This is a genomic window from Enterobacter sp. 22466 (assembly GCF_052044775.1).
In the GTDB taxonomy this organism is placed as follows: domain Bacteria; phylum Pseudomonadota; class Gammaproteobacteria; order Enterobacterales; family Enterobacteriaceae; genus Enterobacter; species Enterobacter dissolvens.
The window spans coordinates 1-46,142 of sequence record NZ_JBQENX010000017.1; the positions used below are offsets into that span (position 1 = coordinate 1).

The window sequence follows — 46,142 nt, forward strand, 5'->3', positions numbered from 1 at the left end:
GATAAATGCGAGCCCATTGTCACTTAATGTGAGCCGGTGGCATTTTTCATTTGCAGTTAATGTGAGCCGAAATATGCGCTGATTGCGAGTCGGAGGGATTTCGATTGCAAGCCGCTACACATACCATGTGCTCTTTTGAGCGCCTCCAACAAATCTGCCAGTTCCTCGTCAGTGATTTTTTCAGTCATCTATTAAGCTTCTCCATTATCTGTATCGTACGATACAGATAATATAAACCACACCTTTGCTAGCGGCAATCTTTTTTGCTGGCAATTTCAAGCCCAAGGCGGGTATCGAGTGAGTAAGATTGCTGGCAAAAATCAACGGCCAAACCGGCTGCAGGAAACTGGTTTGCTGGCAAGCGTGATTTACTGCTGGGCTTGATACCTTGCCATTGAATGACGCTTGTTTTAGTGTCAAAAGAACAACCAGCGCGAGAAGAATAAAGGAAGCAAAAGCAATGGATATCAAACCTAACTCAGTGATCCACCTGGAGCCAGGCGATACATTACCCGGCCATACCAATCTGAAACCCGTACCTGATAAGTATCTCGATGAGTTAAAGGCACTCATAAATAAACTCAATACTCAATCAGGTAATATTTACCTCAAGTTAAAACAGATGTACGCCTTTTTGGATCGTTTTAACAAAGAATTTGTGAGCACGTTTACCTCCTGTCAAAAGGGGTGCTCTTCGTGCTGTAAAATCGATGTTCATTTAACCGCGCTTGAGGCAACACATATTGCACAAGCAAGTAAACTCACTGCCAGAGACAACCCGCTTACGACCGGGCATGAGTCAAAATGTCCGTTTTTGTCTGAGAAGGGAACATGCTCAATCTACAATTACCGCCCGCTGTTATGCAGGACATATCATGTACTCACTCCGCCGGAAATGTGTAACGACCCGGATGCACAAGTCATGCAGTATGGTTCTCAAAGTGCGAACATGGGAAATCACATCTACAAAACAATAGCTGAGTGGATCTATTTTCAGACGTATCACTGCACTGGTAAGTTAGAAACCAAAGATATCAGAGACTACTTCCCTTATCCCCGCGAAGATATCCAAAGATTTCTTCACCATAACCCCCCGCGCCCTTTTTGCTAAAAAAAAAGCCTCCGACGCAGTGTCAGAGGCTTGTTAGATTACTGTTCGTCACCAACAGAGCTGGAAGCGTCTTTTTTGATGAGAAACTCATCAAGAGAACGGCCAGCTTTTAATGCTTCGTCGATTGGTTTTGGTGTCCGGCCACGGCCAGACCAGTATTTCGTTTCGCCGTTTTCGTCAAACTGATATTTAGGCGGCGCTTTTGGCAACGTCTTTTTCCGTGTTTTTGGCGCATCTTCGGACAGGCCAAGCAGTTCTTCCGGTGAAAAACCTTCTCCGGCGATCAGCTGGAGCAGCTCCTGGCGCTTTCTTTCGCGTTCTGCGCGTTCTGCTGCCTCACGCTCTGCTTCTTCACGGCGTTCTTCGATCACGGCATTAAGCTTTTCCTGCATTTCCAGCAGTTGTTCAAAGCTGGTTTCTCGCGCAAAAACACGAACAGAGCGAATATTCAGGAGTAGCTTTCGTGTTGCATCAAATGTTTCATTTTCACTCATCGCGTTAATCCTTATTTTTTACTGAACTGAAACCCAAGTTTACCCGTAGCTTTATCCTGCAAAACAATTGCAGCGTCAAACTTTTTCCCGGTTTTATTACTGGTAAAGCCTTTAATCTCTCCGGTTTTACCTTTTTTGATTAATGTTTCAACCTGATTTTGTGTCAGTTTTTTTCCTGACACTTCAGACCAGATTTTAAACTCGCACCCGGAACAGAAAAAGCCTTTAGGCCGGATAATAATTTCTTTACTACATGAAGGGCAGGGGGCTTCGAGCCGGGACATGGAACCTTCTGATCTGGATTTTGCTTCCATATCCGGCTTGCCGTCTTTGTCCGGGAATGTTGTCTTGCATTCAGGATAGCAGGAGCATCCCCAGAAAAAGCCATTTTGCCCCTTACGTTTACGCAGGAAACCGTTGTTACAGACCGGGCAGGACGTGGCATTTGAAGAAATCGAAATTCCGTTCCTGTCCAGCTCGTCGATTAACCCCTGGACATACTCATCATTTTCCTTAATAAACTCCTCAACCGTCAGCTCTCCGGCTTTGATCTGAGACTGCTTTTCAGCCCACAGAGCGGAGATATCCGGTTTAGTGATTTCAGGAGGCAGTGCAGCGCAAAACTCCTGGCCTTGTTTTGTGGTTTTCCATACCAGCTCCGAATACCCCTTTTCTTTTTCGATGGAGATAAGCCCGGTATTTGCCGCCAGTTTCTCAAGAATGCCCGCGCGAGTGGCTTCCGTTCCGATACTGCCACGATCACTGCTGCCCTCGTCTTTCGCTTCCAGCGCCTTTCTGAGAGCCGGATCATCAATGAATTTTGCTGCACTCGTCATGGCGGCCAGTAAGGTTGACTCTGTGAAATAGCGAGGTGGTGTAGTCTTTTTCTTGTCCACGTCTGCCGATTCACACAGGCCGCTGTCATTAAATTTCAGCAATGAAAGATCAAAACCATCCGTTCCGGCATCTTCGGTTTCGTCCTCATCATCACTATCCTTACCTAGCGCCTCCCAGCCCTTTTGTACCAGAACGCTCTGTGTGGCCGTAAAAGTATCCCCCTTAATATCAAAGTGGATTTTCGTCTTGTTGCGGATCGCATCCGGGTAGAACAGCCCGATAAAGTAGACGGACACCAGGTTATAAACGTTCCGCTCTTTTTCATTAAGCTGAATACCGGCTCCGCTTTTTGTCGTCGGGATGATGGCGTGGTGCGCCTCAATCTTGCTGGCATTAAAGGCTTTGTGCTTCTGGCCTTTATCCATATCTGCGATCGCAGACGCCAGTTCGGGTACGGTGGCCGCTATCGCGGCAGCAATATCTCCGGCCTGGTAGTAATGCTCATCTGAAAGATAGCGATTGTCAGAACGTGGATAGGTCAGAAGCTTGTGAGTTTCATACAACCCCTGCATCACATCGAGCGTATCTTTTGCAGAATAACCAAATCGCTTTGCGCATAGCTGCTGTAGCGTGGAAAGGTTAAGCGGCAGCGGTGGTTTCGTGTTTTCCGGCTTTGTCGTCGCGATAGTAACAATAGCGTCCTTACCCGTAACCCGCCCGACAATATGCTCGGCCTGAGCTTCGGAAATCAGGCGTTTTTTCTCGTCTATCTGATCGTCGTCTGTTGTCTGATATTTCGCCTTAATCTGATGCCCGTTCATCGACAGACTGGCAAATACATCGTAATAAAAGCTTTCTGTGTGGTTCTGGTTCGCCAGCGTGCGCATGTTCACCAGGCCAAGAACAGCACTTTGTACCCGACCAACGTTCAGAACGCCGTCATAGCCCTTCTCACGGCCTTTTAATGTACATCCCCGCGTCATGTTATAGCCAAAACCCTGATCACACAGGGAACGCGCCAGGGCGCTTAACGTCATACCGCGAAATTTATCGTTAGGCTGTAAATTAGCCAGCGATTTTTGCACTGGCGCAAGGTTGAGGTCGGCAACAAGCAGCCGCTGGACGGGTTTCTTGTTTCCGGCATAACCTAAAATCTCATCGACCAGCAAACATCCTTCATCATCGGGGTCGCCAGAATGAACGATACTGTCGGCTTTATCGATAAGAGACAAAATGATGCGGGTCTGTACTTCGGATTCTGGCTTGATTTTATACTGAGGCGGGTAAACCGATTTAATCGGTAAATCACCAAAGCTCCACCTGGAATATTTTTCGTCATAATCCTCCGGGTCGTAAAGCTCCAGCATATGACCATAACACCAGGTAACGACATCAGAGCCATGTTGAAAGTAGCCGTTTTTCTTTTCCGTATTTGGGTTACCACCCAGCCCTTCAAAAATCGCTTTTGCTAAAGAGGGTTTTTCTGCAATAAAAAGTCTCATAATTAGCCCTTAGTCAAATCAATAGTGCTTTCAAAAGATGGCAGTCGCTCAAAAAGAGAATGTTGCGTATTTAGTCGCTCTGACTGAATAGTATGCAGTAACAGACTTTCCTCTCTGCTCTTAAGAAAATCACCCCATTCATACTCAATCCACACATCATGGGTATTTTCTCCTGGCTTATTGAGAAATGACTCCATCTTTGGCTGAATTTTCACCGGAGCAAGATTTTCATAAGCTGAATGAACCCGACGATCCCATGAATCAAAACCGCCATTTAACATTATATCGTGTGAGACCATATCAAAATCGTTATCTTCGATGTAGGTTGTCACACGATGATTGATCATACCCATATTTTCTATATTCCACTGGTAATCAGTGGTAAACCACTTAAGATGCTTATCAGTCTTTAGTAAAAGTCCATTTATGGCTTTTCTGCCTTTCCTCATACCAACCCAGATATTTTTATTCGGGTAGGGTCTTCCCGTTGACAGTGCATCACCTTCGATTATGAAATCAAGTTCAGGAATGGTTATTGATTCAAGATGGCATTTATTTGCCATCAGATGAAACAATCTTGGAACAAGGTGCAGGTACATGATTACTCTCCAACATCAGAGTTGTGGGTTCCTGGGAAACTAATAAGAAACTCATCCGTTCTTCCTTTACCATGATTGAAGAGAGGTTTTAAAGCATTCTCCCTACCGAATTCAGCAACGAATGATTCAATATCACGAATAAAACATGACATGTACTGATAACTGTCAGTCTGGAACAACTCCTGTAAATCTTCTCCATGCATAACCGCATACTGGCAAAGACGGTCATACAAATTTTGTAAGGATCGATAATCAGAATCAGGAACGACTATATCAACTTCTGCCGCGCTTTCTGTCATAAGAGAAGAAACAAAAATATCTGCACTGACGCGAACTTCCCTTACACTCACTCTGTTATTAAAACGTTCTTTTTCGATTTCATTAAACATGATAGTTTTCACCACTTATGACTACGTACATATGCCATACAGAGCTGTAACGGAAGATTATGTTTAACCGACATGAACTCTGCACATTGTTCATCATCAAAAACTCGCATGCCATCAGAGATTCTAATAAAATGAGGGTTTTCCTTTCTTTCTTTTTCCAGTGTGTTTATATCGAACAACCCACTGGATGTTATATCCACTAAATCCATGTAATGCCATTGAGCCGTTTCTAATTCATCAAGAGTCCTTGCCTGATCTTTCATTTTAGAAAGCAATCTTTCCAGTTCACGCAAAGCCTTTTCTTTATTCATCATTCCCTCGCTCAATCATCATCATAAGTTACAGAGAAAATTTCCTCCATCAGCCAAAAATCAATAACGGATTTATCTTTTTCAGCGAGGTGTTTGTATGTCTTTGAATACTTGTGCGCCATTTTCAAAAGATCGGGACTGTTAGCAATAAATTCCTTTTCGTGAAGATTGATTTCACGGAGGACTTTTAAGTATTCGGTATTAGGATGATAAAAGGCATTTTCTCCTAACTCTGCTTCCTCTTGTTTAATCCAGTCACCCAGATTAACGCTAAACTGTTCTGTTTTATCAGGAAGCCAATCATTCGAATTTAGCTCAATCGGGACTAACGGCTCTGCTCTTTTGTGACATACAAGACAAACATGAATATTTTTATCTTTATCAAAACGCATAGCCTTGCATTTGCCGCAATCACACCATCCATCTAATTGCTCTGGACATTTCATAATGAAAACCCTCTTATTTTTTATGCCGCCATTCCCACGGGGGAACAGGTTGATTATCAGCCCACAGGCCGCGCTTCTGTGTCTGTGCTTCCCGTTGCAGAGCCGGTAATGAGTTATCGGTGTTGTACCTGTCATAAACCCATGCAGCCCCTTTTAGCACTTGCTGGCGGTTAGCCTCAGTGCCGTTCGCTGTTATCACTCGTCCCAGGATTCGCCCGTAGCGATCTGTTTGTGTATAAGAGACGGTAACGGATTGTCCTGCAAGAATGGCTTTAAGTTGATTAGTTGACCAGCGTCCAAAGGGTTGTTTCTTTTCCGGGGCATCGATATTCAGGAGAGGAACCCTGACAGGTTGTTGCTCCTGCAATACTTCAATGGTGTCACCATCAAGTACACGAATAACCTTCCCCTGAATCTGAGCAGCACACAATGTAGCTGGCAACAGGGCAACAGCAAAGGAAAGAGCATTAAGAAAATGTCTCATTGCTTTCTTCCCTCCCATATTGATGAGAGTCGTTTAAAAATGGATAAAACGACAATTAAAGCCACTGCGATAACAGCCAGTGAAGGAAGTACATAGCTGTATAACTCAACCATGAAATTAATAAACTCCATGAGCGATTGCGGCTTTAAGGAAGCATCCCACAAAGCGATAACAACACGATAAAGCCCATAGACAATTGCCGGAAACCAGACCATAAACAACAAGATTTCAGTAAAAACAGAAGCGACCGCTTTGGCACTATCGATAATTTCAATTCCGGCGATCCGTACACTTCTTGCATCAGGTGCATTAATAATTTTCATCCTTCCCCCCTGTAAAAAATGTTCGCAAGTTCCAGTCTCACCCCTGAAACTTGCGTATTCACATCAGAATTAAACCATAACAGACTTAAAAGTTTTTCAATCGACCAAAGCTTGAAATAATTTTGTTTACTGTACCTGCATCAGCCGAAGGACATTTATTTAGTTTTTTCTTCCTGGCATCTGCCGTGTGATTGGGTAAAAAACCATGTTTATTTTTTTTCCTGATTGACATAAAACTTTTATACATCGGGTCACACTCTGCCGGACTACTTCCGTCAAGTTTTCCGGCAAGGCATAACACCATTGCACATGGATCGTTCGGGTCGGCCTTTTCCTCAGCATGAGCAGTTCCGGCAGCGAACGCACAAAGCAGCACTGCCGTTGTTACGGTCTTTTTCATATACACCTCATGGATAACGGGCAACTAACGCCCTGCGGTTGTTCAACCCCGGCTCAATAAAATTGCAGGAATTTTATTAATCCGGCGTTATCGGGATAAATAAACACTGGTAGTCCGGCAAGAAAGACAGTTCATTTTATAACGATACTGTATGACACCGTTTGCACCATTCGCCCTCAACCAGTTTTTAGCTGTGAAAAAGTCTTTTCCATTACTGGTTTCAACAATCACTGAATCAGAATGTGCAACAGAATAAAAAACAGCATCATCATAAAGGCGGTTGTCAGGTCTGAAATCATGGATAACCTTAACCCACGATGAATTAACCTTATCTGATTTAATGACTGAATATGTCGGTTGCCAGTCCATTAATTGTGCATTCACCGTTTCGGGATTCTGTTTCCAGTCAACCTGTGGCGGTTCCGGTGGAGAGGAACAGGCAGAGAGAAAAAGGACACTGACCATTAACATTTTTTTCATAGTAAAACCTCTGACTCCAGCTCACCGACGGAGAGCATTTTTTCTTTAGAAGGATATTTAAGCCCTTTAACACCCAATACTTTTTTAGTCTTATTCAGGGAGGCGGTTAACTCGGTAAGTTTAGGGCTTACCATCATCAGCCTGTCCATAAAATACGGGTCGAGGAAGTAGAGAGCTTTCTCTGCTTTAACCGGGTTTTCACCTTTAAGAATGATAAATTCTTCTTTAAAATCCAGCGTTCCCAGCTCCTGCGGGAGCACAAGGGCGCGCTGCGCCTCACTTTCTGAACTACTTTTCGACGTCGAGCGTCCGCTTGTCTTACTTGATCCTGTCGATTTAGTGGTGATATAGCCCAGCTTTTCCGAAATCTTTTTAGCGTCATCTTCTTCACTGACAGCATAGATAATCCGGCAGGGATGCGCACTCATCAGCGTTTTGGCACCTTCAACACCATAGATTTCATTAAGCTGACTGATATTCTGATAAATCGTCAGAAGTTTGAGTTTAAACCCGGCAATATAACCCGAACCTTTTTTAATGATTGGCATGTAACCAATAGACGGAAACTCATCCAGGAACATCAGACAGTCATGTTTCAGGGTCGGGTCAAAGTCAGGGTTTTCACGTAACGTGACTTCCACAACGAAATTAAAGAACAGGTTGAGGAAGTCATAGGCCAGTGACATATCTTCAGCATTAACGCCAACATAAACAGTGATATCTTCCCGGCGCAACTGGCGAAGGTCAAAATCATTTCCGTCTGTGCATTTACGGACAGTCGGAAGATAAAACAGACTCATTTTCTTACGAAACGAACCATCAATACTCGAACGTTGTTCATCCTCTGTTTCGTGATACTCCCTGATTTTGGTCAGTGCATCGCGCAGATGATACAGTGCGTTTTCATCAAGTCCTTTCGTTCCCTCCAGGTCTTCTCGCTTACTGAGTATCAGTTCCCGGTCAATGTTGCTGTACAAATCGACTACAGAACCAATTGAGAAAACAGGTTTAAGCCCGAACTCACCAAGCCAGGAAGGGTCGTAGTTAATAAAGAAATGAAGCAGTTTTGCCAGCCCCGTCCAGTACTGCCCCGCGAGGTTATTAAAGTGAGCTTCCGCTCCGGTCAGACCGTAAGACGGGAACAGGATCTCAATCAGCTTCAGCAGGTCTTTAGCCCCGCTCTCTGCTTTTAAATCAATATAGAAAAGCGGGTTAAACTGATGCGTTTTACTGTTGAAAGGGTCAAGAAGATAGACTTTATTACCCAGCAGTTTTTCACGTACCTTACTGGTGATTTTCCACAGTTCCTGTTTTGGATCTAATGCAATCAGGGAATGTTTCCTGACCAGCAGGTTTGGAATACCGATTGCAGCCCCTTTACCTGCTCGGGTTCCTGCGCCAAGTGATACAAAATCTGGTGCGGTATACCACAGGTATTTACCTTTATACGCCCCGACCAGAATATCAGTATCGTTTTCTTTCTCCCATTTCAGAAGCTTCGATTTCCTTAAATCATTATCACTGGCAAACTTCGCATCACCATAAAGAGCAACATCCGTTTTATTCAGTTGCCAGATTATAAAAACAGGTACAATGAGAGACGAAACCATACCTGATAAAAGAGAGGGGATAGCGGTTAATCTGATGTCTGTCCGTATATTACTCTCTGTTATTATCCGCCACAGCAACATGGAATCAAAATTCTTCCATATATAAAGCGGCGTTTTTCCGTTCAGGAAGTAAACAGCAACTGAGCCAGTATAATATGTCACAAGACACATAACCAGACCAATAAAAGCCCACTGGCCTTTATCGGGTAGTTTTAGAGACATAATCACTCCTTCAGCTTTTCAAAGTATTCCTGAAAATGAATATCACGATAGTAAATACCCGATGCAAATCGGCGATCCTCTTCATCAATGTACTTAATACTCATAATCACATCGACGTTGCTTAACACCCTCCGCAATATAATGTTGTAGGGTAAATTCTGACATTCAGGGTTCATATAACACCGCTGAACCAGCCCAAGCACAGCATCTTCAGGGGTGCTCTCATGGACGGTTGTAAGGTTCCCTGCATGGCCTGAACTTGAGCCTTTGAGAAAATCCCAGGCTTCCGCGCCGCGAACCTCAGTCATGAGGATTCTGTCCGGGTTCATACGAAAACCAGAACGTAAAAGAGAAGCGGAGCTGACAGTGCTACTTTCCCCTTCTGACGGGTAATACAATTTCACATGATTTTTGTGAAACCTGAACTTTGCTTCATCTGTATCTTCGATTGAAATACATCGTAAATGATGGGGTATGTACTGAAGACAGGCATTTGCAAAGGTAGTTTTACCCGCCCCTGTTCCTGCACAAAAGACCATCGTTTTACCCTTAACCAGACATTCAGGGACAAATCGTTCAAAACAATTATCTTTAAACATTAAAGATAATTCATCTTCTTTATCCCTGAACTCAACACCTTGATTTAGCCTTGAGTAAAACCCCTGTTTAACAAAGGTATCATGGTCGATAAAGACACTGGACGGCTTACGTATTGTAATAGACACCGTTTCCCGTTCCGTTGCCGGGGGAATGACTATTTGTACACGCTCCCCTCCGGGGAGCGTAACAGAACGTAAGGGATATTCTGGTGTAACCGACCCACCATCATGATAATCAGAAATCGCTCCTGCAAATGACATACAATCTTTAAAATCCATTTTTAATTCATGCTGCTGCCATTTCCCACTCACTTTAACAAACAGTTCATCAGGCCGATTTACCGCGATTTCAGTTAAACCATCAACTTCATTAAGCCAGTGGTGGAAGTATTCATCTATTATTTCGTAAACAATATGTCGGTTCTCTGCATCCTTCATAATCCACCTTTTCTTTTAAGATCTTCAATAAAACGCATGACTTCTTCGTAATTAAATCGATGCGTTTTGAATTGTTTCAGTGGTTTGGGGAAAGGAACGCCATTTATTGGTATGCCCTTACGAATATGATGGTATATTTCGCTTTCCCTTATTCCTGACAGCATTGAAAACTCTTTGATATCCAGCGTTATCAAATTACCTCCGGGAACCCACCATTTTTAATTTGTAGAAGCTGGAGAAATCCAGATCCTGACCAACGATCAGAGTAATGATTTCCCCCTGGTTTTTATAAAGCGTTGGCGGGATATTCACACTGTTTGCAAACGCTTCGCGTGCTATATCGGCAAAAGCCTGGCGACTGTTAGCTGTATAGTCGGTCTGATTGTCTTTATTACTTTTGGCTGCTCCGCTTGCCGCCTGTGCCACATCGGGGATCATGCCAACCATCATCGCGCCCATAAAGCGATCTGCAAAATGTGTGTCAATCCAGCCTGAAGCCCCGGCCTCACCCAGCGCTCCCGCCGCCTGTGTATCAATCAGCGGAATATCAATGAAAGGTTCCTTGCGTGTTCTAAGCTTCGTTGCAGCGATAAACACGGCTCCCTGACCATGATTGAACGTGCCCGTTTTATACATAAGATATGCGGCTGTTCCCTTTTCAATTAGCTTTACGTTCCTGTTTGCACTGTATACGTCCTCATTAATCGTACAGACCAGCTTGCCAGCCAGATCAGAGATAAATCGTCTGTCCAGCGAGCACTTTATGGCGGTATTTTCAGGAATGAAAAGGTTAGGGTCATAAGGAACGCGTGTAATTTTTGAAAGCTGCGCGGATTGCCCTGCGTTAACAGGCTGTACCTCTGCCTGTTTGTCACTGCCGTTCTCCTCGTTCCTTGTATTGCTGGCCGATGAAGAACTCCCACCGGAACCTGAGGAAGCAGAGCTGCTTCCTCCATAGGCCACATCCAGCGCACGACTGAAGTTCTGTTGTACTTTTTCCGTTGGCGTTTCCGCTTTGTCGCTGCTTTCCTTCCGCTCTTCCGTCTTAGCCGGTTCTGCCCTGGTGTTGAATGGATCAACATCATCGCTGAGACCTGTCGCGCGTTTTACTGAACCAGTAGATACCGCATTACTGGCTGGCTTTTCGTCACCGCTGGACATTGCACGGATAATCGACGGGATATAGTAGACCGACACCCCGGCGGCCAGCAGAAGAAATGCAGCGATAATAATCACCAGCCCCTTACGCGATTTTTTAAGCTTCTCGATACCCAGGCGTTTAACTGGTTGTCCTTCACTTTCTCCGTTATCCGTTTTATCGTTTTGCTCATTATCTTTCTGAAGTCTCTCCCGTAGTGCCTGTTCAATTTCTACTGCGGTCGGGATTTTATTTTCCTGTTCGCTCACTGGATCACCTCTTTCTCAACGTTCGGGGAAACAGTATCTCCTGCCGGAAGCCGGACTTTGCCAAAGCCCCGGTTTTCAACCCCAACAACCTGATTTCCCATACGCAATACAAAACGCTGGTCTACAGGAACACCAACAACGGTGAAGCTGCCGCTGTTTTTGACTACCGGGTTAGTCAGCGTTTCCTGTTCACCGCTCATAACAAAGACGCTGGGGATTTTCTTCAGGGGGCTGAAGCCAAACCAGGTATAGCGACCATCGTCATACGCATAATCCGGGCTGATTGACTGGCTGCCGTCAGCTACCCGTTTCCAGTAATCCCAGTTCCGGGGGGACTTCGCATTTTCAAGAGAACGGTTGATTGCCTGCTCTTCCTGCCGCTTGTTGAGAGCCTCAATCCGTTTCTTCTCGATTTCGGCTTGCTCCTTCCGGCGTTCCTGCGGGTACTGGTAATTAACAACAAAAGCGATCTTGTCCGGCTGCCGGAACGTTCGGGCGTTCAGCTCCATGCTGTAATTACGTTTTGTTGTGCGAACAAACAGGTTTGTTCGCCAGCGCTCCAGGTCGTTTTCAGGATCAAGAGCAACACTGACCACCTCCGAAGACTGCTTGCCATTGTCATCTGTACTGCTCTTCTGTACGGTCTGTTTGACGGGCTTTACTTCCAGATACACCAGGTTATCTTCTTTGTTCACTTCCCAGCCCTGAGGGAAGCCGGTTCTGGCACTGATTACCGTTTCATCTTCGTCAAACACCAGTGTGGTTGTATAGCCGACCGCACTGTTTATCACCGTCGTGTTTTGCGGGTTATAACTGACAACCTGATTACGGGGGTCGAAACGGCTGGCTGCTGGCGTAACGGCTGCATGGCAGACGTGAGACACCAACAGAAGCGCCACGATTAGCGCTCCTTTATTCATTTTCATAGTTTTCACCCTTTCACTTCTTTATCGCGTACATAGCTCGTTACAACGAATTTAAGCGGGTTATTATTTCGGTCACCCGATGCCATTTCGACCTGTGGTTCAATACGGTAGGTCAGTCTGACGTTCCAGTATTCATAATCATCCTGGCCTGTCGCGACATTTCGAATGGTTAATTTAAACCTGACATATGCCCCCATATCCTTATCATCGCGCCGTGATGACGGACTGATAATCACGGAGGGATTATCCTGAACGGATGCTGTTTTTTCCGCTTTATTATAAATAACCTTTGGTGACTGGTTGCTGTTGATTAAAGCGTTGTAATCCGTCGCCACATTCTCAGCGCTGTATAACAGAACATAATCATAATCATGCTGGAGACTGAAATAGTTATACCCTTCACGACGCTTCACATACTGAGTAATAAAGTATTTCGCCAGTGCTTCATTTTCAGAGAGGTTTTCTTTTTTAACGGAAGTCAGCCTTTCAGCAACACCAGTGACACCATTAATAAGATAAGCTTCGACAACCGTACTCTTTAACGGCAGCGCCCCATTCAGTGCCAGCAGAGACAACACACCTACGGCCATTCCTGCAATACCACCGAATTTATAAATGCGGTTCATTTTCTCCTGCATCAATACATTTTTCTCTTCAAAAGTAGTCGAAGAGTCCGTTACTTCTTTTTTCTTGTTAAAACCAGGCAGTTTTAATTCTGAAATTTTAAACCCCATTGCGCATTACCTCTGCTGAATTAACAGGTTCGCTTTTCCCGGACACCGGGGGTTGTTTATGTGACGCCTGGCATCCGACGAGGCAAAGCGTCACGATAGCCGTGATAAGTAGTTTCATATTAATATTACCTAAACAAAGGAGTGAATATTATACGCAGATGCTTGAAATTATCGTAATCAAAAGAAGGATAATAAGAATACACAAACCTGTATTAAGAGCATCCATGAAATTATCCTCCGTATTTCTTTTTCGCCATATCAATAGCAGCCTGTCGAAGTCTCTTGGCACCAATGTTAACTCCCTGTCCTGTCAGATTCCCCAGCTTGCCTGAAACACCAGGCGACTGGCTAAAACCATTATCCTGACGGCGAACACCTTTCCATGCTCCTATCCCTGCATTTTTACCCATGCCAAGCATATTGCGCCCCATACGGGAAGCGCCGAACACGCCAGCACCAATCCCCATTGCGGCTGCCCCCTGCATCGCGCCTTCAACACCCACCCCTGCGAGCTGGGAAGCATAGGTTTTGGCTTGCCAGATAATCCAGGCCATGAATGCGCCTGCAACCCCGGCCTGAGCGCCAGTTGAGATTAGATTTAGCTCATCTGCATTTGCTATAGATATTGTCAGGATGCCATTTAAAAAAGTCATCCCCGCTCTAATTGCCAAACCGCAAAATAGAAATATCAAGCATGAGCTAAATATTAGCTGTAGCCAGCTATTAAACATTTGTCGTAAAAAACCGAAAGACAGACAAATAATAAACAGAGGTGCAGTAACAGCTAGCATTTTAAGTGTTACCTCAGCGGCAAGATAAACTATAGATGTCAACAACAGAGCTAAGATACCGCCAGCATATGTCAATATCGCTGCGATTGAGCCATCAGTTTTAACATATGTAGATGTATCTTTAGACATAAGATATGCTGCCACTTGCTGAACTTTTTCCCAAAGTTCATCAACCCATTTCCACGGGTCACCACCTGCAAATGTTTCCCTTAGCCCATCCATAGCCTGATTAGCACTATCTAGCCAACCACCGATATTTCTGACAAAGACAAGAATCAGCCAAAATCGACATAAGTTCCATAGAAAATCTTGAACTGCGGTTTTCTGTTTACCAACTACAGTGGTGTATGCATACCATAATATATAGATAGAAATACCATACTTACCCAATTGATACGCTATTGAAGAAAAATTATCTAATTGACCAGTCAAAGACTGGTCAATGTTTTTAACAATAACGTCATGGGCGGCTTGGAAAAACCTAGAAGTTGCCATAATGGCTCCTTTTAACTTCCCTCTTTACCCAAAACATCTTTGAATGCATCTTTATAATCAACGTGCTTAGGATGTAATTGCTTATACCTAAATAAACCGTCTTTAGCATTTTTGCAATTATCACTATCACTACCAGACTTTTTGCATTCAGCTACTTTTTTAGTTGCTTCGTCAGGATGAGACTGCCACCAATCTACAGATTTAACCTCTTCGCACCCGGCAAGAAAGAAAGTAAGCCCCAACGCTGCAACTACTCCATATTTTTTCAAGATTCCTCCTCAGTTCATTTCATAGCTCTGCTGATCAAACGCCGCTTTATAGTCTACAACAGGGGTATCGGTATTAACCGCTCCTAATTGTTTTTGCTGATATGCGGCCTGTAACATTTTCTCCTTGTATTCTGCAAGATCGCGCTGCTTATCGCGATACATTTCATACTGAAATTTGAGCTTGTTAAATTTCAGGCTTGCCAGAGATACAGCGTTTGTCGCGTCCTGCGTAGCTTTCGTGTCCTGGGCGTTCTTCACCTGGTCGATAAGATCGGCCATCTCCTGATTATCTTCACGCAGTTTACTTTCCAGCTTATTACCGTACTCGATCCCCGCCAGTTGGGACAGGAACGAGGCTTCACAGCCCCGCACAAGGTCACCTGTATAACCCAGGCCTTTACAGGTGTTTGTCACCTTATAATCGGCCAGAAGAGATCTGGCTTGCTCAGACAGGGCGGCCTCCGGGTTCTTAATGTAATCATCAATGAAGGAGTTCCCCTGGTCGTAAATCTTCTCCAGCTCCTTACTGACAGATTGCGCAGACTGCACCAGTCCCTGAACATCACGAATGCCCGTTTTGGTCAGCAGCTCCTGCTTATAGGCATTGATCTGTTTCTGGTAGTGGCTCACCGTGTCCTGCCACTGTTTGAGACGTTCTGTCCAGCGCTGCGCTTCGACAGCCCATTCAGGGTTTGCATCAATGGCAACGGGAATACCTGCCTGAGCACCAGAAATAACCGTAACAGAGGCGATAAGTGCCGCAACGATAAGCTTTTTCATAGGGATTCCTTAAATCAGGTTTGCACGTTCCAGATAGGTATCAAGCCATTCTTCCGGCTTCATACCCTCTTTCCAGATTTCATCGAACAGTTCAAGCTGGGGTTTCGATGCGCTGAGAACCGGTAGGTAATACGCCGCTTTACCTAAATCCAGTCTTGCAAAAGCCGCAAAATCATCACTTTCCCCCTTCCTCTGTGGGTTTTTAACGACCAGGAACTGACGAGAGAGCGGGTCAATGGCTTTAATTTTGTCAAAATAAAGCTCTTTGACTTGCAGCTCGTCCACATACTCATTACGTTTCCCTTTGGGGTTCGCCAGATAAATATGTGTTGCGCATTGCTCACGAACGGCAGCCGCGATAGGTGATTTAATGAGTTCATCCGGCGATTGTGTCGCTACGACAAGCACCATATCCAGCTTACGAGCGGTTTTGAGTTTGTTATAAACAAAATCCCTGAACGCTTCGTTGTTAATCCATTGCCAGAACTCATCCATGTAGATAAGGAGTCGGCGGCCATCGGCCAGCATGGTGACACGGTAGATCAGGTAGAATGAAGCAACGCTGGAAAGTACCTTATTATCCAGGAACACCGTTCCATCAATACCGAACACATCCAGATTATCCACATCAAACGTATCTTCAGGGTTATCGATCACCCAGCCAAATTCCTCTCCCTGAGTCCAGGGCTTCAGACGGGCTTTAAGCCCATGCCGCCGGGTTTCAGTATCATCAGGCTCCAGAATAAGTGGTCGTAACTTACTAATCGGATAAGAGCGATCTGACCTTTGCATAAGGCGCTCAACGGCATCAGAAATCAGGCGGTTCTGGTAGTCGTCAAGCGGCTCACTGTTTAGCGAACAAATTAACCTCACCAGGTCTTTCATAAAGGAAATATTACGTTTAGTGGGGGGCAAAGCCGCAGGGTTCCAGCCTGTCGGCTCTCCTTCTTTTACCCGATAGTAAGCACCTCCCATTGAACGTATACCGGGTTCCGCTGCCCGGTCTTTATCGAACCATACGGTAGTAAGTTTCTTGTGTTTCCTTTCAGGAGGGAAAGACTCCGGCGTACCGAACTGCTGGGCGGCAAAAGCCTTAGCCATCATCACTACCGTTTTACCCACGTTTGACGTACCAAGAATTTCGGTATGCCCCAGCGTGGGGTTTTTACCGAAGTAATTTTGATGCTCGGTAGTCATGTGATAGTTGAGGTGATAAATATCATTGCCTGATCCCCCCAGAGTTAACAGACAATTCCCCCAGGTATTCCCTTTCTCTTTGCCCGTAAAGAAGTTGTGGAAGCTTTCCATTTCGGCAAAGTTCAGACTGCTGATAGGGCTAAGGCGTGGCCGTAACGTATAGTTACCGGGTAGCTGAGCAAAATAAGCCGCGCCAAGACTCATAGTTGAGTAGGTGACGATAAGCCCCAAATCCTCCAGAGTAGTTGTCACGATATTGGTGTCTTTCACCAGGCGTTCCGGCGTGTCAGCGTAGACAATCAGGGTCTGGTGACTTTTACCGAAAGAAATGTAACCACTGGACACCATGTCGAGAGCAACTTTTAAATCAGTCAGTAAGGATTGAGCCGCATCATCCGTCATTTCCAGTTTGTCGATCTGATCATCCAGCGCCTTGATTGCCGACTGTTTGTCTATCGGCGTGAAAGAGGATGTCTGGACATACTCAACAGGGAGATACATCAGGGCGTCAAAAATTCCGGCATCCGTTTCCTGAAAGTAGTCCTTAATCTCGATGCAACGAAAGTACCGGGCATGGTCTGAAGCGGTGATTTGCCCTGCATCGTTACCAAAGAACACATCTTTACCACCCAGGTATGTATAAAACGGGCTATTGGTAACTCTGACTTTCTGCCAGCGGCCGGAAAGCAGCTTCTGGAACAATGAGAGCTGGTCAGAGTAAACAACACCATTCTCTTCATATAACCCAAGACGGCGGGAATGGAACCGGGACAGATAGGTGCTCAGTCGTCCGCAGATTTCATTCATATCATTAATGGGTTCTTCGAAGATGTTTTTATTACCTTTTTTCCGTGAAAAGAATTGGGTAACTTTATCTTCAGCACTGAACGGTTTATAACATACAGATAGGTATAATTTGTTTTCAAAATACTCTGCTTCAGAAAGCGAGCTGTAATAATCGTTCATCACCCTGTTAACAAATGGGATTTTACTTTTAAAAGTAGGCTGGACAGACTTTTTCCCCCTTATACGATGATCATAAAAAGTAACGGGCTTACCGTCAAAACTACGAATCAGCGTATTGAGCTGGTCAGTAAGTAATGTCAGATCAGCCTCATCAACACATTCAAAATAAGCCCCGTCAATCTGCCATGTCGCGATTAAATCATGATTTTTGGTAACAACGAGGTTTTCTGTAATATGTGATGAATACGGGATTAACTCTTCAAGAGAAGACTGGTCTTTAAGCTTCATAAAATTGTCCACTTTCGATATATCGACTGCGTCGTACGAACTCCCCGCATAATGGACGGCATTGAAACGCTTGTTTGCCAGAGGATTACCTTTGATCTGCATTCGCAGATAAAGCAGGTCAAAAAAGCGTTCATCTATCTTCGTAACTCGCTTGATGGCATACCAGCCAGGGAGGATGAGGGCATACATAGCCTCATGAATCCAGACACCAAGCAGAACGCAGATAACGCACATTCCAAGAAAGGGGTAGAGCGGAACGCCCAGCCCCCTAATCAAAGCGGGGCGTGTCAGCCCTTTAAAAACGGTACTCATTTTTACGCCCCCTTTTATTACATATTACGCTAACCAGTCAGGCAGATATGGCGCAACAATAAAGATGATAATCCCGATAATTAAAGGCGTAATCCACGCTGCATGCTGGCGTGAGAAGATAGCGATATAACCAATTACCAGCGCAATGATGGTGATTGCTGGCTTACGGATATCCGTCAGAAAATCGATAATCTTCTGCAAGAAGCCAGTTGTTTTAGTGGATACATCATCAGCAAATGCGGGTTCTGCTACACAAAGCATCAATGCAGCCATAAATACAGAAAGAGTTAAATAACGTTTATTGAGTTTTAACATCGTTTGTTTCCTTTTCATCTAAAACAGTGCCACGCATGGCATATTGGGGATATACGGTAACTTCTTTAGGTTTGATACTCTGCGTTACATTCTCCTTTCTGATTGCATCTTTAACTGAAGGAACCACCCAGTTTTTTTTGTTATCAGGCGGATTAAACCCTATACGCTGTATATAACTGGTGTTATTAAAATCTGATTCAGGTTTAGTTCCCGTTTCTGGATTGCCGGAATAATAGCAACTCAGACCACGTAAAATGTCGCCACCACGTTTATAACAATCCACCAAAATTTTCTCTGAAACCTTGAGGTTTTCGCAGGGGTCAAACATTTTCTCAGCGGTTGTATTGAAGTTTGCAAAATTCGTACTCGTTATTTGCATAAGACCGACTGAGTAACGATGATTTCGAGATTCAATTTGATTTACGATCTGGAGTGCAGCCTCCTTAGTTTTGGGGAAGTAGGACACTACGCCTTTGTCACCGGGCTTACGTTCAACCTTCGGTATTATCTCGGCAATAGCATATGGGTTAAAACCAGATTCAACCCTTGCAACTTCATGCGCAGTATCGGGATGAACGCTGGCCGCGCATTGCAAAGCAAGCGCCGCAAAAGCAGTAGTAGATAACATGATTTTCTCCCGGCCAGAACAGCGCGGAAAGTCTAGACTGAATGGTTAGTCATCGAAGTCGTCATCGTCTTCGTTTATCAGCTCCTCAATAGCCTGGCTGGAATATTTTTTAATGAGGTACTGGACAACACCAGAGCTTGAAATACGCCGCCCCCTGCGATAGCCAATCTCCAGAGCAATTTTATCCAGTTCCTCACGAGAAGCTGAGGGCAGGTAGAGTGTATTACGTTGGGGCTTGCGTCTCGTTGCGGTTTTTTTCCGGGTAGCAGTCATTTTTCTTCCGTTTCATTTTGTGGGTTAAGCTTCTCTCTGTGATGTAGTGGATGAAAGCCATACTTCTTTGCTGTGGATTATCCATGAGGAGAATTTCAGCAAATTCGTGTGGAATTGATTTCCTTAAAATATTTGCCTGAGCTGTTGTATGCGATTGTCTGCACAAAAGCTCCGCCATCACATCTTCTGGTACAGGTAAAGGCTCACCGCCAAATGAGATAAAGCGTTGTACGTAAGGGATAGCAGTTATTGTAGTGGAATGAACCTCTTCAAAATCTGCCTGGATAAAAAGATAACCGGGGAAAAGCGGCAAACGTCTTTCTCGATATGAAATTATCTTATCCGGGCGACGATATCTTTCTGTCTCCATAGGGCAGAAGTAAGAAAAGTTCAGGCGTTCGAGATGAGCAAAAACTGCTGCAAACCTCGTAGTGGTGAATTGCAAAACATACCATTCCATAGTTTTTTCCTTTCAGGCGCTCTCTCGACTCGGATGACCCCGAAGCAGAGAAAAAAAACAAAAGGACAAATTTACATCTCATAAAAACTTTATCAGCTACATGTGCTGCGTTCAACCACACAAGCAGATCTTTAGATCGCATTTACGACATATTTCATTTTGTTTGTGCTGTTATTTTGGTTATATCTAGATTTAAACACCATTTGATAACAAAAAAGCAGATCGATTGATCGCCTTGCGTTGATTTTATAGTCAAGTTAACTAAATTTTTTACCGCTAGTTACTTTTTATAAAAACTCTGCTAACAAGATAAATAAATCGATCTTAATCAATAAGTTACTGGAGGGCATGAATTATCCTAAGCGAATACCAATTTTCACTTTCTGTTCGCTTTGAATCATCGACTGTTTTATTTGCGAGAAATTTCTCATCTGGAGCTGCTGTTTCTTAATCATCTCCGCACTGTTCAGCACCAGCTCTTTACTGGATGAAGAGGTTCTGTCTATGCCTTTAACCCCCAGGTTCTCTAACTGCCACTCATTCCTGTGTGCAGTCTTCCAGCCATGCTGTACACCGTTCTTATCAAGTGCAGGGATTTTCACCTCCTTTTGTCCTAACTTTTTCAGCTTAACGAGATCACCTTTCTTAACGTTCTCGCGTGTGGTTAACTCACCAAAATCAGCCCCCCAATATGTTTTCTCCACGCCCTTGTTCAGTGTCTTAAGCTTTATGAAATGCTGCTTTGGTTTGGTTTTATCGTTCTGATAATGGTCGTATCCAACATCAATGACCTCATAAACGCCTTTCTGTCTTTTTGGCGCTGTTTTGTGAGCATCTTTAATAGACTGGTTAAGTCCATGCTGCTGCTTATGAGTGGCTTTAACGTCATAGCCCTTCAGCTTCAGCTCTTCACAAAAACCTGTACGAATTTCCCGTAAATCTTTTTTCCTGATATCAGCTCGTTTACCGTCGTTATCACGAATACGAAAAACGACATGTACGTGTGGATGTTCTTTTTTGTCGTTATGATAGCCAAGCACAAAGCGATGGTTTGGGTACTTCTTGTGCATCGTTTTCCTGACAGATTCAAGCAGATCTTCAGGTTTTACTTTTGCTGATACAGGCGGTGAAAAAACAATATTTTGGGTTACTTTTTTATTTTCCTTACCTTTATCATCGAAAACATTTTGAGGGTCGTTAGCACGATCTATCATGTGCTCTTTAGCCTCCTGAATCTCATCACCTTTCCATACCTGACCGCTTTCACTCATCACTGGCAGCTCTGACTCCCGGCTCATATAGTCAATACTGTTTCGAACTCCCTGCCGGGTAATTGCACCTCCTGAGATTTTGACAACAACCTCCTTACTGGCACCCTTGCGGTTGATACGTTCCTGAACGTTGCGTTGATAATTCTTACCACCATTTTTAACTTTATGGGCGAAAGCAGACTTGCGGCCAGCTTCAGAGGACTTACGCTTTACCCTGAATTCCTTGTCAACATAAACGCCCATGATTACACCTCAACCTTGTTAGAAACAGTTCGCCCTTTGCATAACATAATGTAGTTTTCAAACTCACTTTTGAGACTCATTATCTCTGTACTCAACCGCTCAGCGTCCTGATAGAACCCATCTTTATCAAGTACCCTGGCATTATCATTAACGATAATATAATGAAAGTTCCGCCCGATTTTATCTATTGCATTACGGCAACGATTCATCACCAGAAGTTCCTGATCGAAGAAATCAAGTTCATTTTCAAGTGTCGTCTGGATTCGGTAACGACATTCTCTGGATAAATTCCAGCCATGACGGTGAGCCGCTTTCTCGATTAAAGTTCTTTGTTTCCCTGTCAAATACATTGTGGTTTTGATAAAATCATCATTGTCTTTTGAAACATTAACATCTTCATTTTTAACCTTGCTTTTCAGTAAAGCACTGGCAAGCAGCTTCATTCCTTTTGCCACGGTTAAACCCGGTTCATCTGGATAAAGTGTTTTAAGACAATCAAGTAGATCATCATGTTGGCTTTCTTCAATCCTGAATTGAACTTTTTTCATAAATTTCTCCAACAAGAACCGACTGTAGGTCACCGGGCAAACGTTGCGGAATGGCGTCAGAGACGTCATTTTGCGGCGTTTGCCCTATCCTGCATCGCAGTGAACTACCTCCGCACACAAATTGTGCTTCAGCGTCCATCGAAATGCAAAGAATGAAAGGCTATCATGGCTGTGATCTGGTACGTCTGCGACCGGAGACAACGGATTTGCGGCTAGCTTGGGTGGAAATAAATTCGCTGCGCGAATGGCCTGGCAGGAGGCGCGAGCGCTGTTTTGCGGAATATACAAAAAAGCACCTCCCGTAAACGGGAGGGCTTCGGCGATTCAGGAACGGGAATTTTATTCTGCCTCTGGAGTGTCGCCTTCCATGCCCTGACGGGCATCATGGAGCCAGCGACGAAAGTTACTCATTCTTTCCCGGTTTGCCCGGCTGGGACTTTTACCCCTGTTACCGCTTAGTATACTCCAGACTCTTAACCCGGCCTCATTAGTCCAGTGCAATACAATTTCTCCTTTGCTGTTAAATCCCAGCGAAAACCGGACAGCCCCCCGTCTCTGTTCAGCACTGATAAAATCTAAAAATTCCTGTTTTTTCATAGCATCTCCTGTTTTTTTATCAGTGCTTTGGTTTCTTTCTTTTCCAGGGCTTTTCTGAGTAATGCCATGTACTCAGGAAAAGCAGAGAATGGCATCAAGGGAAAAACCGGACGCCCACCCTTTTCAACAATCTGTATTGCTGATAACATGCGTTCCGACATTTTATATTCCTCGCGAGGGAATTGAGTGTCACGGTATCAGGTTGCCTCCACAACCTGATACCACCCCTAATTAATTAACTCCGAAGTTCTCTTATCGCTTCATGTTTGGCTTCCTCCAGTTCTTTAAGGGTATATGCAAAATTTTTCCAGTTATTAATTTCTTTAATAATCTCCTCTTTACTTAATCCACATTCGTTGAATCAAAAGTTAATATTTTTTTTGAGAGAATTTTTAGCTATCAATTCATCGGTCAATAACTCATTAACAGACGTGATCACATAACCACGACCGCGATTTTTATCTTCGAAAGAATGAACAGCGAGGAAGAGAGTTTCTGAATGGACAAAAGCGGAGCAGGTGATTTTTTCTTTATTAAAGTTTAAAGCCTGGAAAGTGATAACATAAGTATTCATTTTAGTCTCCCGCCCGTTTGGGCTACTGGATCATGGTAAGGAACTATTCCCGACCTACAAATAAATTATACCATCACATGATGGTAATGCAATTTATTTAGTCACTTTATCCTGATTTTTTTCTCGCTTAACGAGCTGGTAATCTGGATGTTCATCGGCCAGGAGCAAAAGTAATTCATACGTACCAGCGGCTAAACCGCGAGATGTTTTACCGGATGTTTCTTTGGCTTGCCAGGCTGATAACGTAAAACCAAACCGTTCAGCGGCTTCCTGCTGGGTAAAGCCAGCTTTGATACGTGCTTGTTTCACCTCTTCAGGTGTTGGTTTAAAACTCATGATTTTGTACCTTCACGATAGTATCTGAATAGAATTGCAATAAAATTGGATCATCAATTTCATCTTTAACGTTACAGAATTCTTCATGATAAAATGATTTTTGGAAAACAACCTTTTTAGTTGTTTTTTTATCCTCTTCTTTAGAGCGTACCTTCATCAGTTTTTCAAGTTCAATAAACAAACGTGTTGCATCTTCAGACACAACAATCCTGTATGTTACATTACCTTTGTTTTTCCTGTCGCTCAGGATCTCATTCATTTTTTGCCTCATAACTGTTTAATAAACCCCGCTACCTTTATGAGCTGATCCACACTCAGGCCACGAATTACCATTTCATATCCGTCGCCCCGTTCTGATACGTTACCATCTAACCCATTCTCAACTTTAAACCCGGTTAATGTCCCATGCCAGCTTTCAAGACGCACTAAACGAGATAACATTCCTTTCAGGATCTGTTTTTGCTCGCGTTTCCGCTGTAACTGTTGTTCATATTCTCGCGCCATATCTACATTATCTAAAGCATCCGTCAGGATTTTCTTTTCAATATCGGCGGCGATTTCTACAGGGTTACGTTCTGGCGATACTGTGCAAGTATGGTAAGGACTTCTCCAGCTTCGACTATCTACGCTTCCAATAATGACTAACCTTCCCTTCTCCATTCGAATATGTATAGAGTAATTCTTAAACTGAGGTGATGTTAGCTTTATCCTGCACTGGCAATCATCGAGCAGGTTTACACGCCAGCCGTTCCCCAGGATTCGACAAACGATTTCAAACACAGGTTGATACCGTTCAAAGAAATTTTTCTGTTCTTTCATCTGATTCAGCCTTTTGAACTCAACAAAAAAGCCGTAAATTGAATTACGGCAGTTTTAAGACTATTCATCAAAGTGTCCATCATCACTTGCAGCTTCCTGGGCTTCGCATTCCTGCTGATATGCTTCTTCCTTTGCAAAAAGATGCGCCCATCCTTCTGCGTTTAAGCCACGGTGTAAGACTGAACCATTTTCATTGCATTCTTTGACTGTAACTTCGACCTCATCCGGGCAAATGTAGGCTCCGTAACCTTCAAAAATGTTTATCAGCTCCGCTTCCGTTATGGTCTTGTTTTTCATCAACGTGTCTCCGTATCAATCTTTGCCATGTTCTAGGGGGCTTTCGCCCCCGTTCCGGTTATGCGCTAGCTTCTACACGTCTCCACCCTGACGCCTTACGTTTACCCGCTGTACCATACATTTCACGGATTTCTTCAATGCTGTGTTCTTTACGGTTCCAGCGGCTTTTGTGTTCTTCAGGACGGTAAAACCATTGTTTTTTCTTCGATGCCCATTTACAGCCCATTTCCTTTAAAATATCTTTGTGCTCTTTAGTTTCTCCGCTAATCCAGACCCAATTACCAATGACTTCATAAACAATCCCTGTAAGGCCGGAAAGCGTATTCAAAACTTTTTCCAGATCTTCACCGTAGTTGTAACGTGCATCATCATCAGTGCTTTGAAACTGATTGATTTTATCAATGTTAGCCATGAGAAAATCAAACGCTGCATTTACTGCTTTCATCAGCTCGGCACCCAATGGATTGCGGTCTGGATGATATTTTAAAGCCGCTTTTTTGTATGCCGCCTTGATGTCCTTTTCAGTCAGATCACCGGATAAACCAAAAACGTTTAATGCTTCCTGAATATTCATTTTTCGCTCCCGCCCGTGTGGGCTTCTGGAATCTGGCAGGGAACCATTCCCAACCAACAAATTCATTATACCATCAAATGATGGTTGTAACATCTTTTTTTTGCTTTACATTGTAAAGATTAAATAAAGACAGATATTGCTTTACTGTGCATAAGAGATTACCAAAAGAGGCGCGAACTGTAGTTACATAATGCGCTGTCGTAACATCGCGCCGGAGACGTTCGCCAGTCCTGGCGAACCAACAAGCCCGAATGAGAGCGATAACCCCCCTCACCCCTGCCAGGCCAATTTCTGGCTATCAGACGATGTTTAGCCTGTCGCAGTTAGCGCGTGAGCTTGCGAACGGTACGCCGGGTCAGTGTGAAACACTGGCGCGGGGCGCTGTATCTGCGCGTTATGAGATGCGTTAGCAGCGAATTACGGGGCGTGTTGCTGAAACCGATTGATGCCTGACAGCAAAAAATGAATCCGGGCGCCAGCTGCTGCACGACAATTGCCAGCAAAAATCCGGTGGCCATCCTCGCCGGTTGTGAAATTTTGCTGGCATCCTGTGTGAGCGCATATCGCCCTAGGTTAATTTTCGGCTTGTTTCGTAAAACGAGCTGTATGGCGCTCTAAGCGCTTTTTACCCGTTGAGTTGAATCATGACCGGGTAAAAGCCGTTATAACGCCGCTGAGGGCTTCTGATTGCGTTTTAGGATTGGATCGAAAAAGGATCCCGCTAGGATCTTTTCAGAGAGATCATACCGCTCGCCGCAGCCGAACGACAGGGCGAAGCCCGCGAGTGAGCGAGGAAGCGGAATTTCCACGGGGTTTTAATAGAGCACTTACGCACTAAGGTTAATATTTGCTCAATTTTTGGTAGTGCAGTGCTCAGGGAGGCCAGATAGATCTATCCTCTGGATTTATGCTGAGTTATCCACAGTCGCTGTGCATTAAAAGCCTTATATTTTCTTCTTGATCTTAAAAACTTAAAAACTTAGCTCGCTTCAATTACCTGAAAATTATGGGAAAAATTCTCTAAAGGTGAGAGGATTTTTCACGTAAGGTGAGAGGATTTTTCACGTAAGGTGAGAAGATTTTTAAGTTAAGGTTGTTAGATTTTTCACTAAAGATGAGAGGATTTTTCACGTAAGGTGAGAAGATTTTTAACGGTTTCCACAGTTTGACTGAACATCAAGTGAAACATGCGGTTGTTGCTATCTTTAGATATGAAGATCCTCAGATCTTCATATCTAAAGGTGAGAGGTTTTTTAATTAAAGGTTGTATTGTTATCTTGAATTACAACCTTTGTGGGGTTATGATTTGCCTACATAGGAAAGGTTATATGAGGCTTATCGTGAAGACAGTAACGGGATTAACGAAAGTTAGACATAGAAATGAAGTTGGGGTAACTCTTGCATCCCTTTCCCTTTCAGCAAAAAGAGTGCTTTTTCTGGCTCTTTGCCAGATTGATACAAAGGAAATGTTAGATGATGATATTTTGGAGGTTGATGCTGACTTTTTTTCAAAAGCTACTTCTTTAGATAAATATGCCTCTTATGCTGCTCTGAAAGAGGGAGCTAAAGTTCTTTCTTCAACTACGTTAGTTTTAAACAGAGATGATTTAAAAAATTTAGCTGATGAACTTGGGATACTATCATCTAAGAATAAAATACCTGATCGCTTGGATTTAAACTTAACAGAATTCTGTGCCTATTACGATCATCTTGCAACTGTACGGATAAAATTCACAAATACAGCTAAGCGATATTTTTCTAAGTTGATTGGTTCTGAAAATAGATATACCACTCAGGTATTGAAATCAGTTGTGTTGTTGAACAGTGTAAACTCAACAAACCTTTATCAAGTCATTAGGAAATATTACAGTCAGAATAGTTCAAAAAAATCTTTTGATATATCCGTGGATGATTTAAAAGAGGAAATGGGACTTTATACTATTGAGGAAGGGGAGAAGAAATATAAGTATCCTAAATACTCATTTTTTGTTCGTGATGTTATCAATAAAAGCATTAATGAAATAATTGAGAAAACGGAAATAAATCAGTTATCTTTCTCTGTTGTTGGGAAAAAAGGGAGAATGGCTCACATGCTTAGATTTGAGTTTAGTATAAATGAAAAATCCCCATCCTTTTCGGAAGATGATATGGCATTTTTAGAGGAGTTTGACAAAGTCGTTCCACCAAAAAAGAATAAGTGAGGCAAAACATGGCTAAAATATATGAGTTTCCGCAGGGAGCCGAACGAAGTAAGCTGAAAAAAGAAATCATCCGGGAACGCAAAAAACGATTGCGAGAAACGAACGGTAACCCGGTTATCCGGCACGCTAAATGGTTCTGGTTTTATCTACGTCTTGCTACGGCTGGCGCACTGCATTTAGTCTCTGTTATTTCTCTGGCAGTCCTGGGGGCTTTCAGTAAAGCTATTTTCTGGATTGGTGGCCTGCTCTGTGTTGTTACATGGTTCCACCTTGAGCGCCAGTTCTGGACGCCGCAAAATTTCACGATTCCAGTAATCGTAACGCTGTGGGGATTGAGTTTGTTTGCCACTCCCCTGATGGAGCTGCTTAACAAAAAAATGCCGTGGTATCGTCTTCTGGTTCCTGATGCAAAGCACACTAGCACTGAGGCAACCAATGATGATCAGCCGTGAAGCAACAATGTTATCCAGTCGGCTTGCAGTGCTTCTTTCAGCCTTTTATCATCGGTTAATCATAGCGCACGAGGCGAGTTCTTTTCACTGCGATGCAGGATAGGGCAAACGCCGCAAAATGACGTCTCTGACGCCATTCCGCAACGTTTGCCCGGTGACCTACAGTCGGTTCTTGTTGGAGAGATTTATGAAATATCAGGTTAAAGAGTTTATTAACGAAAAATATTCTAAGGCTGTTAATATTTTAAAGGATAACCTTAAAGAACACTACCATATTTTTTATGGTTTGAGATTAAGTGAGATTCTTTTTCCTGCCAGCGAATACGGCTCTGAAATGTTTTTTCAGGAGTTTGAGGCGATTAACAGTGTAATATTGCCTTTGGTGATTTTTGATTTAATAGACCGAAAGCCGATTATGGTTATCGGCTTCGGTGAAGTATCTGGAGTTGATTCACTTGTTGATTCTGGTATAGAAGTTGTTTCTTTAGACGGTTTAAGCGATCTGCTACTGGTTGAAAAACTAACGCCATTATTTAACTAAACCTCTGGATATCTATCTGTTCAGTTTTCCAGTAAGATTTTTTCTATATCTGAAAGCGTTATTTTTTCAATGCTTTCTATATAGTAATGTTCATTAAAATCTGTCATTCCCGTAAATTTTAGCTCTGCATCATCTTTCGAATAAGCAATGACAACTCTGAAATCATTTTCCCACAAATCCCACCTGTATTTGTCTTTTATACGAACCCTGTACAATCCTTTTTGGATAGTGCCATCTTTTTTCTCTTCCTGTACTTTTTTTAATTTTTCATTTTGCACCTGTTGTTCAAGCCATGATTTATTCATAAATCCCCCACGGTTAACGTCTTTAGGCTCGGTTTTTACTTAACGAAATCTTCCGGTTTTACACCTGTTTTTACCTTCATATACTTGCCCTCCCCCCTTAGCTTCGGCTGAAGTTCGCTAAAGTACCATCCGGCAACGGTAATAATGCCTAAAAATACAAAAATAGCAGGCTTCAGAACATCAATAGCTGATACAGCGCATAACTCAATATTGAGATTAGTACAAGTTCCCTCATCAGGTGCATAGAAACCCCATAAGCCTATACCTATAAGGAACATCCCCAATATCGGTTGGATGTATAACAAGTAGATATTAATAAGAGCTTTAATATATCTGAATATGAACATTTTTCTTTCCTTAGGTTGCTTTCTATTTTGGATTTCCAATTCTTAACCAATATGATGGTTCGACAATCCATTCTCCGCAGTCATAGGCAACGGCCTTATTATGCCTGTTAGCGAACCATACTAACCAGGCTAATAATCGCTGATTGCCGCTGTATTTGGTTTTATCTCTAACCATCACGACATATCTCTTTTTCTTAGCCATAACGCTACCCTAATTTTGCAGATTCAAGCAGCCAGTGGTTTTTCAGGTTCTCGTCCAGGTTATCGAATGCGGCCAGCGCTGCCTTTAGAACGGTTGTCTTGCTCTGGCCTGTTCTCTGCGCCTCAGCTTCCAGGATCTCCTCAAAGTACGTTGGCAGTCTGAAGTTCATCAACTTTGGTTTACCCACTACAGGCGCTCTGGTAGCGCCGGAGATAAAACGCGCAGTTTCTGCGTTTGTTGCTGGTTGCTGAGATTCATCGATGTTCGGACGGTTTAGTTTTAAAGCCATGAAAATTTCCTCTTGTACGGTATGCATTTATTGTAAATATCATAGTATCTTTATTGTGTATTTACAATGTAAAGATATCGATGAATCTTGTTGATATTGCTATAAAATTCCAATTTCCTGTGCCACAAGTTCAATCTGTGCTTTCGCTGTTGAAAGGCTCGATGCCCGGCTAACGTCATGTACCCCTGCCCCTTCATTACAGGCGCTTTCATACACATCCAGCTCGGATATCCGGGTTTTCAGAGGTTGAATCCAGATGTTGTCCGAACGCAGTAATTTATCCAGATCAATGGCCGCTTTTCTGTGGCGGGGTTTCGCTGAGTTGATTCTGGTGAACAGCACCCACGGTTCCAGAGCTGCGTTAGCTTTCTGAGCGGTGCGGATTTTCTCTGTAACACTGGTCAGTGTTTCGCTTTCGAAATCAGAGGACGGCTTAACCAGTGTTACCACGATATCTGATACTGTCAGGGCGCTACGGAACTCCTGGCTGTCATGGCCGGGGCAATCGACAATGAGGACTTCACACAGCTTACTAAGGCGCTTAATTTCGTTGCTGACGTTTCCGTAAGCTGCGTGAACCGGGATAGTGAGTAAGCCGTTATCTGTCCGCTTTTCGTTCCAGCTCAACAGATCGTGGTTTTTATCTGTCTTCAGGATAATTACCGACTTACCTTTGTTGACCAGCATTGAGCCTGTGTTAGCTACGTAGGTGCTTTTGCCTACCCCACCCTTATCTGATACGACAAGCAAGATTTTACCCATTTTCACAACTCCTCTCTTTATGTTGTAAAGCTCATGTAAAGATGTATTTGTCTTTACATTGTGTGTTTTTCGTAAAGATATTTTTGTCTTTATAGTGTCTTTATAATCAAAAAGATTTACCATGTAAAGCACAAATAAAGACAAGCATGTCTTTGTTTTATCTTTACGTGGTAAATATAGCGCTGTCTTTACAGGAGGGTTACTTGGTAAAGCGTGGTGTGTCTTTACAATATCTTTATGTTGTAAATCTTTAGTGTGACGTTGTCACTATAGGGTCGGGGGTGTTTGCTGGTTCTTTTTGAGTGTGCCTTCCCTGAACCAACTGAAATGGGTACTGTATGGGTGTGTCTGGTTAACTCAAAATGAACTGGTTCCCTATAATGACTCAAACAGTACCGAAAGGCTTTGTCAGAGCTTACTTACGCGCATCCACGACTGATCAGGATGCAACACGCGCCCTGGACACGATAAATACCTTCGCCATCGAGCGCGGCCTGAGCATCTGTAACTACTACATTGAAAATGAATCAGGTTCTAAGCTTGAACGCCCTGAGTTGTTCCGGCTCCTGAAAGATTGTCAGCAAAACGATATCTTGCTGGTAGAGGATGTGGACAGGCTTTCACGCCTGGTAGGGGAGGACTGGAACACACTGAAGAAAATGATCCGGCAGAAAGATATCCGGGTTGTGGCCGTCAACGTTCCGACAACCTGGCTCGCATCGGGTCACAATGATTTTGACAGCCGAATGTTTTCGGCCATAAACGATATGTTGCTGGATATGCTGGCCGCCGTCGCCAGGCGAGACTATGAACAGCGCCGGGAACGGCAGCAGCAGGGGATCGCCAGGGCGAAAAGGGAAGGGAAGTATAAAGGCCGCCAGGTTAATCAGTCTCGCTATGACGCCATAAACAGGCTGATTGCGAGCGGCAGCTCCTGGAGCCAGATTCAAAAAGTGCTGGGTTGTAGCCGGGCGACTATCAGCAAAGCTGTGAAGCAACAGACCGTTAACAAAATGAACCATGAACCTGAAGGTAGGGAGTAGTTACAACATAATAAACAGTGTGTTGAAGAATAAAACTGATTCTTTATACTGTATATGTATACAGCTACATTGATCGGAGGTTTTTCATGCCTAGACACTATGAAATTGACTCAGCCTGGCCAGCGAGCATTAAGCGTGAGCCGAACGGTCGTCAGACAGTTACGACAGAAGCCTTTGTCAGCCAGCTTGCGCTGATTAATTTTCACTGGAGTTGTCGCCAAGCAAATCAGTGGATTGAAACCTACGTGACCGTTTTTAAAGACATTTCCACTCAGGAAGGAGAGAACCGGACATTCATGCTTTTTAACCCCAACGGAGGCCGTTAAAAATGGGTTTTCCATCGCCAGCAACCGACTACCAGGAAAACAGGCTGTCACTCGATCAGCACTGTAATACAGGAGCGCCGGGAGTATTCTTTTTTCGAAGTGATACCTACTCTTTCCGGGAAGGGATAAAGCCTGGTGCGCTGCTCATAGTAGATTTTGGGGGCACGCCCGTTGACGGGTCTTTGGTGCTCTGTGTCCTGGAACAAGAATTCAGGATCATGCGATTGCGACTACACCCCAAGCGGTGTCTCCAGGAACTCGATAAGCTGGATAACTTCAGGGCTATACCTGATGACGATGAGGACGGGTTGGAGGTCAGGGGGGTCATTACGCACATTGTTACCGATGCAAGAACAGGGGAGTTTCATGAAATGCCTGTTTAGGAGTGATTAAAGGTAACTTGTGCGCAGAAGGTCAGGTGTGTGGTGGTTAGTACAGACTAGTGAATGTTGTAACTAAACTATATTTTTATTAAAGGCCGGAGGTGGTGTTCCTCCGGCCTTAATTACGTTTCCGTGTTCATTAGTCGATGAACTGGCGGATCAGTTCCAGAATGGCAATCAGCGCGTTTGCAAGCGCCGCTACCGCCCTCAGAACGATGATTAACAGGTTAATCATCCGTTTTCTCCATAAATGGAGTAAAGACACCGTGGCTTGCTCTTACACTGCCTGTCACCACGGCTTCTCTTCGTCTTGTCAGTTGTAGAGAGTCTCACTCCTGCCAGAGCACAGATAACCAGCACCACCTGTATTACCTGTCAGGACTTTGAACCTGTTCATGCCGCATTTAGCGGAATGCAGGGAGAGACTCACCACAGAGCTAACCCTCTGATTATACGTTTATCTAACGTTCAGGCAAACCGTTAACGCACAGTCACTGCCCGTCATATTGCATAATCAGGCTTCACGGATTATCATACTATTGTCAGTTGTAGAGAGTTTCCCTTCCGGGCTGAGTTACCAGCTCGCACCGGAACCGTAAAAAAGCCGACCTCACCAGTCGGTTTTTTTACGTCTGCGGTTTCCCGCTTCGTTTAAATCTATTTTAAATGAATAAATTGTTCTGCGGCAAACCCAACAACATAAGGACGTTAGGGTTGATGGTTGCCGAAATCGCGGTGCGTTACGTGAATTCTGAGGTTTTGCGAGGGGGATTGGGCGCGAGAATTTACGAGAGAGCGCCGGAACAATGCCGGGATCACAAACCATCACCCGTGAAAGAAATCTTCCGGCATTGCCCGGTCAGGTAGTATGACATTCATTGTCAACGGCCATCAATTTATAAGCTGCTTTGCACTTCATAAAAGATCACCACCAGGGCTGCTAAAACAGTACCGATAGCCAGCACGTTAAAAAGTACGTCCTTCATCTTTACGAACGACATACTGATTTGCGTCCTTTCCCTTTTGTCAGCCTTCTCTATCATCCAGCGTTGGTATGAATCACTGTTACTTTTTCTGTCCATGTTCCCCCCAATTCATCAATGAGCACCAGGCGGCCACCAGGCTTCTTGCCAACAAAGTAACGGCCTCGCGGCAGACGTTCGCCAGTCTTCAGCCGTTCGATCCAGTCCTGAAATGCAGGGCGCGGTTTATAGCTGTAGCGGCCAAAATCAGCTACAGACTGCGTGACCATGACTGTTTGGCAGCCATGCTTTCTCATATCACGAAACGTATTTTCCAGTGCAGCCAGTGTATTCATTTGCACGTTCTCTCTGCTTTTCCCATGAGGATATTAACGACACTCAAAACTAACACCGTTGGCATGATCACGGCAGCATAGCCGACAGCAACGGCCTGATATATGGTCAATGAGTAGTCGGGCTGTTTATACAATACGACTGAAAAAATGCTCCCCAAACAAGCAAGCAGAGTTAAAAACAAGTAATCGACAAATCTGTTTTTATAGATAACCCATGCAACGATGCAGGGATATGACACCAGGCACAGGATAATCGCATTTGTGGTATGCACGTTTCGCTCCTTGTTATTTAAGGGTTGTCAGCCAGATCAAACAGATTGTTCAGGCTGGAACGGAATTGTTTTACCGATGATACCAGCTCCTGACTCCGCGCTTTTTCCTGCGCCAGTTCACGCCGTAGCTGCGCCATCTCGTCTCTGTTACGCTGAAGCTCAAGGATAGCCGTCATAAAGGTTTTGCTGGCTGATGCCTGTCCGGTCGCTTCCTGCGCCTTTTTAATGGCCTGATCTTCGTCGTCATTCGTTCTGATTGTGTAATGCCCCATGATACCCCTCTTTTGCTGTCATTTTTGCGCTGCCGGCGCGAACCCGGGAAGAAACTTTGCTGGCAAAAAAACACTGGCCAACAGCTGTGACCGGGAAAATTTGCTGGCAATTAATTTTCGATGAAAGCCAGCTCGCAATCGCCGCATTCAATATTCAGTCCGGCTTTGCCCCACACGGCAGCGCCACACCCGCGACACTGATATTTAACTTTATTTCGTTTTGGCTTGTCCTCAAATGCTGCAACTGACAAATCATTGTCATTGCTCCCGGCCATATCATCTGAATGGCTCCCGTTCTGCGGTGACACTGACGGCAGCAGAGCCATAGAAAGCACCGCTTCTATATCAATCCCGGCCTCAGCATTTTGATGCGCCAGAGCAAGCGTTTCGCGCCATTGCTCTATTACGGCGGTCATATCTTTTTGTTGTTCGACCTGGACAGGGAAGCGATCAAACCAGCTCAAAGCAAATTGCCCCTGGAACAGTTCCAGTGTGACGCGCTGGAAGCGGCCACCAGGGATCGGATAGTCATTAATCTTCTGGCCGACTTTCGCACCACCAGGTCTCCCGGTGGAGGAGGGCATAAGTCCGATACTTTCCATTTTTGCCGCCCACTGCGCATTGTGGTACGTCTTACGCGACGGGTTGCCGTAGTGGTACTGCCACATATGGCACTGCTCATGAACCAGCGTTTGCATGACTTCAATAAGCGGGTACACCGGGAAGTATTCAGGATTGAGGGCGATTTCATCAATCATCCTGCCGCTGCCGTCAGCAGCAACAAAGCGCCTGTAACTGAAATAGCCCATTGTGTTCTTGCCGCGCTGGAACGTAATCAGACAGTCAGGGAGTTCGCCGTCAAAAAGGCGCTGGTTATAGAAATCAAACGCCTGTTGTAGCTCGCTGTAAGCGCGTTCCGTGGCTCTTGTCATGCTGAAGTTCGCTTAGCGGCGTTCCGATATTCCTGTAACTCTGCAACAATAGCAGGGAACACATCAGCGCAACGCTGTGCCAGCTTAACCGCCTTTGAACAAACGCCCATACCTGTAGCGGCTCGCAATCGAAATTCCTCTGACTCGCAATCAGCGCCAGTTTTGGCTCACATTAACTGCAAATGAAAAACTCCTACGGCTCACATTAAGTGACAACAGACTCGCAATCGACCTGACGGACTCGCATTCCATTCCATTGGACTCACAATCACTGCAAATAAACATGCTGATATGATTCTTTTTTGATATTAAAAATATTTATTGATGTTACATTCAAATAATTTTATTTATGTGAGGTAACCACAATGATCGTAATATCTGCATCTGTTCCCTTGATAACCCCAGTAACAACAGGCCCTGAGTATCAAAGGGAGGTTTCAAAAATAGCGGCTATGATGATTAATGTTTCCAATACCTCCGATGAAATAGCCTCATCGAAAAATCCTTCCCAACTATCTGAGCTGGCTACAAAGAAATTGATTTCTCGACTTACTCCACGTGACTGCTCATGGACTACCGATGTAATCGAAGCATCAAATTTTATTAAAAATTTTTCTTTCCCAAAAAACGTATTTAATACATTAACAAAGGAAACGTTAAAGCAACTAAAGTTCGACAATAACCCCAGGATTGTTTTTGATGTCGCATCAGCCAGGGTTAAAAACGGTGAATCCTGCACCGTCGTTGGACAGGAGCACGGGATACCAACTTATGATAAAGCCTTCCATGAACTGCAGATGCTCGCTGTAAAGGGTCCCGCTGGCGAACGTGTAAGTAACGGTGAATCCTGCACCGTCGTTGGACAGGAGCACGGGATACGAACTTATGATAACGCCTTCCATGAACTTCAGATGCTCGCTGTAAAGGGTCCCGCTGGCGAACGTGTAAGTAAAGGTGAATCCTGCATCGTCGTTGGACAGGAGCACGGGATACCAATTTATGATAAAGCCTTCCATGAACTGCAGATGCTCGCTGTAAAGGGTCCCGCTGGCGAACGTGTAAGTAACGGTGAATCCTGCACCGTCGTTGGACAGGAGCACGGGATACCAAATTATTATAAAGCCTTCCGTGAACTTCAGATGCTCGCTGATGCAGCCAACAATAAGAGGCAAATGAACTCACAATCAGCATAAGGTAATGCTTTATTTGTTTCATTAAAGTGTACCCAAAACAGTCAATCCGGTGAGACAGTTTTTCTGTCTCATTTGGGTTGTTTTTGTCTCATCCCGGTGTTACGTTCTCATCATCTAGAGTTAAACGAGACAGTTTTCATCATTATGGCACTTTACGGCTATGCCCGCGTTTCAACCAGTGACCAGGATCTTACCCTGCAGACACAAATTCTCCGTGCTGCCGGTTGTGAAATCATCCGTGCAGAAAAAGCCAGCGGAAGCAGCCGGACCGGAAGGAGCGAGTTGCAGTTGTTGCTGGAGTTCCTGCGCCCCGGTGATATGTTGATGGTGACCCGTGTTGATCGCCTGGCCCGCAGCATTAAGGACCTGCAGGATATCGTGTATGCCCTGAATCATCAGGGCGTAACACTCAGGGCAACAGAACAGCCTGTGGACACGCGTTCGGCAGCAGGAAAAGCCTTTCTTGATATGCTGGGTGTTTTCGCTGAGTTTGAAACCAACCTGCGACGTGAACGCCAGATGGAAGGGATTGCTGCGGCGAAAGCGCGGGGCGTGTACCGCGGAAGAAAGCCCTCAATAGACCCTGCAGAGGTCTGGCGCCTGTACACCACGGAGAAAATGGGGGCTACGGCCATAGCCCGTCAGCTCGGGATCGGGAGGGCGTCAGTCTACCGGGCGCTGGAAAATTATGAGCAGCCGGCGTAGCGCTATCCCGGCTGATTCCCTGTTGCAACTACGGCAGCGACTCGATCGCCTGCCGCCAAAAAGCCCTGAACGGGCCACCCAGATCGCCGCTGCCGCTCAGTTGTATGGTATTTCAGTTACGACAGTCTATCGCGCCCTTCGTCTGGTCCTCAGACCACGTACAGCTCACCGCCGCGATCATGGTCAGCCACGGATACTCCCCCCGTCTGAACTGGAACATTACTGTGAACTGATTGCTGCACTGAAGTTACGAACCACAAATAAATCCGGCCGCCATCTGTCAACCGGGCGGACAATACAGTTGCTGGAAGAGCACGGTGTGGAGACAGCTCAGGGTTTGATAAAAAGTCCCAGGGGCTTGCTGCGTAAGCAGACCGTCAATCGCTGGCTTTCCCGCTGGCGTCTCGACCAGCCCCGCCTGTTACGGGAGCCTCCGGCGGTAAGATTTCAGGCTGAAAACAGTAATGACTGCTGGCAGTTTGATATGTCACCGTCCGATCTCAAACATATTGAACGACCTGACTGGGTAGATCCTGCCCGTGGCGAACCCACGCTGATGCTGTTCAGCGTGGTGGATGACCGGAGCGGTGTCGCATACCAGGAATACCGGTGTGTGTACGGCGAGGATGCGGAATCAGCGCTGCGATTTCTCTTTAACGCCATGGCGCCAAAAGCCAGATCTGATTTTCCTTTTCAGGGCCGCCCGAAAATGCTGTACCTCGATAACGGACCTGTGGCCAAAAGCCATGTATTCCAGAATGTGATGCAGTCCCTGAAGGTTGACTGGCTGACGCATACGCCGGCAGGCAAGGACGGCACCCGGACGACAGCACGGTCCAAAGGTAAAGTCGAGCGTCCTTTCCGGACCGTCAAGGAGGCGCATGAAACCCTGTACCATTTCCATAAACCGGAAACGGAGATGCAGGCCAACGAATGGCTCTGGAACTATCTGAGCCGTTATAACGCGCAGCGTCACCGCAGCGAGAAACGCTCCCGACTGGAAGACTGGCTGGCAAATATCTCCCCGGAAGGTGTGAAAGATATGTGCAGCTGGGAACAATACTGTCGGTTCGCCCGGGAGCCGGAATCCCGCAAAGTGGGTGTTGATGCTCGGATAACGATAGACAGCACCGCATGGGAGGTTGAACCGGATATGGCGGGTGAAACCGTTATTCTGCTGTGGGGGCTGTTTGACGAGGAAATGTATGTGGAATTTACCGGTGAAACATGGGGGCCTTATTATCCGGTGTCGGGCCCGGTGCCGCTACACCGTTACCGGACCTTCAGGCGTGGTAAAGCGGCTGAACGGGCCGATCGTATCCATGCTCTGGCCAGACAGCTGAACATCCCCATCAGCGCGTTGTCCGGCAGTGATCTCCGCGTGGTCAGTGATGACACTCAGCAGCGCATTGATGAGTTGCCGCACCAGAAAATTTGAATACCACTTTCCTGGCGTTATTGCGGCAAAACTGGCAATTGCCGACGATCTGGCCATACCGCTGGCCAGGATGTTGGATGAAGACCGGGCGTATATCGACAGTATTCTGGCTGAGACGCTAAACCGTAGTGAAGTACTCGCCCGCATCAGAGACTATTTTCGTAACAGACAATCAGGAGAAGACCATGCGGGTTGAAGTGATGGAGCATTATGGACTGACACAGTCTATTGAACAGGCGGGGTATTATGAAACTGCTCACCATAAGCAGCTGATTAAAGACATTAAAGGGGCGATACGCGAAGGACGACTGATAGCCGTCTGTGGCGTGGTGGGAAGTGGCAAAACGGTCACCCTGCGACGCCTGCAGCAGCAACTGATGGATGATAACAAAATTATTGTCGCCCTCTCCCTGTCGGTGGACAAACAGAGTGTCCGGCTCGCCACGCTGATTAACGCCCTGTTTTACGATCTGGCGCAGGATAAGCAGGTGCAGATCCCCAAACAGGGTGAACGCCGCGAGCGGGAACTGCAGGAACTGGTCAAAAAAGGTAAGCGTCCGGTGGCACTGTTTGTTGATGAGGCACATGACCTGAACGGTCATACACTGACGGGGCTCAAACGGCTGATGGAAGTGGTTGAAGACGGCGGTGGACGGCTGTCTGTTGTTCTGGCTGGTCACCCAAAACTGCGTAATGACCTGCGTCGTCCGACGATGGAAGAAATCGGTTATCGTACCGATATTTTTACGCTGGACGGGATCACCGGCAGCCAGCGCGAATATATCCAGTGGCTGCTGAAGACCAGCACCGGCAAGGGAAAGCCGGAAGATATTCTGACGACTGAAGCTATTGACCTGCTGGCGATGAAACTGCGTACACCGCTGCAGGTCCAGTTGCACCTGACGCTGGCGATGGAAGCAGGATATCAGACGGGTGAAAAGCCGATTACCGCCACGCTGGTTGAATCCGTGCTGTCACGTCAGCTGGATGACCTGGAACCGACACTCACGCGGCATGGTTACCGCCTGAAGGACATGGTGGAGCAGTTCGATGCAAAACCTGCTGAAATCAGGGCATTATTTAACAACCAGTTAGACCCAGCCCGCACAGCCGAGCTACGTGACAGAATGCTGGCAGTCGGTTTGCCGATATAACGATGTCTATTTGCAGTGATTGTGAGCCCGGCGGAATGGATTGCGAGCCGGGCCGGATAAATGCGAGCCCATTGTCACTTAATGTGAGCCGGTGGCATTTTTCATTTGCAGTTAATGTGAGCCGAAATATGCGCTGATTGCGAGTCGGAGGGATTTCGATTGCAAGCCGCTACAAGTATCCGTGGGTAATAATGGACCTCGTCCCCATGAGCGTCTTATCCATTTTTTCTCTTCCTGTTTTTTTCGCGGATCTTCATCGTAACGCCCGCCAATGATCACCGCAGTAAAGTCTTTGTTGTTGATTTTGGCCGTCAGCGTATTATCTGCTTGAGTGTTACCTGGCTGCTCGTTATCTAACTCTTTTGGGATGTGCAGCTTATCTCCGATCATTTACCGTATTCCTTAAACAGGGATGGAAGTATTAGTGTAGGCAACGAAACGGAAAAAGGTAATAGTTTTTTATTTTTTCAAGGAGAGATTGAATACGGTCGTCAAATTCCGCATTGCATTATCCACCGGCTTCGCAGCCAGGCAACGCTCCAGTCGCCATGGGTTCTGCGGGGCGCGCGGGTTCGGCGATGTGAACAATGTGACATAACGATATATTCGCCAGAGTATGCGATTACCGACTACGCTTTATTGCGAGCTTTGTGGTGAATATTAGTAATGATTCATAACCAGTGAGCTTCGTGAATAATAATTCCCATTGGAAATGGAGATAGTGATGAAACTGAAATCCGTGATTAACCCAATCAGTGCCGCCCTGCTGACAGCCACAATTTGTGCGCAAGCCATTGCTAAACAGCCTGAGATTAGCGCCTATTACCTCTCTGGCCCTGCAGCGACCGAAGGAACACCATCCTGGTATGCGAGTCTGGATAATCTGGAGAAGATGACTGATAGCATTGAAAAGAATAAATCCCCCTTTAACTCATTGGTTCTTTCATTTGTCCAACCTTCATTAGTGAGATATGAGCCATTATCACTGGCTAATACGGGGTTATTTGGTTACGTGTATGATACAAAGGCCCTGCCAAAAAATTTAGCCAAGAATGATCAGGCAAAAGCAGATTTTGCACGTCTGAAAACTATTATAGGTCGATTAAAAGAGAATAAAATTGACGTCTATATTGCTGTGGGTGGCTGGAACTTCAGCTGTGCCCCGGAGATTTATGATGCCACGACGGGCAAAGCTGATGCCTGTGGTAACGAAGAAGGTGCAGTGTATGACACTTTCCCGAATCCAATGGCAGCCAGCCAAATCCCGCGTCCAGCATTTGAGAGTAAAATTATCGGTGCTGAAGCGGATAAAGCTTATCACGCGTTGGTCAGTCTGGCTAAAGATCTGGGGGCAACAGGGATTGACGTTGATTATGAAGAATTCTGGCACGCGGATATCAATGCCAAACAGTGGAAACTGACACCGGATACGATTGGAAGCGCACCCGGCAATAATTTCGAGAACCTAACGACTGCCCAGTTAATGGACAAAGGGGGGATCGGCAGTGGCGGAGGTGACAATGTTTACGATGACAATATGAAGATTGTAGATGGCGCTGATAAAATCCCTCGCGCAATGCCATTTACGATTGATAAATTCAACGCCATCTTAAAGTCGATTTATAAAGCCGCTGATGAAATTGCCCCCGAGCTTAAAATCAGTACCGCTGCCCCTGCCGTAGGTGGCCTGCCCAATATGGCCGCCAACTACGGCACTGTGGCCACCAATGCAGATGTCTATGGCGGAGCCTGGTGGGGAGGTAATTTGTATGGTCTGATCTATAACACCGCGCTACTGTATCCTGAGACTATTGATCGCCTGAATCACATCGGTGTGATGTCATATGACCTTGATGAAACGGATTGCGGTGGTGATTCTGAAATCCCTTGCGACTTGCCAGGTCAAGTGGGTTTCTACATGGGGCAATATCAGAATTGGCTGAAATCCGTTAACAAAACGGCCTCTCATCATACGCTGGTCAAGGGCGCTAAAAACTGGGCCGCAGCTTCGATTCAGCCACAGCGTTTACTTATCAAACCACCGATCACTGTGGGTTTTGAAGTCGGAAAACCGGCGACCGGTAATTTACCTCTGACTCATGCAAATCTGAACGCGATTGTTGATGAAACGGTGAAATACAGCCCAACAGGCATCATTATGTGGGATCTGTTTAAAGACCTACGCCATGATGGTGGAAACTGGCAGCCAGATTGGGCAACACCTAATGATGTGTTAACAACGGTTTGCGAAAAAATGGGGCTTCAGGGTGCAGAGTACAACTGTGCAAGCAGTGTTCCAGGGAAAAAATAATGTTCTGTTGCGTTAACGGTGCCAAGTCATCAAAAATGGTGCTGTTGGTAATTTATGCAGCCAACACATAAAATTGTTCAGCCGACGACACCCCGTCGTCGGCTCGATGATTAAGCTGCCTTTTGAGTATCATGTGAATCAACTCAATACCGGTATACCGGTCAGAAGCGACTGCACGCGTCAAAAACGATTTGAATCCCAGCATCTGTCGTATCCGACGTTTGACATTATGCTGATCCTGCTCAACCAGATTATTTAGAACTTTGCTTTTCGGGTTAGCATGAAAACACGTGAGGCAGTCGCCAAATGAGTCGCCCACTGGGGCTAAAATAACCCGCATTCATAACAAGCGTAAGCAATGAGATGGTCTTCCTCAATCCTTCACGGCAGCACCCATTTCCGCCATGAAACTATAATCAGAGAAAAGTGAGAGGATCAGGCTGAGTTATTAGGTGACAATTACCCCGTCCGCATCGCGACAATGACTGGCTTATCTGGCTCCGCTGCCTGAAAATATTGCACCGCAGAATACCATCAGGCTGGCGCGGCCGGATTTTCTTTATTCCCTGCATAATTCGGAAGTGGGCGGAGTTTATTATGTCGCGTCGGGTTATCGTCTAAAGGATATGGTGGAGCAGTTTGATGCAACACCTTAAGAAATCAGGGCATTATTCAGTAACCAGCTGGCTCCGGCCAGAACGGCAGAGTTGCGTGACAGAATGCTGGCGGTGGGGCTGCCAATATAATGATGTTGATTTGCAGTTATCGTGATTCCGGCGCAATGGAATGCAAGCCGGAGAGGATAAATGCGAGCACAGTAGCAGTTAATATGAGCAGGATGAGATTTTCATTTGCAGTTAATCTGAGCAGAAAAACGGAATAAATGCGAGTCTGTGGGATTTCAAACGCGATTCGTTACAGCTATCTCGCTGTGGAATACCGTGTATATGGAAAGAGCGATCGATGCCCTGAAACGGAAGGGGCTGAAGATCAACGAGCAACTGCTGTCGCATCTGTCGCCATTAGGCTGGGAGCACATCAATCTGACAGGCGATTATATCTGGAAAAGCAACCGGATACCGGCTTCCGGTAAGTTTCGTCGACTGAGGCCCACTAAAGTAGAAAGGTCAAAAAACAACCTTAACGTACAATAATTTTCGATATCCAAACTGACCCCAAATGGGACAAATGGTGGTCACCATCCTGTCAGCAGTGGCACAGGCTGAACGAAGGAGGATCCTAGAGCGTACGAATGAGGGCAGGCAGGAAGCGAAGCTGAAAGGCATCAAATTTGGCCGCAGACGCACCGTGGACAGAAACATCGTACTGACACTTCGCCAGAAAGGCAGTGGTGCAACGGAAATTGCCCGTCAACTCAGCATCGCCCGCTCCACAGTGTATAAAATTTTGGAAGATGAAAAGATCGGTAACGCCCCTGATTTTATAGATTAACATCATGATAATAAAAATGTTTTTAGATATCACGTGGCAATTCTCGTGGAAATATGCACAGAACCCCAAGATGCTTAAACTGGAAAATACAGTTCTAAAACTGATTTGGGTGATGAATTTCGGTGGCCGCCAGAGCGGTCACCTTTGATACGGTAAATAAACTGAAAATATTGGCGTGCCGAAAAAATTAAAAATCTAGTTTAATATTATTGCTTCGTCTATTAATTTATTATATGACGTATCAATTATGTTTTTTGTAAAATCATCACTTTCAGATAAAGTGCTGTAACTAACTGGCTTGAAGGATTTATTATCTTTATAACCAAACACAGTATATGCTTCGTTTATTGAATGACCACCACTATAAGTTAAGAAAGATGCAGCTAGCAGTCTGGCGTGCGCAATATTAAAATCGAAAGATTCATCATCCAATGAAATAAATAAATGGTTTAGTATGTTTGAACTCCCGGACATACCTATACCAATAGGCCTCTCAAATGTAAGTGCTTCTTGGTTATGTTCGGTTAAAGTATCAATCGATGATTTATATCGGTCCATCGGTCGCACGCCGGTGTATCCAGGCTGTCCTGCTTTACCCTGCATTTGGTAATTAAGTTTAATTCCAGTCCTATTGCTTACCTCTTGACTATTTAGCACTCTGTTTAGATCTCTTTGTGGTGATATTACATCTATATATAATGCGGATGCTGTATTTTTCATCTCCTCAAATCCTGGAGATGTTATTACGTATTTTACAGCTAAATGCATTATTAATAAGTGTTTCATTTTACTTGATGTGCTCATCATCTTTATAAAATTATCTGATGTGCACTCATCTAAAAATTTTGTTGCTTCGGGAATATCCGCACGCCAAATCGCGGGGTCAGCTTTCATTTGAGAATTGATTGATTCTATCAAATCTTGCTTCTGACTATTACCTAGTGAATTAAAGTCATTAATCATCTTATTCTTAATGATTTCAACGTTTTTATTCATTTCGTTTGATGGCTTACTTACAATCATTTCTGCAATAGTTGATTCAAATGTACGGCCATAGTAGTTATCATTATGTTTCGTTAAATAGAAGTCCTTCTCTACAGAATTTAATAAAGTTTTTAGTTTGTTAATGACTGGGAAATTACCCCCTAAAACCTGTGAGGAATAATTCAAAAATAGATCTAAAGTCTGCCTTGACAAACTACTGGATAAATAAACATTTTTAATTTCATTTAACATAAGAGATTTTACATCGCTCTGGATATCGCTATTTTTAATAGCACAACCCATATCGATAGCACATTCAGCTGCTGTTCGTATTTTCCCCTCAGTGTTTTTTACAGGTGTTTCTTTTAATGGTTTGACCATGTTATTAATGAGTACTTTAAAATCACGTTTTTTTAAAGGGGCTTGTAGTGATATTATCTCCCCATAACCATTAAATACAACTTTATCAGATTTGATTGATGCTATATTGGGTGCTATTGACTTACCAATCAAAAGATCCTTTTGAGTCTGATACGCTATATCACCGCCCTTCTTTGTTATATTCACACTTATGTTTTTCACACCAGATAGTTTTTGTAGAAGCTTGACATTTTTTGGGGATGGATCTTTATTGGCCAATTTAATTGCGGCGTTTAAATCATGAAATACATGAGCTTTGATATAAGTTATTAGAGGCATAATGCATCGGTGTCCAGTAATCCGAGTAAAATTTAATCCGACATTATCGGTTGATAATAATATCTTTGATATCAAAAAATGCTTTTTCTCAAAAAATTATTTTTTTCATTAGTTACAGAGATTTAAGGCTTGAGCAGCACGCTCATTGCTTATCTGAAAAGACCTGCCGATGCCCGGTAACGCCGGACTGTATATGGTTTGGGGCTGGTTTGTGAAGAAAATATTATTTAACGTGAGTTTTCGTTCCACTGAGCATCAGACCCCTGTAAGGCGGCAGGATGAAATGACAGGTAGCACTGAGGGTTAGCCGCCGATACCAATGAGGGATCGAAAGGGATCGCCTATCCATCTCTTCACCCTGTAAAGCCATCCCCCGCTAAAAGCGGCTCAGAGGCTTCTGTGCGCGGTCGGAGTGGTCACAACAAGGCGAAGCCGCGGTTGGGGCGTATCTCCGCGTTAGCGGGTCGTGAGAGCCGCTTACGAGCGTGTTAGCAACGTGTTTAGCGATATTTGCTGACGCATCCGGCGTGGCCGGATTTGTCCAATCCCTCGACGGCTAACAGGCGAGCTGTTAGCCGGGGTAGTGACCGGGTAGCTGCGATAACTGCCAACTTTTCTTCCCTCCACCTTCACGCATAAACGAACGTTTATGCAACCTCTCCTGCTCCAACGTGACGATGCGGCCTTGTGCATTGCAAAAATATATTGCAATATAAAATCAAATGGCAACAGGAAATCGCAATCATGCTCATCGGTTATGCCCGGGTTTCGACACAAGAACAGGATACTCAGGCCCAGATATCAGCACTAAAATCAGCCGGGTGAAAAGCCGATTACCGCCACGCTGGTTGAATCCGTGCTGTCACGTCAGCTGGATGACCTGGAACCGACACTCACGCGGCATGGTTACCGCCTGAAGGACATGGTGGAGCAGTTCGATGCAAAACCTGCTGAAATCAGGGCATTATTTAACAACCAGTTAGACCCAGCCCGCACAGCCGAGCTACGTGACAGAATGCTGGCAGTCGGTTTGCCGATATAACGATGTCTATTTGCAGTTATTGTGAGCCCGGCGGAATGGATTGCGAGCCGGGCCGGATAAATGCGAGCCCATTGTCACTTAATGTGAGCCGGTGGCATTTTTCATTTGCAGTTAATGTGAGCCGAAATATGCGCTGATTGCGAGTCGGAGGGATTTCGATTGCAAGCCGCTACA

General features: G+C 44.9%; 56 protein-coding genes and 6 pseudogenes. 17 read left to right on the plus strand and 45 right to left on the minus strand.

All coding sequences use genetic code 11. The features are described 5' to 3' along the window. Positions 1–460: 460 nt before the first annotated feature. Positions 461–1,111, plus strand: coding sequence for a YkgJ family cysteine cluster protein (locus ACTJJI_RS25000; protein ID WP_001549939.1), 651 nt, complete (start codon positions 461–463; stop codon positions 1,109–1,111). Between the two features lie 38 nt (positions 1,112–1,149). On the opposite strand, the gene ACTJJI_RS25005 is transcribed toward ACTJJI_RS25000, so the two are convergent. The 33 genes from ACTJJI_RS25005 to ACTJJI_RS25165 form a co-directional block, all read right to left on the minus strand. Beyond that, positions 1,150–1,605, minus strand: a complete 456-nt coding sequence (locus tag ACTJJI_RS25005) for an H-NS histone family protein (protein ID WP_001549938.1) — start codon at positions 1,603–1,605, stop codon at positions 1,150–1,152. Positions 1,606–1,616: 11 nt separating this feature from the next. Beyond that, positions 1,617–3,944 (minus strand): DNA topoisomerase 3, encoded by a 2,328-nt coding sequence (locus tag ACTJJI_RS25010; RefSeq protein WP_440656027.1) that lies wholly within the window; start codon positions 3,942–3,944, stop codon positions 1,617–1,619. A 2-nt stretch (positions 3,945–3,946) separates the two neighbouring features. Beyond that, positions 3,947–4,543, minus strand: coding sequence for a DUF6012 family protein (locus tag ACTJJI_RS25015; protein ID WP_001549935.1), 597 nt, complete (start codon positions 4,541–4,543; stop codon positions 3,947–3,949). A 2-nt stretch (positions 4,544–4,545) separates the two neighbouring features. Continuing rightward, a complete protein-coding gene (locus ACTJJI_RS25020; RefSeq protein ID WP_440656029.1) occupies positions 4,546–4,932 on the minus strand; it encodes a hypothetical protein in 387 nt (128 codons plus the stop codon). 8 nt (positions 4,933–4,940) lie between these two features. Continuing rightward, the gene (locus tag ACTJJI_RS25025; RefSeq protein WP_015059068.1) at positions 4,941–5,246 is read right to left on the minus strand and encodes a hypothetical protein; all 306 of its coding nucleotides are present in this window, start codon (positions 5,244–5,246) and stop codon (positions 4,941–4,943) included. 8 nt (positions 5,247–5,254) lie between these two features. Next, positions 5,255–5,689 carry a hypothetical protein gene (locus ACTJJI_RS25030; protein WP_440656031.1) on the minus strand — a complete coding sequence of 145 codons (435 nt, stop codon included), beginning with the start codon at positions 5,687–5,689 and terminating at the stop codon, positions 5,255–5,257. A 13-nt stretch (positions 5,690–5,702) separates the two neighbouring features. Then, positions 5,703–6,173: a thermonuclease family protein gene (locus tag ACTJJI_RS25035; RefSeq protein WP_440656033.1), complete on the minus strand. Its 471-nt coding sequence runs from the start codon at positions 6,171–6,173 to the stop codon at positions 5,703–5,705. Then, positions 6,170–6,496 (minus strand): hypothetical protein, encoded by a 327-nt coding sequence (locus tag ACTJJI_RS25040; protein ID WP_015059071.1) that lies wholly within the window; start codon positions 6,494–6,496, stop codon positions 6,170–6,172. The genes ACTJJI_RS25035 and ACTJJI_RS25040 overlap by 4 nt, the downstream gene beginning before the upstream one ends. An 85-nt stretch (positions 6,497–6,581) precedes the next feature. Further along, positions 6,582–6,896 carry a TrbM/KikA/MpfK family conjugal transfer protein gene (locus ACTJJI_RS25045; protein WP_440656035.1) on the minus strand — a complete coding sequence of 105 codons (315 nt, stop codon included), beginning with the start codon at positions 6,894–6,896 and terminating at the stop codon, positions 6,582–6,584. An 87-nt stretch (positions 6,897–6,983) separates the two neighbouring features. Beyond that, positions 6,984–7,376 (minus strand): cag pathogenicity island Cag12 family protein, encoded by a 393-nt coding sequence (locus ACTJJI_RS25050; protein ID WP_440656037.1) that lies wholly within the window; start codon positions 7,374–7,376, stop codon positions 6,984–6,986. Further along, a complete protein-coding gene (locus tag ACTJJI_RS25055) occupies positions 7,373–9,208 on the minus strand; it encodes a type IV secretory system conjugative DNA transfer family protein (RefSeq protein WP_032309849.1) in 1,836 nt (611 codons plus the stop codon). The genes ACTJJI_RS25050 and ACTJJI_RS25055 overlap by 4 nt, the downstream gene beginning before the upstream one ends. A gap of 2 nt (positions 9,209–9,210) precedes the next feature. Then, on the minus strand, positions 9,211–10,245 hold the full coding sequence (virB11, locus tag ACTJJI_RS25060; protein ID WP_001549925.1) for a P-type DNA transfer ATPase VirB11: 1,035 nt from the start codon (positions 10,243–10,245) through the stop codon (positions 9,211–9,213). Further along, on the minus strand, positions 10,242–10,439 hold the full coding sequence (locus tag ACTJJI_RS25065) for a hypothetical protein (protein ID WP_032672681.1): 198 nt from the start codon (positions 10,437–10,439) through the stop codon (positions 10,242–10,244). Before ACTJJI_RS25065 ends, virB11 begins: the two co-directional genes overlap by 4 nt. Before the next feature lies 1 nt (position 10,440). After that, positions 10,441–11,652 carry a VirB10/TraB/TrbI family type IV secretion system protein gene (gene virB10 / locus ACTJJI_RS25070; protein WP_440656040.1) on the minus strand — a complete coding sequence of 404 codons (1,212 nt, stop codon included), beginning with the start codon at positions 11,650–11,652 and terminating at the stop codon, positions 10,441–10,443. After that, positions 11,649–12,578, minus strand: coding sequence for a TrbG/VirB9 family P-type conjugative transfer protein (locus ACTJJI_RS25075; RefSeq protein WP_015059074.1), 930 nt, complete (start codon positions 12,576–12,578; stop codon positions 11,649–11,651). Before ACTJJI_RS25075 ends, virB10 begins: the two co-directional genes overlap by 4 nt. A 5-nt stretch (positions 12,579–12,583) precedes the next feature. Further along, positions 12,584–13,312, minus strand: a complete 729-nt coding sequence (locus ACTJJI_RS25080) for a virB8 family protein (RefSeq protein ID WP_094283305.1) — start codon at positions 13,310–13,312, stop codon at positions 12,584–12,586. A 230-nt stretch (positions 13,313–13,542) separates the two neighbouring features. Beyond that, positions 13,543–14,598: a type IV secretion system protein gene (locus tag ACTJJI_RS25085; protein WP_440656043.1), complete on the minus strand. Its 1,056-nt coding sequence runs from the start codon at positions 14,596–14,598 to the stop codon at positions 13,543–13,545. An 11-nt stretch (positions 14,599–14,609) separates the two neighbouring features. Then, entirely contained in the window at positions 14,610–14,867 is a 258-nt protein-coding gene (locus ACTJJI_RS25090) for an EexN family lipoprotein (RefSeq protein ID WP_001549918.1), read from the minus strand. Positions 14,868–14,876: 9 nt separating this feature from the next. After that, the gene (locus ACTJJI_RS25095; protein ID WP_440656045.1) at positions 14,877–15,647 is read right to left on the minus strand and encodes a type IV secretion system protein; all 771 of its coding nucleotides are present in this window, start codon (positions 15,645–15,647) and stop codon (positions 14,877–14,879) included. A 9-nt stretch (positions 15,648–15,656) separates the two neighbouring features. Next, a complete protein-coding gene (locus tag ACTJJI_RS25100; protein WP_440656047.1) occupies positions 15,657–18,410 on the minus strand; it encodes a VirB3 family type IV secretion system protein in 2,754 nt (917 codons plus the stop codon). Positions 18,411–18,434: 24 nt separating this feature from the next. Further along, the gene (locus ACTJJI_RS25105) at positions 18,435–18,725 is read right to left on the minus strand and encodes a TrbC/VirB2 family protein (RefSeq protein WP_000916156.1); all 291 of its coding nucleotides are present in this window, start codon (positions 18,723–18,725) and stop codon (positions 18,435–18,437) included. Then, positions 18,709–19,353 (minus strand): lytic transglycosylase domain-containing protein, encoded by a 645-nt coding sequence (locus ACTJJI_RS25110; RefSeq protein ID WP_015059080.1) that lies wholly within the window; start codon positions 19,351–19,353, stop codon positions 18,709–18,711. Before ACTJJI_RS25110 ends, ACTJJI_RS25105 begins: the two co-directional genes overlap by 17 nt. A 223-nt stretch (positions 19,354–19,576) precedes the next feature. Then, the gene (locus ACTJJI_RS25115; protein ID WP_001549913.1) at positions 19,577–20,086 is read right to left on the minus strand and encodes a transcription termination/antitermination NusG family protein; all 510 of its coding nucleotides are present in this window, start codon (positions 20,084–20,086) and stop codon (positions 19,577–19,579) included. 353 nt (positions 20,087–20,439) lie between these two features. After that, positions 20,440–21,600, minus strand: coding sequence for a MobP1 family relaxase (mobP1, locus tag ACTJJI_RS25120; protein ID WP_335241739.1), 1,161 nt, complete (start codon positions 21,598–21,600; stop codon positions 20,440–20,442). Positions 21,601–21,602: 2 nt separating this feature from the next. Next, positions 21,603–22,148, minus strand: coding sequence for a DNA distortion polypeptide 1 (gene ddp1, locus ACTJJI_RS25125; protein WP_001549911.1), 546 nt, complete (start codon positions 22,146–22,148; stop codon positions 21,603–21,605). A gap of 339 nt (positions 22,149–22,487) precedes the next feature. Further along, a complete protein-coding gene (locus ACTJJI_RS25130) occupies positions 22,488–22,745 on the minus strand; it encodes a hypothetical protein (RefSeq protein WP_001549910.1) in 258 nt (85 codons plus the stop codon). Continuing rightward, positions 22,742–22,906 (minus strand): hypothetical protein, encoded by a 165-nt coding sequence (locus ACTJJI_RS25135; RefSeq protein ID WP_334649430.1) that lies wholly within the window; start codon positions 22,904–22,906, stop codon positions 22,742–22,744. The genes ACTJJI_RS25130 and ACTJJI_RS25135 overlap by 4 nt, the downstream gene beginning before the upstream one ends. Before the next feature lie 200 nt (positions 22,907–23,106). Beyond that, on the minus strand, positions 23,107–23,319 hold the full coding sequence (locus ACTJJI_RS25140; protein WP_440656051.1) for a hypothetical protein: 213 nt from the start codon (positions 23,317–23,319) through the stop codon (positions 23,107–23,109). 93 nt (positions 23,320–23,412) lie between these two features. Continuing rightward, complete coding sequence (locus ACTJJI_RS25145; protein WP_000008707.1) at positions 23,413–23,655, minus strand: hypothetical protein; 243 nt, start codon at positions 23,653–23,655, stop codon at positions 23,413–23,415. Then, entirely contained in the window at positions 23,645–23,857 is a 213-nt protein-coding gene (locus ACTJJI_RS25150; RefSeq protein ID WP_249474094.1) for a hypothetical protein, read from the minus strand. Before ACTJJI_RS25150 ends, ACTJJI_RS25145 begins: the two co-directional genes overlap by 11 nt. 65 nt (positions 23,858–23,922) lie before the next feature. Then, positions 23,923–24,474, minus strand: coding sequence for a hypothetical protein (locus ACTJJI_RS25155; RefSeq protein ID WP_440656054.1), 552 nt, complete (start codon positions 24,472–24,474; stop codon positions 23,923–23,925). Positions 24,475–24,534: 60 nt separating this feature from the next. Then, positions 24,535–24,771, minus strand: a complete 237-nt coding sequence (locus tag ACTJJI_RS25160; protein ID WP_440656056.1) for a hypothetical protein — start codon at positions 24,769–24,771, stop codon at positions 24,535–24,537. Between the two features lie 58 nt (positions 24,772–24,829). Then, positions 24,830–25,345, minus strand: a complete 516-nt coding sequence (locus ACTJJI_RS25165) for a DnaJ domain-containing protein (RefSeq protein WP_440656058.1) — start codon at positions 25,343–25,345, stop codon at positions 24,830–24,832. Positions 25,346–26,532: 1,187 nt separating this feature from the next. Here ACTJJI_RS25165 and ACTJJI_RS25170 point away from each other — a divergent pair. The 3 genes from ACTJJI_RS25170 (at position 26,533) to ddp1 (ACTJJI_RS25180) (ending at position 28,539) form a co-directional block, all read left to right on the plus strand. Further along, a complete protein-coding gene (locus ACTJJI_RS25170) occupies positions 26,533–27,546 on the plus strand; it encodes a replication initiation protein (protein WP_440656060.1) in 1,014 nt (337 codons plus the stop codon). A gap of 8 nt (positions 27,547–27,554) precedes the next feature. Next, a complete protein-coding gene (locus ACTJJI_RS25175) occupies positions 27,555–27,998 on the plus strand; it encodes a hypothetical protein (protein ID WP_440656062.1) in 444 nt (147 codons plus the stop codon). A gap of 187 nt (positions 27,999–28,185) precedes the next feature. Further along, positions 28,186–28,539: a DNA distortion polypeptide 3 gene (gene ddp1 / locus ACTJJI_RS25180; RefSeq protein ID WP_042060986.1), complete on the plus strand. Its 354-nt coding sequence runs from the start codon at positions 28,186–28,188 to the stop codon at positions 28,537–28,539. Positions 28,540–28,559: 20 nt separating this feature from the next. Here ddp1 (ACTJJI_RS25180) and ACTJJI_RS25185 read toward each other — a convergent pair whose 3' ends face one another. From ACTJJI_RS25185 to ACTJJI_RS25200, 4 genes are all read right to left on the minus strand, one after another. After that, complete coding sequence (locus ACTJJI_RS25185) at positions 28,560–28,844, minus strand: hypothetical protein (RefSeq protein WP_001549897.1); 285 nt, start codon at positions 28,842–28,844, stop codon at positions 28,560–28,562. A gap of 35 nt (positions 28,845–28,879) precedes the next feature. Then, a complete protein-coding gene (locus tag ACTJJI_RS25190; protein ID WP_001549896.1) occupies positions 28,880–29,191 on the minus strand; it encodes a hypothetical protein in 312 nt (103 codons plus the stop codon). 206 nt (positions 29,192–29,397) lie between these two features. Then, positions 29,398–29,682, minus strand: coding sequence for a CopG family transcriptional regulator (locus ACTJJI_RS25195; RefSeq protein WP_440656065.1), 285 nt, complete (start codon positions 29,680–29,682; stop codon positions 29,398–29,400). A 99-nt stretch (positions 29,683–29,781) separates the two neighbouring features. Continuing rightward, positions 29,782–30,444: a nucleotide-binding protein gene (locus ACTJJI_RS25200; protein ID WP_000516402.1), complete on the minus strand. Its 663-nt coding sequence runs from the start codon at positions 30,442–30,444 to the stop codon at positions 29,782–29,784. Between the two features lie 380 nt (positions 30,445–30,824). Here ACTJJI_RS25200 and ACTJJI_RS25205 point away from each other — a divergent pair, with 380 nt between their 5' ends. From ACTJJI_RS25205 to ACTJJI_RS25215, 3 genes are all read left to right on the plus strand, one after another. Continuing rightward, complete coding sequence (locus tag ACTJJI_RS25205) at positions 30,825–31,487, plus strand: recombinase family protein (RefSeq protein ID WP_440656067.1); 663 nt, start codon at positions 30,825–30,827, stop codon at positions 31,485–31,487. Between the two features lie 86 nt (positions 31,488–31,573). Further along, positions 31,574–31,813, plus strand: a complete 240-nt coding sequence (locus tag ACTJJI_RS25210) for a DNA polymerase V (RefSeq protein ID WP_440656069.1) — start codon at positions 31,574–31,576, stop codon at positions 31,811–31,813. Between the two features lie 2 nt (positions 31,814–31,815). Next, a complete protein-coding gene (locus tag ACTJJI_RS25215; protein ID WP_000506741.1) occupies positions 31,816–32,196 on the plus strand; it encodes a HumD family translesion DNA polymerase in 381 nt (126 codons plus the stop codon). A gap of 139 nt (positions 32,197–32,335) precedes the next feature. Here the strand turns inward: ACTJJI_RS25215 and dqlB are convergent, their stop codons facing one another. The 5 genes from dqlB to ACTJJI_RS25240 all read right to left on the minus strand — a co-directional run bounded on the left by dqlB (position 32,336) and on the right by ACTJJI_RS25240 (position 34,990). Continuing rightward, positions 32,336–32,431 (minus strand): DinQ-like type I toxin DqlB, encoded by a 96-nt coding sequence (dqlB, locus tag ACTJJI_RS25220; protein ID WP_000609145.1) that lies wholly within the window; start codon positions 32,429–32,431, stop codon positions 32,336–32,338. An 804-nt stretch (positions 32,432–33,235) separates the two neighbouring features. Next, positions 33,236–33,514 (minus strand): hypothetical protein, encoded by a 279-nt coding sequence (locus tag ACTJJI_RS25225; RefSeq protein WP_440656071.1) that lies wholly within the window; start codon positions 33,512–33,514, stop codon positions 33,236–33,238. Further along, the gene (locus ACTJJI_RS25230; RefSeq protein ID WP_025756643.1) at positions 33,511–33,786 is read right to left on the minus strand and encodes a hypothetical protein; all 276 of its coding nucleotides are present in this window, start codon (positions 33,784–33,786) and stop codon (positions 33,511–33,513) included. Before ACTJJI_RS25230 ends, ACTJJI_RS25225 begins: the two co-directional genes overlap by 4 nt. Positions 33,787–33,803: 17 nt before the next feature. Then, a complete protein-coding gene (locus tag ACTJJI_RS25235) occupies positions 33,804–34,058 on the minus strand; it encodes a hypothetical protein (RefSeq protein ID WP_000510385.1) in 255 nt (84 codons plus the stop codon). Between the two features lie 110 nt (positions 34,059–34,168). Next, on the minus strand, positions 34,169–34,990 hold the full coding sequence (locus ACTJJI_RS25240; RefSeq protein ID WP_000196235.1) for a SprT-like domain-containing protein: 822 nt from the start codon (positions 34,988–34,990) through the stop codon (positions 34,169–34,171). A 365-nt stretch (positions 34,991–35,355) separates the two neighbouring features. On the opposite strand from ACTJJI_RS25240, the gene ACTJJI_RS25245 reads away from it, so the two are divergent. The 4 genes and pseudogenes from ACTJJI_RS25245 to ACTJJI_RS25260 all read left to right on the plus strand — a co-directional run bounded on the left by ACTJJI_RS25245 (position 35,356) and on the right by ACTJJI_RS25260 (position 39,480). Then, positions 35,356–36,183, plus strand: coding sequence for a hypothetical protein (locus tag ACTJJI_RS25245; protein ID WP_440656074.1), 828 nt, complete (start codon positions 35,356–35,358; stop codon positions 36,181–36,183). A 144-nt stretch (positions 36,184–36,327) separates the two neighbouring features. Next, positions 36,328–36,888: a recombinase family protein gene (locus ACTJJI_RS25250; RefSeq protein ID WP_440656076.1), complete on the plus strand. Its 561-nt coding sequence runs from the start codon at positions 36,328–36,330 to the stop codon at positions 36,886–36,888. Continuing rightward, positions 36,872–38,522, plus strand: a pseudogene (locus ACTJJI_RS25255) (IS481 family transposase). Before ACTJJI_RS25250 ends, ACTJJI_RS25255 begins: the two are co-directional and overlap by 17 nt. Continuing rightward, on the plus strand, positions 38,455–39,480 hold the full coding sequence (locus ACTJJI_RS25260; RefSeq protein ID WP_440656078.1) for an ExeA family protein: 1,026 nt from the start codon (positions 38,455–38,457) through the stop codon (positions 39,478–39,480). The pseudogene ACTJJI_RS25255 and the gene ACTJJI_RS25260 overlap by 68 nt, the downstream one beginning before the upstream one ends. A gap of 111 nt (positions 39,481–39,591) precedes the next feature. Here the strand turns inward: ACTJJI_RS25260 and ACTJJI_RS25265 are convergent, their stop codons facing one another. Then, positions 39,592–39,870 (minus strand): hypothetical protein, encoded by a 279-nt coding sequence (locus ACTJJI_RS25265; RefSeq protein WP_440656080.1) that lies wholly within the window; start codon positions 39,868–39,870, stop codon positions 39,592–39,594. A 334-nt stretch (positions 39,871–40,204) separates the two neighbouring features. Between ACTJJI_RS25265 and ACTJJI_RS25270 the strand changes: the two genes are divergently transcribed. After that, a complete protein-coding gene (locus tag ACTJJI_RS25270; protein WP_440656082.1) occupies positions 40,205–41,791 on the plus strand; it encodes a toxin in 1,587 nt (528 codons plus the stop codon). Positions 41,792–41,843: 52 nt separating this feature from the next. On the opposite strand, the pseudogene ACTJJI_RS25275 reads toward ACTJJI_RS25270, so the two are convergent. Beyond that, positions 41,844–42,062 (minus strand): annotated as a pseudogene (locus tag ACTJJI_RS25275) (IS6 family transposase); the annotation flags it as partial. Positions 42,063–42,399: 337 nt separating this feature from the next. Between ACTJJI_RS25275 and ACTJJI_RS25280 the strand changes: the two are divergent. The 3 pseudogenes from ACTJJI_RS25280 to ACTJJI_RS25290 all read left to right on the plus strand — a co-directional run. Beyond that, positions 42,400–42,537 (plus strand): annotated as a pseudogene (locus ACTJJI_RS25280) (hypothetical protein); the annotation flags it as partial. Positions 42,538–42,711: 174 nt separating this feature from the next. Continuing rightward, a pseudogene (locus ACTJJI_RS25285) lies at positions 42,712–42,935 on the plus strand (Tn3 family transposase); the annotation flags it as partial. A 35-nt stretch (positions 42,936–42,970) separates the two neighbouring features. Continuing rightward, positions 42,971–43,243 (plus strand): annotated as a pseudogene (locus ACTJJI_RS25290) (helix-turn-helix domain-containing protein); the annotation flags it as partial. Positions 43,244–43,438: 195 nt separating this feature from the next. On the opposite strand, the gene ACTJJI_RS25295 reads toward ACTJJI_RS25290, so the two are convergent. After that, on the minus strand, positions 43,439–44,926 hold the full coding sequence (locus ACTJJI_RS25295; protein WP_440656084.1) for a hypothetical protein: 1,488 nt from the start codon (positions 44,924–44,926) through the stop codon (positions 43,439–43,441). Between the two features lie 744 nt (positions 44,927–45,670). Here ACTJJI_RS25295 and ACTJJI_RS25300 point away from each other — a divergent pair. Both ACTJJI_RS25300 and ACTJJI_RS25305 read left to right on the plus strand, forming a co-directional pair. Continuing rightward, entirely contained in the window at positions 45,671–45,751 is an 81-nt protein-coding gene (locus ACTJJI_RS25300) for a recombinase family protein (protein WP_440656086.1), read from the plus strand. Then, a pseudogene (locus ACTJJI_RS25305) lies at positions 45,741–45,968 on the plus strand (ExeA family protein); the annotation flags it as partial. The gene ACTJJI_RS25300 and the pseudogene ACTJJI_RS25305, both read left to right, overlap by 11 nt. Positions 45,969–46,142 lie beyond the last annotated feature (174 nt).

Coding starts and splice junctions, on each gene's coding strand:
- ACTJJI_RS25215 (WP_000506741.1), top strand. CDS start 31,816: ATGGGTTTTCCATCGCCAGCAACCGACTACCAGGAAAACAGGCTGTCA.
- ACTJJI_RS25200 (WP_000516402.1), bottom strand. CDS start 30,444: ATGGGTAAAATCTTGCTTGTCGTATCAGATAAGGGTGGGGTAGGCAAA.
- ACTJJI_RS25020 (WP_440656029.1), bottom strand. CDS start 4,932: ATGTTTAATGAAATCGAAAAAGAACGTTTTAATAACAGAGTGAGTGTA.
- ACTJJI_RS25300 (WP_440656086.1), top strand. CDS start 45,671: ATGCTCATCGGTTATGCCCGGGTTTCGACACAAGAACAGGATACTCAG.
- ACTJJI_RS25210 (WP_440656069.1), top strand. CDS start 31,574: ATGCCTAGACACTATGAAATTGACTCAGCCTGGCCAGCGAGCATTAAG.
- ddp1 (WP_001549911.1), bottom strand. CDS start 22,148: ATGAAAAAAGTTCAATTCAGGATTGAAGAAAGCCAACATGATGATCTA.
- ACTJJI_RS25135 (WP_334649430.1), bottom strand. CDS start 22,906: ATGTCGGAACGCATGTTATCAGCAATACAGATTGTTGAAAAGGGTGGG.
- ACTJJI_RS25000 (WP_001549939.1), top strand. CDS start 461: ATGGATATCAAACCTAACTCAGTGATCCACCTGGAGCCAGGCGATACA.
- ACTJJI_RS25140 (WP_440656051.1), bottom strand. CDS start 23,319: ATGAATACTTATGTTATCACTTTCCAGGCTTTAAACTTTAATAAAGAA.
- ACTJJI_RS25155 (WP_440656054.1), bottom strand. CDS start 24,474: ATGAAAGAACAGAAAAATTTCTTTGAACGGTATCAACCTGTGTTTGAA.
- ACTJJI_RS25240 (WP_000196235.1), bottom strand. CDS start 34,990: ATGACAAGAGCCACGGAACGCGCTTACAGCGAGCTACAACAGGCGTTT.
- ACTJJI_RS25175 (WP_440656062.1), top strand. CDS start 27,555: ATGGCTAAAATATATGAGTTTCCGCAGGGAGCCGAACGAAGTAAGCTG.
- ACTJJI_RS25250 (WP_440656076.1), top strand. CDS start 36,328: ATGGCACTTTACGGCTATGCCCGCGTTTCAACCAGTGACCAGGATCTT.
- ACTJJI_RS25145 (WP_000008707.1), bottom strand. CDS start 23,655: ATGAGTTTTAAACCAACACCTGAAGAGGTGAAACAAGCACGTATCAAA.
- ACTJJI_RS25050 (WP_440656037.1), bottom strand. CDS start 7,376: ATGAAAAAAATGTTAATGGTCAGTGTCCTTTTTCTCTCTGCCTGTTCC.
- ACTJJI_RS25295 (WP_440656084.1), bottom strand. CDS start 44,926: ATGCCTCTAATAACTTATATCAAAGCTCATGTATTTCATGATTTAAAC.
- virB11 (WP_001549925.1), bottom strand. CDS start 10,245: ATGAAGGATGCAGAGAACCGACATATTGTTTACGAAATAATAGATGAA.
- ACTJJI_RS25085 (WP_440656043.1), bottom strand. CDS start 14,598: ATGGCAACTTCTAGGTTTTTCCAAGCCGCCCATGACGTTATTGTTAAA.
- ACTJJI_RS25045 (WP_440656035.1), bottom strand. CDS start 6,896: ATGAAAAAGACCGTAACAACGGCAGTGCTGCTTTGTGCGTTCGCTGCC.
- ACTJJI_RS25130 (WP_001549910.1), bottom strand. CDS start 22,745: ATGAAAAAACAGGAATTTTTAGATTTTATCAGTGCTGAACAGAGACGG.
- ACTJJI_RS25270 (WP_440656082.1), top strand. CDS start 40,205: ATGAAACTGAAATCCGTGATTAACCCAATCAGTGCCGCCCTGCTGACA.
- ACTJJI_RS25100 (WP_440656047.1), bottom strand. CDS start 18,410: ATGAGTACCGTTTTTAAAGGGCTGACACGCCCCGCTTTGATTAGGGGG.
- ACTJJI_RS25010 (WP_440656027.1), bottom strand. CDS start 3,944: ATGAGACTTTTTATTGCAGAAAAACCCTCTTTAGCAAAAGCGATTTTT.
- ACTJJI_RS25030 (WP_440656031.1), bottom strand. CDS start 5,689: ATGAAATGTCCAGAGCAATTAGATGGATGGTGTGATTGCGGCAAATGC.
- ACTJJI_RS25245 (WP_440656074.1), top strand. CDS start 35,356: ATGATCGTAATATCTGCATCTGTTCCCTTGATAACCCCAGTAACAACA.
- ACTJJI_RS25055 (WP_032309849.1), bottom strand. CDS start 9,208: ATGTCTCTAAAACTACCCGATAAAGGCCAGTGGGCTTTTATTGGTCTG.
- ACTJJI_RS25005 (WP_001549938.1), bottom strand. CDS start 1,605: ATGAGTGAAAATGAAACATTTGATGCAACACGAAAGCTACTCCTGAAT.
- ACTJJI_RS25160 (WP_440656056.1), bottom strand. CDS start 24,771: ATGAAAAACAAGACCATAACGGAAGCGGAGCTGATAAACATTTTTGAA.
- ACTJJI_RS25170 (WP_440656060.1), top strand. CDS start 26,533: ATGCGGTTGTTGCTATCTTTAGATATGAAGATCCTCAGATCTTCATAT.
- ACTJJI_RS25110 (WP_015059080.1), bottom strand. CDS start 19,353: ATGTTATCTACTACTGCTTTTGCGGCGCTTGCTTTGCAATGCGCGGCC.
- ACTJJI_RS25095 (WP_440656045.1), bottom strand. CDS start 15,647: ATGAAAAAGCTTATCGTTGCGGCACTTATCGCCTCTGTTACGGTTATT.
- ACTJJI_RS25225 (WP_440656071.1), bottom strand. CDS start 33,514: ATGAATACACTGGCTGCACTGGAAAATACGTTTCGTGATATGAGAAAG.
- ACTJJI_RS25205 (WP_440656067.1), top strand. CDS start 30,825: ATGACTCAAACAGTACCGAAAGGCTTTGTCAGAGCTTACTTACGCGCA.
- ddp1 (WP_042060986.1), top strand. CDS start 28,186: ATGAAATATCAGGTTAAAGAGTTTATTAACGAAAAATATTCTAAGGCT.
- ACTJJI_RS25190 (WP_001549896.1), bottom strand. CDS start 29,191: ATGTTCATATTCAGATATATTAAAGCTCTTATTAATATCTACTTGTTA.
- ACTJJI_RS25025 (WP_015059068.1), bottom strand. CDS start 5,246: ATGATGAATAAAGAAAAGGCTTTGCGTGAACTGGAAAGATTGCTTTCT.
- ACTJJI_RS25015 (WP_001549935.1), bottom strand. CDS start 4,543: ATGTACCTGCACCTTGTTCCAAGATTGTTTCATCTGATGGCAAATAAA.
- ACTJJI_RS25040 (WP_015059071.1), bottom strand. CDS start 6,496: ATGAAAATTATTAATGCACCTGATGCAAGAAGTGTACGGATCGCCGGA.
- ACTJJI_RS25195 (WP_440656065.1), bottom strand. CDS start 29,682: ATGGCTTTAAAACTAAACCGTCCGAACATCGATGAATCTCAGCAACCA.
- ACTJJI_RS25115 (WP_001549913.1), bottom strand. CDS start 20,086: ATGGAATGGTATGTTTTGCAATTCACCACTACGAGGTTTGCAGCAGTT.
- ACTJJI_RS25105 (WP_000916156.1), bottom strand. CDS start 18,725: ATGTTAAAACTCAATAAACGTTATTTAACTCTTTCTGTATTTATGGCT.
- ACTJJI_RS25035 (WP_440656033.1), bottom strand. CDS start 6,173: ATGAGACATTTTCTTAATGCTCTTTCCTTTGCTGTTGCCCTGTTGCCA.
- ACTJJI_RS25235 (WP_000510385.1), bottom strand. CDS start 34,058: ATGGGGCATTACACAATCAGAACGAATGACGACGAAGATCAGGCCATT.
- ACTJJI_RS25075 (WP_015059074.1), bottom strand. CDS start 12,578: ATGAAAATGAATAAAGGAGCGCTAATCGTGGCGCTTCTGTTGGTGTCT.
- ACTJJI_RS25265 (WP_440656080.1), bottom strand. CDS start 39,870: ATGATCGGAGATAAGCTGCACATCCCAAAAGAGTTAGATAACGAGCAG.
- dqlB (WP_000609145.1), bottom strand. CDS start 32,431: ATGATTAACCTGTTAATCATCGTTCTGAGGGCGGTAGCGGCGCTTGCA.
- ACTJJI_RS25165 (WP_440656058.1), bottom strand. CDS start 25,345: ATGAATATTCAGGAAGCATTAAACGTTTTTGGTTTATCCGGTGATCTG.
- ACTJJI_RS25080 (WP_094283305.1), bottom strand. CDS start 13,312: ATGGGGTTTAAAATTTCAGAATTAAAACTGCCTGGTTTTAACAAGAAA.
- mobP1 (WP_335241739.1), bottom strand. CDS start 21,600: ATGGGCGTTTATGTTGACAAGGAATTCAGGGTAAAGCGTAAGTCCTCT.
- ACTJJI_RS25185 (WP_001549897.1), bottom strand. CDS start 28,844: ATGAATAAATCATGGCTTGAACAACAGGTGCAAAATGAAAAATTAAAA.